The following is a 57671-nucleotide window of genomic DNA, read 5'->3' as shown; positions in this document are numbered from 1 at the left end:
CGCATCCGGAGCGGATCGAGAAGCAGGTCAGATTTCTGCAGGGGAATACAAATTTCTGCCTTTGCGGTACAGCATTAGCTTGGTTCGAGGACGGGAATTTTGACAAGCAGTACGTCCTCGATTTTGTAAAGTATGGCTATGAGAACATTGCCGGCATATATATGTCTGGCGGGCATTGTGTATGCCATGGGACGCTGATGATGCGGGGCTCATTGTTCGATCTTCTCGGCGGGTTGGAGCGTTATCCGAGAGGATTGGAGACGGTTAGCGAAGACATGTATTTCATTACGCGTTATGTGCTTCAAGGCTATTCGGTTGAGAACCTGCCTGAAATCTTGTATTACTATCGCCGGTATCCGGAGCAAAGGACACAGCAATGATATTGATCTCAAACAGGCCATTTTAGAACTAAGATCCGGGCGTCTTGAAATACAGGCGGCCGGATCATTCATTATTACATATCCGTTAGCCCTGTATTTGTTATGGGTGCGGGAGATTGCTGCTGCCGCCGTACTTCCCGATGGAGACCTAAATTTGCTGTGGGTGAAATGGGTATATGTACGTGAGCAATGGTATGAATAGCTCATATGATATGGGGACGACAGATTAGTCAATCGGGAGATGAACAGATGAGAATATTAATCGCCTGCAGTTGGGCGCTACCTAATGCCGGTGGCGTGAACACGTATGTCAATCAACTGACCAAAGCATTACAACGCGCGGGGCATCACGCTGATATCTTCTCCCCGACGCCGGACGGTCAGGGATTTCGCATCTCCAATAAAGACTTGTTTATAGAAAAGGGAAGGTTGCAATCATTGATTGCCAACCAGACCCATCAATATATGGATCACCATTTGCCTGGTGTTGATCCTTGGATTAAGCAATCCGAGATCGATCGATACTGCATGGAAGCCGCTATCATGTATTTCGGTCTGGCAGAATATGATCTGATTCACGCGCAGGACATCGTGAGCGCCCATGCAATGTCACGTGTTAAACCACCAAACATCCCCTTAGTAACGACAATTCACGGATGCCTCGCCAAGGAAGTGTTTGTTGAATGGACGGATATAGGATTGCTAGAGCAAGATCAAAGTTCTCGCCTATGGCGCTATTGTTCCTTGCGCGAATATCTGGGTACGACCGTTAGCGATGTAACCATTACTCCATCACAATGGCTAAAAGATTTATTGGTTCATGAATTTTCTGTTCCCGAACACCATATTGTCGTTAGCCCTTACGGTATAGATGTGGATGAATTTCAACAAAACATGATGCGTGATGTCACCATAACGAAACCCACCGCAAAGAAAGTGTTTATGTGTCCTGCACGCTTCGATGCTGTAAAAGGGCACATCTATCTGCTGCATGCTCTATCTAAGCTGAGAGAAGAACGCACAGACTGGGTTTGCTGGCTAGTTGGTGACGGATCACTCCGCGATAAATTAAAGCGAACCGTACAGGAACTTGGTCTCGCAGACCACGTCACCTTTCTGGGAAAGCGTGATGATATCCCAGAATTGTTACGCCAAGCAGACCTCATTGTCCTCCCGAGCATTCAGGACAACCAGCCTTTCGCCATTATTGAGGCCCAAATTGCTGGCAAACCGATTATCACTTCTGATGCCGGTGGCATACCTGAAATGGTAAAAAGCGCATCGACTGGATTTGTATTTCGTACCGGAGATAGTGATCAGTTATATGTTTTACTGCGATCTGCCTTAGAAAACCCGGCATTGTTCCTTTCCGTTGCAAATCACGCCAAAGAACAGGGAGAAATATACTGGTCTTTACCTGCAATGACTTCCCGCCTACATGAATTGTATGAGTTCGCACGCAGCAAGTATCTCAATCAAGGTAACGATACTTCTCCACATCATGAACAGCAAAACACCTCAAAAGGAGGAGATGCAAAATGGGGCAACGTTCAAAGAAGAAAGCGCCTATTAGGCATAAGAAAAAGAAGAATACGATTCCTAAGAAGAAAAAGAAGACTTCTAAGAAAAAAATAACAATGGAACGACTTCACAACATAAAACGTCATCAAAGATTGAAGCGCAAAAGACGGAAATACATTCTAAAAAGCATATTTATTAGAAAACAGAAAAAACACAAAAGTAACGATGATTCACCGCTCACACTCGCTTCCATATTTTCATTATCGGAACCCCCTCCATATGAAGAGGAAATCTGGAACCCTATTCTCAAGACACTTCAAGCTAATTCCAGCGACTATAAGATACCCGATATGAGCATCATCCAGACACTTCTAAATGATGATTATGCAACAGCGGGGTGAGTCAGCAGCATTAATAAATTTTCCAAACCAGGGGATTCATCTCGTCGGAACCGGCGCAGTCTTAACAAAATAAGGGCTTACCGTTACCTAACGGCAAGCCCTTATTTGTTTTATTATACATTACTTAGAATAATCAAGTCGCTTCACCCGTTTAAATTCTGGATGCTGTTCAACATATTAATAAAACTTACGCTATACCGATAAGGATTGAATTTCGTCTTAACTAAATGCTGTGCAGCATTCCTAATGCTCTCCCTTAAATCAACATCTTGGATGAGGTTCAATCCCTCGGTGACGGCCTGATGAACATTTCCAAGATTATAGTTCTTTCCTGTAACATTATGCTTGATGGTTATCGCCACTCCATCTGAATTGGATGCTAAAATAGGGCATCTGCAGCTCATCGCTTCCAATACCGATAGCGGCCCTCCCTCCACTTTCGAGGTTGAGCACATCAATCCGCCCGAATCTCCGATCGAAGAATAATAGTACTGCATTTCGTGATTCGGAATATTAGAGTGCATGGTTAGCCGGGAACCCAGCTGCAAGTCGTCCACAACTTTTAAAAACTGCTGACGCTGGTCAGGATCACCCAAATTGGCATCCTCAAACATCCATAGCTGCAAATCGGGTACGAAATGCGTTAGTTGATGGCTTATATACAAAAACTCCCGCCAGTTTTTATTATCGTCTATCCTTCCCAGCCAGGCGATGACCGGGTAGGACAGCTTGGTCGTTTGGCGATAGGTAAACGTCTCCGAATGAATACAGTTAGGAATGATATAGCAGGGGATGTGCGGAAACAGTTCCTGGAATAAAGCAGTGATATGCGGCGTACTGGGATTCATTAAAGCGGATGCGTAAGCATTCACATAGGGAACAGCCTCGGTGAGCTTGCTTCGGGCTACCTCTTTTGGCCCGTAACCCTGAATTTCAAGGACCAGCTTGCCGGTATACCCAAGTTGGCGGAAACGGGGGAAGCTCCCATGATCCGTCGTAACCACGATCACGTCATAACCGCCCGCATCCAGTATTTGCTTGATTTCCGCGTCATCATTGGTAATATAAATCGGAAAATCCGCCCTGTTCTGCATGCCCGCCCCCCAGAAATAATACAAACAGGAGGCCTCGATTCCGTAATTCCTCAGTTCCTGGCAGCGCAAACGATTGATCGTGTCCATCCCGCCGCTAGGCACGTAAAATACAAATAAAACTTTCATTGATTCCTCCTCCCGTCTTTCAGCTATTTATAAACACCGGTATGCGCCGCGTTGTTGATATTGGTAAACAGTACAAGCTCAAACGGTGAATAGTTGGTCATAATATCGTGAAGAACAGCCCACGGGCTGACTGCTTTTATTCCATCATGGCTGCGATTCGGCCGATCACATCATTAACCTTCTGCCAAGTGACCGCACTCTCCCGTTTAATGACTTCCTGATGCCGAAGGGTTCCCATGGCCTCATGCCAGCGGTAGCCGACCAGCGCTTCGTTTAAGTAATGAAACGAAAAGCCGGCCTGAATCGCCCTGCCCCACATTTCCAAATCATGCGTATAAGGAAGGGACTCATCAAACAGCCCGATGTGACAAAATAATTCCTTTCTCATCATGACCGTGCATCCGTTAATTGGGTTGGCCTTGTTCAGAAAGAACCGGTAAAAATCAATCATCCGTTCAAATGATGCGCCCGCACGATCCTTCACAACTTGACTGTTCCTGTCGATGTTGTTGAAATTGGTATGGGAAATCCACGCGTTCCGCTCCAGCATGAATAACACCTGGTTATTGATTTTGTCCCGGTAAAACAAATCGTCTGAGCTCAACCACGCAATATATTCTCCAGAAGAATGGCGGATTCCGTGGTTGAGCGCACTGGCAGTGCCTCCGTTAGCTTTTCCCAGATAATGAATGTAGGGCCGGTAGGGTGCCAATCGTTCGGCATGCTGCGTCGATCCGTCATCGACCACAATGATCTCTATGGGGCTGTAGGACTGCGACAAGGCGCTTTCAACCGCCTGCTCTACATATGGATCGTTGTAAAAAGGAATGACGATCGTAACCAAAGGTCTCATTTGTAATCACCACCACAGGTACGAAAGTATTCGAGAACATCGGTAAGCGATGTTCGGAGTGGAATGGAAGGTTCCCAGCCCAGTCCCTTCATCCTGGGGGCCGTATTTTTCGGACTCTTTTGGCTGGAATTCTCACCTTCGCCCCACTCGATAGGGAATGGCTTCTCAGAAATTTCCTTATAAAGATCGGTAATTTCGCCGAGTGTGTATTCTTTTCCTGACCGGACGGAATAGATCTCTCCGGGTAATCCTCGCTCCAGCAAAACCCAATAAGCTCTAATCGCGTCGCGTACATCTAAAAAATCTCTACGTATGAAGCGGGAGGGAATGCGGAAAGCTTCAGCCGCTTCCCCCCGTTCCCAGGCTGAGATATGCTGCCCTAGCAAACTGCAAAAGCCCCTCGACGGACCGGGGCCTACAAGATTAGACGGCTCTGCCAGCACGATGGCCTGGCCGAACAGCTCCCTCCATGATAGAGCCGCTGCCTTTTGCAAACTTTTGCTCAGGCCATATGGATGAGGCGGCCTAAACGGCGGATGCAGAGGAAATACAAGCATTGAACCGGTGATTAAAATCCGACAGGAAGGATAACGGCGGAGGGCGTTCAGGAGATAGAGCGTTGGGAGCACGTTGGATTCCATATAGAGCAGCGGTTCCGCCCAAGATTCGGGCACCGAGTTTTTACCGGCCAGATGCAGGACATAATCCGGAGCGATGATCCCGACGAGTTTTTCCAATCCGTTCTTGTCAAGGAGATCGCAGGCGTAGTATCGGACACCTTCGGCCTGATCCTCTTCCCTGATATGGCGTACCATCGCGGCAACCTGCAAGCCCTGTCCGGCAAAATACCGGCAGGCATGGCTGCCGGTAAACCCCGAAGCTCCGGTGATTAGAATGACACGCTGCTCAAAGTCGCTTCTCGCATCCATTGTTCCAACTCCTTCAGCATGTCTCGATAAGGAGGAACCTTGTAATTCCAGTCACCTCGGGTCGAAAGCAGCGTCCGGTCCTGAACGGGGGTATGACCCGCAACCACAGTCACATCCCTCAGATTCCAAATCTCCTGGAACGACAAAAGAAGATCGTGCTTGCTGATCGGTTCCGGATGAGCCAGATGAATCAGCCCGGACAATGATGGCGTGAATAATACGGTATCGATCGCTTTTGCCAGTTCCAGCGTGGTTACCCCGTTCCAAAACACGTTGCAGTACCCCGTAACGGTCCCCTGCTGATGCATGAACCAGTGCATTAACCCGATTCCATTCGAGCGGATCTCCGGGCCGATGATGGAGGTGCGGATCGTCAAATGCCCCGGAGCCTGGACTTCCCCGAGCGCTTTGGTCAATGCGTAGACGCTCGTTCCATCGGATATGTCGTTCTCCCGGTAACCTCCGCGCCTTCCTTCAAAAACGCAGTCGGTGCTGATATGAATCAATCTGGCCCCGACTGCATCCGCCGCCCGGCGGAGACGATGCGGCAGAAAGCCGTTGATATGGTAAGCATTGATTTTGTCCTCTTCCGCAAAATGGTTGAGTACGCCGATCGCATTGATGATGCAATCGGGTCTCACGATCTCGACCAATTTATCCACTGTCCCGATATCGGAAGCATCCATGATTAGTCCACCGCTGTTGCGGGGATCCCGGGTCGTGTAAAAGACCTGGTGCTTGCTTTGCAGCTTGAAATAATCGACCAGCATATGGCCTGCCATTCCGCTTGCTCCCAGGATCAACAGCTTCATTATAAGAACCCCCCGCGCTCCAGGATATTGCGGATTTCCTCTTTGTTCATCAGGTGGGTGTTTGATGAGAAGCTGCTGAACGAAACCGGCTGGCAGTGACTGTACCGATATTTCAGGCCAGGTATGTTGAGTGACGGCAAAATGACCAGATATTCTTCGTCAAACACCACGGTCGAAAGACTCTCATAGTCGCTCATCAAAATTTCATGAATTTTCTCACCCGGACGAACGCCGGATTCAACAATTTGAACGTCCTCCCGTCCGGAAGCCTCAATCAATACCTCCGCCAAATCTACGATCCGGCAGGCCGGCATCATCATGACGAAAATTTCGCCGCCGACGCTTTCTTCCGCCGCTTTGAACAGCACGGAGATCGCATCGCGAAGCGTTAAGAAGAAACGCGTCATTTTCATGTCGGTAATGGACACATAACCCTTATTCCGTATCTGTTCCTTGAACACATGCACGACGCTGCCGTTGGTTCCAAGCACATTGCCCCCCCGCACGGTGACGAATCGGGTATCGGTGTGAAGCAGATTCGCGTATACGATCAGCTTCTCACCAATGGCTTTCGTCATCCCGTAAAAGTTGGAGGGATTTGCAGCCTTGTCGGTCGAAATGTAGAATACTTTCTTTACTTTATTTTCAATTGCGGCCTCGATGACGTTCTGCGTGCCGATCACGTTCGTTTTTAATGCTTCATAAGGCTGATCCTCGCATATTGGAACATGTTTAAGTGCCGCCAGATGAAACACGTAATCGATATTTTGGCATGCCGTCATCAAAGCTTCTTTGTCACGAATGTCCCCGATCCGGAAATGCAGCCGGTCATTTTCAAATTCCCGGCTCATTGCGACCTGAGCGGATTCATTCCGTGAGAAAACCACCACTTCCTTCGGAATGAGCGGCAGCAATTGGGCAATCAACTCATAGCCCCATGATCCGGTGCCACCGGTCACCAATATACGCTGATTTTCAAACATGCACGTTCCCTCCAAGCAGAAATTTGACAACCTTATCCGATACATCTTCCACCAGGTATCCCTGGGGACACTGCCACTTTGTGTTCAGCTCAAGCATCAGAGCCGCTGAACCGGCAATCCGCTTCGCATCGACGCCTGATACGATGTTGCTTCCGCAATCCACCGTTTCCGGCCGCTCCGTCGTTTGCCTCATCGTGACAGTCGGTACCTGCATAATGCAGCACTCTTCCTGTACGGTTCCACTGTCCGTTAATGCACAGCAGGCGGATCGCTCCAATTGGACAAAGTCGAAAAATCCAAAGGGTTCATGAAATTCCACCAGAGGGTTCATGGAAAATCCGGAGTGCTCGGCAATCCGCGAAGCGGTCCGGGGATGAATGCTGCATATGATACGACGGCCGTGATTTTCAGCGATCAGGTTCAGTCCCTGCATAATCTGCTCCAGATGCTCCGGCCGGTCCACATTCTCCGCACGGTGCGCGGTGACAAGAAAATACTCCTTCGGCGTAAGACCCAGGGTTTCCAGAATGACGCTGCTCCGGGTCTTGGGCTCGTAATGCTTCATCACTTCATAAATGGGGTTTCCTGTAAGAACGATTCTGCTGCTCGGAAAGCCCTCGGCAATCAAGTGCTTCTTGCTCTGTTCTGTATACGGCATATTAATAGAAGAAATCGTATCGATGATACGCCGGTTCTTCTCCTCCGGAACGTTCAGGTCAAAGCAGCGGTTCCCCGCCTCCATATGCACTACGGGGTATCCGAGCCGTTCGGCCAGAATCGCGCAGAGGGCGCTGTTGGTATCTCCGAGAAGCAGGATTTTATCGGGATTCTCCCGTTTCAGGATAGTCTCCATTTGGGAAAACATTGATGACAGCTGTACTCCCAGTGAAGCAGCACCGTCCTGCAGCACATAATCGGGGCTACGCAATCCAAGTTGGCGGAAAAAGATGCCGCTCAGCCTTTCTGCAAAATTCTGCCCGGTATGCACAAGCACATGGCGCTCGGCATACCGGTCCAGCTTCGGTAGAATGAGACTGAGGCGGATGATTTCGGGCCTTGTACCCAGGATCGTCATCATTCTCATAACTTCAGTCTCCTATTCCAACGTTTCGCTCTCTTCCGTCGTCCAACGGATTTACCCTTCTTGTTCTTCAATCTTCGGAGGGTTTTACCGCTCGCAAATCTTCGTGATCTTTTCGCAGGCCTCTTCAACTTCCTTTTGCGGGTGATCCGGATATAGTAGGATCTTCTGCGGCCGGATCTCCGCGATTTACGGGAGGCATGTGACTTGTCAACCGGAGGCTCCGATTGTACCTGAGGTTCCTCTACGAGCAGGGGGGCTCGGTTTCCGGCTGTCAGCCATTGCGGATAGCATTCGCGCCATTGACTGACGATTTGATCCAGCCTCCGCTGGTAGGCTTCAATTCCGTACAACGCCCTCGCCGCCGCTTCATTGTGCATGCCGATATTCGTCAGAGCAACCGGATCGCTCAGCAGCATGGCAACCTTATCGGCCAGCCCCTGGGCGTCCCCGACGGGTACCGTCAAATGTCCATTGCCTGTACTCTCCATCAGCTCACCGAGCCCCCCGGATGCAAAGGCCACAACCGGTTTACCGCACAGCATGCCTTCCAGCGCGGTCATGCCAAAGCCCTCGGACACCATGCTTGGCACGACCAGAATATCCATCGCACTGTAGGCCGACTGAACCGATTCCACGAACGGGATGAATTGGAATCTCGATTTATATCCAGAAAATCTGATATCCGTTAGACAAGCATCGTAATAACGATGATCCGCAGCCCGGCCGATGATCACAAAACGGCAATCGGGACGGCCGGGGCATAGAGACAACGCCATACGAATAAACTCTCTTAAGCCTTTTTCCGGATGAATAAAAGCGGAAATGTAGCCGATGCACTTATGTTCCTCTTTCAGCCTGAGCCCATTTCGTTCGCTCTGTCTTACTAATTCACCAAAGGAGTGAAGCCGTTCGCTGTCCGAGGATGGAGGGAGCAGGCTGATCGGACTGCTGGTCCGCCCACGGTACGCCCGGGCCGACGCTTCCGAAATCGCAATCATCCAATCGCAGCTGTTCTCCACGATGTTCAGCGCTTCCGTCGTGAATTCGTTCTCTTGCATCACCTCTGTGACCTTCCATACGACTGGGATCCCCAGAGATTTGGCGGCCAGCGCCGGCAGTGCGTTAACAATGGTGTTCGTCAGTACCAAATCCGGTGCGGTCTCTCCGATGAGCTTGACGACTGAAGAATAATCGGGATGGCTGCGGAGCTCAGCGGCGTTCAGCGGCAGCCGGGAGTCCGGGGTATACATGCCGTACAACAGGGGAAAGGACTGAATGATAACCAGCGTGCCCTGCTTTCGGGCCTGGTCCGTCAGCCTGCCTTCGCCCGGAGCCACCAAAATACAATTGAAATAAGATGCCATACAGCGACAGAAAAGCAGCAGCAGTTTCTCTGCTCCTGTAATACTCTTGGTGTTGCTGACATGGGAGAACAGCATTAATTTGGGTTTTGTCATGTCCATGCTTTAGGCCCGCCTGCAGAAATCGTACAGGGGTACGAATCACACCTCCTTTCACCCAGATAATACAAGATATGAGAGGCTACAAACGCCGGCACGGACACATGCTGCCCGCCATTCGTACAAAAGCCTCAAACGTATAGAGATTACGAGAAAATGATCGTAAGCATCTCGTTCAGGCGCTTGCCGTACGTATGATCTCTGAACGTTCTTTCCAGTGCGTTAAGGGCAATCTGCCTGCGTTCTTCCTCATGCCCAAGATAGTATTCAATTTTGTACAACAACTCCTCCGGGGAACTGTACGTTTCGATCTCCACGCCAGGCGTATAAAATTTGGCCAGGTCGCTCCGGCTGTCGCTTAGCTGAAGCGTGGCGCAGGCGGAAATTTCAAAGGTGCGGGGGTTGGGGGAAGCTGCGGGAATTTTGATGGCGTTGTTGTTTACGGAATCGTCTTCATGGGAGCGGTGCAGGTTGATGACGATTTTTGAACCGTTGTAAGCCTCCGCTGTCTCGGCAGGTCCCATCCATTTGTTGAGCTCGATACGGTCCTGATAAGCCGTATAATTAGGCAATCGGTCCCACCAAATCCCGTTGAACACCGTTTTATGCTGCATGAGCCGGTCGATGATCGGTTCAAAAAAGGCGATTCGGTTCCAGTACGCCGAGCCGATGAAACTGACATCCCGGCGAAGCGGAGATATATTCCGGGACGGCCGGTAGTACTCGGTATGGGCAGCAAAAGGCAGATGATAGACATGCGCGCATCCCAACTGTTGATAATAAGGAATGCAGTTGGATTCCAACGTGAAGATGTAGTTATAATGTTTGACATTCTCCATCGTCATGTCGGTATAGTAAGGATCGTCCGTAAGCCAGACGGCGGTGCGGATTCCGTGCTGCCGAACGGCATCCATGATTTCGTTGTTTATGAACATGCCGTCCAGAACAAGCACCAGATCTGGAGCGGTCTGCAAAACCGTTTCGACGGTAAGCTGTCCCGGCTCAATAATGACCACTTCAGCGACCATAGTCCGGAGCGTGGAGGAGATGGCCTCGTCCAGCGGCGAATACGGGTACCCCTTGCCTGAAGCGATATACAAGACGCGAATTTGACGGAACGGGACGGATTCCGCCGGACGGCTGGTGATCACGTCCGCACGGCCTCGCAAATAACCTTCGTGATATCCGCTGCGATAGCCGTCCTCGCGTCCCCTGGCTCTCGCTTTGGCGGAATCGTAACTCAGATTCAGATCCTGGACCCTTCGGGGCCATTTAACCTTCGACATATCGACACTCCCTTGATTGAAATTGTCAGCATCAGAACTGCTTCAGGAAAGTTTTCATCCGGCTGATGAACGTATGCGCCTGACGGGTCGTGTGCAGCCCGCGGGCCGCCATATTTCTCCGTTCTTCGTCGTGCTCCAGATAATAGGTAATCTTGTTCTCGAGTTCCGCAACGGATGCAAACGTATCAATGTCATAGCCCGGTCTGTAAAAACTGGTGAGGTCTTCACGGATATCGGTGATCTGCATAGCTCCGCAAGCATTGATCTCATAGGTTCTCGGGTTGATCGATTTGCCGCCGATCCGATGGATGTTGCGGTTGTCCTGCCCCCATTCGTCAGGACGGTGAATATTAATGACCACTTTCGCCCCATTGTAATAACGGACTGTTTCCTCCGGCGGGATAAATCCAAGCCGTACCGAGCGGCCCAGCAAATCCTGCCTGGACAAGCGCTCCCAGAATCCCCCGGCAATCAGCACTTTTTTATTCTCCAGAAACGCTGCCATTTCATCAAAGATAGCGACACGGTTCCAAAAAGCATTGCCGATAAAGCAAATGTCGTACAAATGCTCCGGGCCGCAGCGCAGGGGCTTGAACATTTCCGGGTTCACGGCCAGCGGCAAGTAGTGGACGTTCCTGGCCCCCAACCCTTGGTAAAAAGACACGCATCCCAGCTCATGCGTAAACACCACGTCATACGCGGTGCACGCGACGGCCGTATCCTCGCTAAAATAAGGATCGTCGACGAACCATACAACCGTGGTCATCCCCAGCGCACGGAGGCGCCGGATATCCTCCAAATGATTCTCGGGAAATACGTGCAATCCGTTCAAAACGAATATAAGATCGGGACGTTCCTTTTTGGCGAGCTCCAGCATCTTCGGAGCTTCCACAACGATACATTCTCTGACCAGACTGCTGAGCGCAGCGGATATTCCCTGATCTATGGCATGAAAGCCCTGCGGAACATAAAAAACTTTCATGTTCCGGAAATAAGGCTCCGGACCAGGTATCCGTTCCATGACAGCCTGACAAACACCGAGGCGCAAGCCGTCCTCGTAACCCTGCTGGTAACTGGGGCTTGCCGCCGATTCAGCCACATTTTCCACAGTCTTCACCCTGTCTGTCATGAATTGTGAAAGAACAATATAAATATATGCGGAAGAGGCAGTTGCATCATGGACGACTGCCTTAACACGGCTAAATTGGCGTTTGCCCTGCAGAAAAACGGCAAAAAGCCTTTCGCCCCATGGCTGTCCCATGGAGCGAAAGGCTTGACTGTGTCCCATTCCCTCATTTTATTACTTAGATTGGTAGGCTAACAGATGGCCGTCTTCATAGCCTTTGGCAAAGCCCGCGTTAAACCCTTCATTGTAAGCTTCGTCAAACCCTTGGCTGTACGCCGAATCCGGGCTGCTGTGAGGCTCGGCGACTTGAGCCACGGGAACCGGCAGCACCGGCTTAGACACGGGTTTGCGCTTTTTACGGATTTTTTTGATCCGATGCTTTCTCTTCGTCGGTAGCGGGCGTTTCCGCCGTTTTTTGAGCTTGATGAGTCGCGCCTTACGGGCAAGCAGCAGGCGCTTCCTGGATCGTGGCCTCCGGCCGGAACGTTTCTTCTTCGTTATCATCCCTTAATCCTCCTGTACTTCTCGGGTGGCTGCGAAATGGGCGGATAAAGATGCGTTTAACCAGGGCGGCGCGGAATTCCCGTTTCGGGGCTGGCACAGGCTGATGCCCGTGAGCATTCGGCACATCGTATCCTGATGCTGCGTCAAGAGCCGGATATTTTCAAGGAGAGCCCGGGCAGAGAGGTCCGACTCGGAAGAGATGTCGGCGATGCTCCCGAGAATCCGGGCCAGCGCCTTTTGGCTGAGCGCGATGGATTGGATCAGTTCCAGCTTCGTTTCCTGCTCTCGAAGGAGCAAGCTCATTTTCCCATGTCTCCTAGGCTGAAATCACCACCGCTGCTGCCATACATGCCTTCCCCGCCGCCGCCAGCGCCACCGTACTCTTCTTCTTCCTGTACAAGCAATGCTTTCAAGTTGCTGCACAGTCCATTCTCCATCTTCGTCAGCCCCTCCAGCAGCTCCACGATTTGACCGTGAATCTGCAGAGGCTCGCTCAGCTGATTCTCATGGCTTGAAAACGCGTCCGAATTCAGATGATTCAGCGTCCAGTTCCGGATTTTTTCGGCTTCGACGGCTTTGGCCTCCAGAATCATCGCGATGTTCCACTGAATTTTGGAGGCGGCGTCCAGCATATGCAAAAAAGCCTGTTCTCTGCTCATATCCTGCACTCCCTCACGTTTTTCCCGAAGTTATTCCTCTTCATTGCTGCCCATCTCTTTCACCACATGATTTAACGTTTCCGCCAGCGCTTCCTGCAGGTCGGCAATGCTGCTCAAGTAAGAAATGATGCTCTTGTTGATCTGGCTGGAATTTTCAATCAACCCGCTCACACCTTCAAATTCCGGATGCTCATCGGGCAAATCATGAATAATCTGGGCCATCCGGACCGCAACTTGGCGCTCGGCATCCAGAACCCTGGCCATTTGCTGCTTGGAATGTGACATATGGGTAAGCATTTCGTCAATTTTGCTCTGCATTCCGGTCCCTCCCTGGTGATAGGTCACGCCGTCTGCGAATAGGCGGTCCGCCTGATCCGCATCTGCCTGCTATATCCTATGCCGCCATCCTGAAGTCAGTTACGCGAATGAAGGCGGCATCCGGTTTTTTTATTATTATTTTTTTGGAAAACCGTCAAAGCACGGGGTTATCTAGGCGCGGCGGGGCGATAATCAGATCCCCCTCCGGCACGGAGGACAACTGCTCGATTGGCCATACCGATCGTTTTCTCAGCTCCATGTGCCATCGCTCCAAGGTATGCGGCGATGCAAACGGCCTCAGCGTTCCGCCGGACCATTGGTACACGCGTCCACCGGGGCCTGCCACAAGCTGACCAGCGCTGGCCTCTCCTGCCGCTGCGGACTCAGCCATTGCTGCCGAATACAACATTTCCCGGATCTGCTCACCCGTCAGAGATTGCTCTCCGTCCGGAATTTGCCGGATATCCATCCTTGACAGCAATACGGCATCTGCGTCAAACGAGTCCGCCCCGCCGCCGACGCTGTACTTCCGCCCGTTCAGCAGAAAATACACAAGGCCGGACCGGTCCTGTACCAGTACGTGTGACGGGTAAAGTTCATACCCGCTTCGCAGCCCGGGAAACCTAGCCAGGGCTCCTTCCTTCATGCTCGTCACCCAATTGTAAGGGTTATCCCACTTATTACTATAATACGTCTCGTTATGTTGATTGACCGGTTCAAATTGCTGTCCCAGCTTCTTCATGCTTACGCTTCCGAAATGGTGGATAAACGAATCCCCGGCAATGAACAATTTCCGGCCGGTGAGCCGAAGCCGAATGATCCAGTCATCGTCTTCATAGTTGCCGATCCGATATCCCTCATCCAAATAACCAATGAGGTGCAGGACATCTCTGCGGAGTAACAGGCAGAAGCCGACCAAACGGTCGGCTTCACGCCATTTCCCTGCATCCGGCACGTTATGGCGGGCAGCGAATTCCCACATTTTCTCCACGCCTTCGTAAGGAACCGGAATTTGCTGTTCCCCGCTGATATAGTTCGTCACGGGCCCAACGGCGCCGATCCGGGGGTCGCTGTCCAAGCAGCGGAGCATATGGGTCAGCCAATTCGGGGTGACGAGAATATCATTGTTCAGGATGACAACCGTTTCTCCCTTTGCCATCATGATGCCGTGATTGACGCCGCCGGCAAACCCTCGGTTCTCCTCCATTCTTGCAAACCTGACTTTCCCGCTAAACGGCCTGAGGCAGGAGGCAATATCATCCGTAGACGCATTGTCAACGACAATAATCTCATGCGGTTCTGGCGTATGAGCCTCAATACTCCCTATGCACTGGATCAGATAATCGGCCTGATTATAGGTCGGAATGATGATGCTGGTGCCTTGAAACGGAATATGGAACGTATCCCTTCCCTTTTGCAGCCCTTCCGCGTAACCGCGCTCGTAGCCCTGATGATATCGGCCGCTTCCGGAGGATGTTGCTCTCCTGATCCGTCTCTTCATTTCAATCCCTCCCCGTTTTCAAAAATGATGTTCCTCTCCGTTTGTGCACTCTTACCCTCTGGCGTATGGAATCTCACCGGTAGCGAGCTTATCCGCCAGATGTCCAAAATCCAGCGCGACTTTGCCCAGCTGGCTCGCGATGCGCTCACAGATCACGACCGCGGGAATGCCGCTGGCCACGAGAGCCAGGTCAAATTCGCATATGGCCGCCTCCTCCATCACTCTTGGAATGTCCCGAAAACCACGCACCGGGTTGATTACGCCGGCTATGTCCAGCGGAGCCGAAGCCATGAGCGTATTCGCAAGCTCGGGAGCACGGTCTCCGATCAGAAGCAGCCGTTTCCCCGGGAGAAGCTGCTGCAGCAGACCATGCTCATGCAGCGCGTAATTTATCGTGGATGTCGTTAGCGTCAGGTTGCGATAAGACAGCCCGAAATGCCGAAGCACCGGGAACAAAAGGCCCTGGAACGTCGGCAGACGGGAATGCGGAATGCCGACGATCCCGGCCGTGCGAAGCGATTCGGCCAGCATATCGCGTGCCTGCGGATCGGGCAGCACTATTCCTGCTGTCGAGAGAAAGCGCCCCTTTTGCCGCACTTCCGCCAGCGGGAGTACGGTGTCATGGGCCAGAGCCAGTAATTCTCCGTCGCCCAGCCGGACAACCGACAAAGGCTGGCCTGTGGCCAAGGCTTGCACCATACGGCCGTGGACCTCATCGGGGCGCAATAGCTGAAGCCAATGTTCCCGGTATGCCAATAGTCCCGCGGCGATCACCTCGCTAGCTCCCATTTCCGGCAGCACCGTGTACGGTGGAAGCTGGGAGGCGACCGCCTCCTCCACCCCCTCTGCATACCCGGCCTGGTAAGCAGCATCCTGCACCTTTTGGATATCAATCGAGGGCTCCGTGTGGGTTTCAGCAGGTTCCTCTTGGGGATGAGGAAGCACTGCGAGGGAAGTAACCCCCGGCAGCTTCGGATGCCTCAAACCGTTTCGCCGCTGGCCGTACTTGCGCTTTCTTCTATCCCTTCGGTTCAGCGGACCCTGCCGCCAGCGGGGCATTGAACGACGCTTGGTTCCCTTGAAACGAAGAGCCCTCTTCCATGGAGGAATAAGGGCTCTCTTACGGATTCGAGGGCGGCTCATGGGAAATTCCCCTTCATTTTCTTGCCTGCCTCCTGCAGGGATTCAAACGTGCCCGCGTCGCTCCACCACTGCTGCAGGATATCGTACTCCAGCCGCCCGTCAGCGGCATAGACATTGTTGACGTCGGTAATCTCCAGTTCTCCCCGGCCCGATGGATGGATCCTGGAGATAATATCGAACACGGTGGAATCATACATATAAAAACCGGTAACGCAGTAAGAAGACTTGGGCTTCGCCGGCTTCTCCTCAATCCGGCTGATGAGCTCGGGATGCGCCCGGTCAAACACCGGAACGCCGTACCTCCGGGCATCTTGAACCTGCTTCAGGAGCACCCGCGCCGTGCCGGCGGACTGTCTCGCAAATTTGTTGACATACGTGCTCAAATCATCCATAAACAGATTGTCTCCAAGCAGAACGACGAATTTTTCGTCCATCATAATAAAGCTTCTTCCCAGGTCCAGCGCCTCGGCGATTCCCCCCGCAGATTCCTGAATCCGGTAGGTCAACTGCACGCCGAAGTCCTGACCGCTTCCCAAATATTCCGTATACAAGCCTGCGGACTGTTTGCCCATGACAATGAGAATTTCCTTGATTCCTGCCTGGCGCAATCTGTCGATGCCGTAGACGATCATGGGATACTTTCCGACAGGAAGCAAATGCTTGTTGATCAGCCGGGTCAGCGGATACAACCGGGTACCTGTCCCGCCTGCCAAGATAATACCTCTCACTGCACCTCTCCTCCTTCAGATATGCTGCCTGCATTTTCTATAAACTGGCGGGGATCAATATGCCACTTTTCCATAAATAAGCGGTGGTTCCGGTCAATCAGCTGCTGAATCTGTTCGGAGTATACCTCTTTAAAGCTGACGCTGCCCTGATGGTAAACAAGCGCATCCCCGCAAATCAGCAGACGGAAGCCGGCCATCCGGGCCCTGTAGCAGTAATCGTCATCCTCATAATGACCTGGAGAGAATGCTTCATCCAGAAATCCGATCTTGCTCAGCACTTCCCGTTTCATGAGCAGGCACATGCCGATAACCCGGCTGACTTCCCCCCATCGGGACGGATCTGACTCATTGTTTCGAGCGGCTATCCGCTGGAATTCCTCTATATTTTGAAAAGAAACATCCACCTTTTGTCTACCCGAAGCTGCATTGGTAACGGGCCCGACCAAGCCGACATCCTCCCTGCTGTGCAGGGCAGCGAGCATATTGGACAACCAGTTTGCCGTTACCGTCACATCGTTGTTGAGCAGGAGCAGATCGTCCCCTCCGGCTGCCGCCAGCCCCATGTTGCACGCGACTGGAAACCCCCGGTTTTCCGGGAGGGAGATAAACGGGATCCCTTCCTTGACGCAATAGCGGTCGGTACCGTCCGTCGAGGCGTTGTCGACGACAATCATTTCATATGGCATATTGGTGTATCGGCGGATCGCCTCGATGCAGGGGGCAAGCAGATGCAAGCCGTTATACGTGGGGATGACGATGCTCGTCGTTCGCTGATCCAGACTCATCAGGCATTCCTCCTCAGGGCGACTTCCGCTCGGGAGCCCGAGGAGGACTGAGGCATCCAGCCGGCATCCAGCAGCGCATGGAGCGCTTCTGCATGGTCACCGATAATTAGGTCTGCCACCGCATTGCCGGTGCCCGTATTTCCTGGACGCTTCCGGTTCGCGCTGATCACGTCAACCGGCTGCACCAGCGCGAAGCGGTACCCCTTTGCCAAGGCCAGTGCTTGGGCCTTCGGGGGAACCATCAACTGCTCATTGCCGATATCTGCAATCAAACGTCTTGCCAGTGCATGAGGAACGGCCGTGAGCGAATTGGCCCCAAGTTCCGGGTGCCCAAGCACCGTATTTAAAAAGCTTTTGCACCGCGTTACCTCATCTTGCTGCACATACGGCGGCAAATACGGATTTAGGTCATTCAGCGCAGCGTCCATCCCTTCATCCACCTTATATATAAAAGGCGCCAACTCCTCGGCTGAGATCACGACATCCCCGTCCGTAAACAGCACAATATCCGCCGAGGTCATGGCGGTCCCTACACTCCGGCCCACGTCATGTCCGAGCCGGTCCGGAACATGGAGTATGCTGGCGATCCGGTGCTTGCGCGCGGCCGGATAGCTCTGATCCCGGCAGCCGTTCAGCACGACGATCACTTCCCGGAACGGCAGCCGTTCCAATTGCTGAAGCACCTTGCCCAGCGTATCCTGCTCATTGCTGGCGCAGACGACGGCCGCGGCCGACCTTGCCAGCGGCAGTGGAATACGGATATCTTTTCGCCCGGAGCCTTTGGCATAGCCGTCGGTGTAACTCCTTGACAGCCGGAGCATCGTTCGAATATCCGGACGCTTCTTTACATGCGCTGCGCACCAATCGGCAAACGTCCGCTGAAGCGGCGATTCATAGAGGAGAGCCTCGGCTTCTTCGGCGACGGCATGATTCCCGGCAAGGAGCCCGGCCTGATAGGCGGCATCCGCCAGCTTGCTTGCCCCTTCCCTATGGATGGATTGAATCGCCGCACCGCCCCGCTTCGCGCTGGCGCGCCTTTTATGCCGAGACTTCCGTCCGGCCCAATTTATTCGGGACCGGGCCAGTGCGCTTCTTGATCTCTTTCTCATCAGGCTCACCTTCTCACCCGCTTTCGTTCCCGCCCCAGGTCACTGCGGAGACCCCTTGGATCCGTTACCGACAAATACCACTTCACTGCCTGAATATGATCCGTGAGAACCACCTCCTGCAGAAGATCTTTCCCGTCCACCTTGGCTCTACGCTTATTTAACCGCCCTACGGGTACTTCATGGACCGCTTCGACCCTGAGTCCGGCGGTGACTGCCTTCGCTAAAGCGAGGGGAGGGATCGACAGGCATTCGGAGCCGAGCTTGTCGACAGCGCGGCGGCTTAATGCATGCGGGACGGCGGTCAGGGAGGATCCGAGCAGATCCGTGCGGCGCAGCATCGTATTCAAGACATGCTTGGCTTGAACGACCGGATGCGCCTGACGCCGCTGAACCGGGCCGCTGTATCGGTTCAGAGCGACATCCACTCCACCGAGGACCGCCATGACGAAGGGACGAAGCTGCCGGGCTCCGATCGGCATGTCCCCGTCCAGGTACAGCATCACTTGACCTCGGGCCGCCTGCGTCCCTGCGCTTCTTCCCACATCATGTCCAAGCGGATGCTCATATCTCAGCACACGAGCCCCCGCAGACTCCGCAGCCTCTGCCGTCCGGTCACGGCAGCCGTTGGCCACGACAATAACCTCGCAGGATGGATGTATCCGCAGCGCTTCCCGGACCACGGGTGCGATCGTCTTCTGTTCATTCATCGCAGGGATAATCACCGATAAGACAGGAGGAAGGCCGGGATGGGGTCTTCGCTTTGCCTGCGGTTTAGTTCTATGCCTGGTTCTTGTCCTTACGATCGTCTTCGATGCTTGTCGGTACCTTCGGCGTATTGATCGATAGGTTCGTCTGTATCTTATCCGCCTCATCATTCGGCATATCCCTCCCTGTCATATCAGCACGTATCTCATCACATCCTATGCCGTGGAGGATGCCGGGGAAGCGGCGTTTGTACAATGTATTTAGGTACGGGCACATAACAAACAGGCGCAGGGACTCAGCCCCGCGCCTGTTGACTTATTCACTATCCTTATTTTCTTTTGGTTCTGCCTCGACCCTGAATGCGCTCCGCTGCCTCATGCTGCGCTTTGCATAGCCCGTGGTGCCTTTTCCTGACGGGGAGACGGAGCCGATCGCGATCCAGGACAGGAACCCGATCGTTTCGGGGCCCTTCTGTCTCCTCACTACTTCGATAAAGGCAATATCTTCCCGCTGCGTGTTCAATACGGCGTAGAAATCCGGATGGTTGCACATCGCCACGATCACATAATGGGTGTTCGGATACGGTTCCGGCAGCGTCACCTGCACCTCGACCTGCATCTGGCCTTCGCCAATCCGGAAGGAAGTAATACCGTACTGTTGAAGGGCCGGCTGTCCAGAAGCACTCTGAACGGGTGCAAAAGCAAGCTGCTCACCGGTGATCGACTTGGCGGCGATATGTCTGCCCTGGATCGATCCGTTCTGGATATGGTCCGCATGGACCGCCCCGGATTGAAGATGCTTATCCTGTATGCTTCTCGCCTGCAGGTGGAGTGGATGAATCGATTCCGGTTGGATATGGCTGCCGTCAATCGTGTTCAGAGCAATTTTATCACCCGTTACGGCTTCATCCTCCAGTAAACCGGTGGTGACGGACTCCGGTGCCAGGTGATGCGACTGGACGCTGCCTGGCTGCAAGTGGTCCGAGGATACGGATTCAGGTGCCAGATGATCCGGGCCGACCGTTCCCTCTGCAAGATGTTCGCCTTGGATGAGTCCGGGCTGAAGGTGCCGTTCCTGCACAATGCCGGACTGCAGATGATGCGGCTGAATCGATTCCGGCTGGATATGGCTGCCGTCAATCGTGCTGGGAGCAATTTTATCTCCCGTTACGGCTTCATCCTCCAGTAAACCGGTGGTGACGGACTCCGGTGCCAGGTGATGCGACTGGACGCTGCCTGGCTGCAGGTGGTCCGAGGATACGGATTCAGGTGCCAGGTGATCCGGGCCGACCACTCCCTCTGCAAGATGTTCGCCCTGAATTAGGCCAGGCTGCAGGTGGTACGGTCCGATGGATTCCGGCTGGATATGGCTGCCGTCGACCGCACGAGAAGCGATCTTATCCCCCGTTACAGCTTCCTTCTCCAACGAATCGGCCGAGACGGAATCCGGTGCCAGGTGATGCGGCTGTACGCTGCCTGGCTGCAGGTGGTCCGAGGATACGGATTCAGGTGCCAGATGATCCTGCCCGACCGCTCCTTCTGCAAGATGTTCGCCCTGAATTAGGCCGGGCTGCAAGTGGGACGGTCCGATGGATTCCGGTAGGATATGGCTGCCGTCAACCGTTTGAGAAGCAATTTTATCCCCTGTTACAGCTTCCTTCTTCAGCGAATCGGTTGTAACGGACTCCGGCGCCAAGTGATGCGGCTGAATGAGACCTGGCTGCAGATGCCATTCCTGAATAGTCTCGGCATGAAGGTGGTACGGCTGGATCGACTCCGGCTGGATATGGCTGCCGTCGACCGCATGGGGAGCAATCTTGTCGCCAGTAACGGCTTCATCCTCCAGCGATTGGGCCGTGACGGTATCCGGCGCCAGGTGATGTGCCTGGATGCTGCTTGGTTGCAGGTGATCCGAGGTGACGGATCCGGACGCCAAGTGCTCCGCGCCAACCCCTCCCTCTGCAAGATGTTCTCCCCGAATAAGGTTGGGTTGCAGATGGTATGGCCGGATCGATTTGGGCTGGATATGGCTGCCGTCCAGTGTATTGGAGGCAATCTTATCCCCCGTAACGGCATCATCTTCCAGCGAATCGGTCGTAACGGACTCCGGCGCCAGATGGTGCGGCTGAATGCTGCCCGACTGCAGATGACCCGAGGTGACAGATTCGGCTGCCAGATGATCCGAACCGATGGTACCTTCGGCAAGATGCTGGCCCTGGATGATCCCCGGCTGCAGATGCCATTCCTGTACTATGCCGGGCTGCAGATGGTGCGGCTGGATCGATTCCGGCTGAATATGGCTGCCGTCAACCGCGCGGGAGGCAATTTTATCTCCTGTGACGGATTCATTCTTCAGAGAATCGCTCGTGACCGCATTCCGATCCAGGTGATGCGGCTGGATGCTGCCCTGCTGCAGGTGTTCCGAGGTGACGGATTCGGCTGCCAGATGATCCGGGCCGATTACTCCATCTGCAAGGTGTGCTCCATGAATTAGGCCGGGCTGCAGATGGATCGGCTGGATCGATTCTGGCTGGATATGACTGCCGTCGACCGCATTGGGAGCGATCTTATCCCCCGTAACGGCTTCGTTCCCCAGAGAATCGGTCGTTACGGAATTCCGATCCAAGTGATGCGACTGGATGCTGCCCTGCTGCAGGTGTTCCGAGGTGACGGATTCGGCTGCCAGATGATCCGGGCTGATTACTCCATCTGCAAGGTGTGCTCCATGAATTAGGCCGGGCTGCAGATGGGACGGCTGGATCGATTCCGGCTGGATATGGCTGCCGTCGACCGCATTGGGAGCGATCTTATCCCCCGTAACGGCTTCGTTCTCCAGAGAATCGGTCGTTACGGAACTACGATCCAGGTGATGCGGCTGGATGCTGCTCCGCTGCAGATGACCCGATGTGACGGATTCGGCTGCCAGATGATTCGGACCGACAATCCCTTCGGCAAGATGCTGGCCCTGGATTAGACCGGGCTGCAGATGCCAATCCTGAATGCTCTCGGCTTGAAGGTGAAGCGGCAGGATCGATTCCGGCTGGATGTGGACACTTCCAATCGCACCAGTGGCCAATTTAGCCGAGCTGACGGATCCATCCTTCAGCGCATGCTCTTGAACAGCTCCAAAGGCCAAGTGCTCTCCCGTAACGGCCCCTGTCTGGATGTGACTGCTCCCAATCGACGTGTCCGCCAGCTTGTCGGCTGTGACCGCACCGGGATGCAGCGCCTCGGTATGCACCGAGCTTATGGCCAGATGCTGCATACCGACACTACCTGCCTGCAGCTGCTCCTCTCCGACCGATTCGGGGGCTAAATGTCTGAAGTCCACTGCACCCGGGACAATATGCTGCTTTTCCACGCTCTTTTCCTGAAGCTGAGCCGAGTTGATCGATTTCGCCTGGATGTGGCGAGTTCCGATCGAATCCGACGCGATCTTGCCACCGGTTACCGATTCGTCCTGCAGGGCTTCCTCGGATACCGCATCCGGGGCAAGGTGGCCGGACTGTATGCTGCCGGTCGTCAGATGGGTGGCTGTAACGGATGCGGGCGCCAGCTGTTTGGAGCCTACGGCTTCCTCACCCAGGTGGCCATTACGGATGATGCCCTCCTGTAGATGCTCGAAGCCGATGGAGGCCGGTTTCAGATGGGCGCTGTCGACGGATTCTGGAGCCAGCTTTGAGGCGCCTACTGCACCATCCTGCAATGCTTCCGAATACACGGCACCCTCAGCCAAATGCTGGGCCTTGATGCTGCCAGACTGAAGCTGCTCTTCTCCCACGGAATCCGGAGCAAGATGCCGGAAGCCGACCGCCCCAGGAGCAAGATGCCGCTGCTGTACGCTTTTCTCATGCAGATGAATGGAGCGGACGGCATCCTGTTTGATATTGACGCTGCCGACGGATTCCGGTCCGAGCTTCGATGCTGTTATTGCGCCATCCTTGATGACTTCCGTGTTAACCGATAACGGACTCAGATGGCGTTCCTGGATCAATGCGGACTGCAGATGTCCTTCGCTGACCGAGCCGGGTATGAGATGACCCTCGCCGACGCTGCCTTCAGCCAGATGCCTTGCCTCAACGGCACGGTCTTGCAGGTGCCCACCGGAAACGGAACCGTCCTGAAGCTGTCCGCTTCCGACCGAATCGGCCGCAAGGTGACGCTCGCCGATAATATTATTGGACAAATGTTTCTCTTCCACCGCTTGGTTCTGTAGGTGCACTCCGGAGACAGAACCGTCCTGAAGCTGGTTTCCGCCGATCGAACCGAATGCGAGGTGACGCTCACTGATGATATTGTCGGACAGATGTTTCTCTTCCACCGCTTGGTTCTGCAGGTGCACACCAGAGACGGAATCGGCCTGAAGCTGGTTCCCTCCGACCGAGCCGGCCGTGAGGTGTCGCTCACTGATGATGCCTTCGGCCAGATGCTGTTCTTCCACCGCTTGGTTCTGCAGGTGCACGCTGGAGACGGAACCGGCCTGAAGCTGGTTCCCTCCGACCGAGCCGGCCGTGAGGTGTCGCTCACCGATGATCTCTTCGGCCAGATGCTCCTCTTCCACCGCTTGGTTCTGCAGGTGCACGCTGGAGACGGAACCGGCCTGAAGCTGGATCCCTCCGACCGAGCCGGCCGTGAGGTGTCGCTCACCGATGATCTCTTCGGCCAGATGCTTTTCCTCCACCGCTTGGCTGTGCAAATGCACACTTGAAACCGATCCGGGTTGAAGCTGGGCTCCGCCGACCGATTCTTCCGACAGATGCCGCTGGGTTACCGCACCCATGTTGATTGAGCGGGAAGTGACGGCGTTGTCGGACAAATGCTCACTGGTAACGGACGCGGAAGCCAGTTTGGGGCTGTTCACGCTGCCGTCCGCCAGTTTGGCCGACGTCACGGCCAAATCCTGGATTTTGTCGGTTGCAACGCTTTCGGGCGAAAGCTTCAGGGAGGTTACCGCATGGTCCGCTAAGTGGGCCGGATAGATAATGCCGTGATTAAGATGTCCGGATTGAACGCTTCCTGCCGACAGCTTATCTGCAGTTACCGCTTCATTCTTAATGATTGCATTGTGTACGATACCTGGCGTCAGATGCTCGGCATTCACCGAACCTTTGGCAATATGCTGGGTTGTGACGGCCTGATCCTGAATGGCGGACGCCCGCACGCTTTTGTCGGCCAAATGCCGTTCCTGAATCGAAGCTGGACGGATATGCTCCGCACCGATGCCGCCTTCGGCTATATTGCGGCCGCCGACCGCTCCATCTGCCAGTATTCCGCTCGTTACGCTGCCGCCTGCGAGCTTCTCGCCGATGACAGATTTGTTCTGCAGGTGACGGGAAGCTACCGCCCCGTCAGAGATATGCTGCTCGACAATGGCGCTGCGGGTAATATGGCCCGAGGTGATCGACCCGTGTCTGACATGAGAACCTTCCACGACGTTGGACGCGATATGGCTGCCATTAACAGCCCCCTGCTGAATGTGAGACGTCTGAATGGAATTCGGCGCGATCTGCGATTTCTGGACGGCACCCTGAGCCAGATGCCGGGTCTGAACGGCTTCGTCAGCAATCTTCTGGGGCAGTATGCTCTGATCTGCAATTTTGGATGAGGTGACGGTCTGCTCGACAATATGCACCGTTCCGACCGACTGCTCCGCCAATTTGGTCGCCCCGACGCTGTGGTCGGCTAAGTGTGCCGCAGTGATCTCGCCCGTGGCGATATGCTTGCCGCGGATGGTCGCATCCGCCAAATGCGCGGATGTTACCGCAAACGGCGCCAATATCGGTCCGGTCACGGCTCCATCTTGCAGATGCTGAGTGCCGACTGATTTTTTAGCAACATGCTCGCTCGACACGCTCCCCGTCGCGATTTGGTTTCCGCCAACGGAGCCGTTCTGCAGCAGTTCCCCGGTCAGCGCTCCTTCCCGTATATGATTGTTTTCGATGGAGCGCTCCTTCAGCTTGTCGCCTGTAATTTCCCCGGCCCGGATCTTCGAGCCGGTGACTGCGCCTTCGGCCAGCTTTGACGTGTCGATCACTTCATTGGTCAGATGCATGGACTGGATGCTGGACCCGGCGATTTTGGTTCCCGTTACGACTTGGTCTTGCAGCAGATCCGTTGTCACAACCAGATTACTCAAATGGCGTGACGTAATGGAACCATCGGCGATTTTGGTAGAATCGATCACCTGGTCGCCCAGCTTGGTAGATGTAATGCTGCCGTCGCGGATTTTTTCCCCGCTGATGGAGCGATCCCGAATTTTGCTGCCGCTGATCGCGCCGTCGGTCAGATGCTCCTCCAGAATGGATTCAGCGGCAATTTTGGATGAGACCACGGAGCTGTCGGCTAGATGAATATGGGAGACAGCGTAGTCGGCAATAGCCTCGCTCCCTACCGAGCCGGGCTGAAGTCTGGATGAGTCAATGGCCCGGAGCGCGATTTTGGACGTCGTGACCGAGCCGTCGCTCAGATCATCCGTATAAATGATTGGCTCCGGGGAGTTCGGCATCCTTTTTTCTTCAATAATCTCCTCCAGCTCCTCACGGTCCAGAACCGGCACCGTCTCCTCTGGTATAGTTTCTTCTATAACAGATTCCTCGGGTACCGATTCCTCATCGGGCACTGATTCTTCCTCAGGCTCTTCTATGGCCTCAGGCAGACTCTCTGCAGTATCCTCCGTTTGGTGCTCTTCTACCGGTTCAGTTGTTTCCAACGCCGCTTCTGGCTGGACTTCATCCCTTTCAAGAACTGTATCAGGGGCTAAGGATCGGATTTCCACATACGAATCATGCTGGTTTGTATTTGGCGCCATTACTTTGCTTTTACGGATTAGTTCCAATTCCTGAATATCAGGATTATCCACGAAATAGAGGTTCTTGTTCGGTTGTTTAACCGTCCGGCTTTTCTTCTTCTTTTTCAAAAGACCTCGCTCCTTCCTAACCGGATGCATCTTGGGCATCATATGCGAACAAATAGGCCGTTGTCACTGAATTGAGGGTTTTTGTAACGATTTTGACCTAGCCGATGCTGCCTGCGTAACAATCCGGAATGACGGGACCGCAAATATTCGGGGATAAAAAGGTTACATATTGGGGGACGATCGAGGGACTTCCTGAAGGGCGCCAGTGTCAGCTGCCCGCTAATAATCACTCCGTGCATTTCATCCTCTACCGTTCGTGAAAATAGGCAGCGCGTTACGGACAAAGACCCTTGCTTATAGCAATCTATGGCATAGGATATATAAACGTGGGACGAAGGAATGCCAGGGAGGGATGAACGTGTGGATTTCTGATGTTGGAATTCTGCTGAATGCAGCGGTGCACCGGGGAATTCCCGGCGGAAACACGGGAGCGGAATCCCTCGCCAATTATGAAGAAGCGGCCCGGATGTTCGGTTTGAAGCCGTACTATATGAAACTACAGGATATCGATATCGAACGCCACGAATGTTCGGCGTACGTCCTGAGAGAGGGGAAATACGTTTACACCAGGCTGCCGCTGCCCAGAGTCATTCATAACCGGGCCATCTATTTAGACGGGCGGTCAAAAAGTAGAATACAGCGACTTATAGACGAAGGTTACATGATTTTCAACGCCTACAACCGGTATGGGAAAGATGAAATTCATCACCTGCTCGAAAATGATCCCCTGCTCGCGCGACATCTTCCCGATACGACGATCGCCGCCCCTTCCTCGATCCAGGAAATGATGCGGCGATATCGCGATCTGATATTAAAGCCTTGCGTCGGCAGCGTCGGCAGAGGAATCATGCGCCTTCATGCCCAAGGTCAGCACTGGTATCTAACTTATGCCCGAACCGGCCGTTCCCTGGGATGGACGACGGTCCGCTTGAATAGACGCCAGCTTCCGGGCATCCTGCTCCGCCGGATCTCCCAAGTGCCCTTCCTCGTTCAGGAACGCATCGAGCTGGCGGAATATAAGCAGCGGCCTTATGACCTTCGCGTCTCCATCCAGCGGGGCATCAGCGGCAGCTGGAGCTTGACGGGGATGTATGCCAAGGTCGCCGCATCCCGAATGTTCGTCTCCAATGTCGCCCAAGGCGGTAAGGCTTTACCGGCTGAACGAATTCTGGCCGAAAGCCTGCCCGGGTTATCAGCAAACCGAATCGCGGAAAGCGTGCATCACCTCGCCTTCGGCGTGGTCCGGCAGCTGGAGCAGCATTTGCCATTTGCGGCGGACCTTGGCCTGGATATCGGCGTCACCAAGGGCGGCGAGCCGTATTTTATCGAATGCAACGGACGGGATCAGCGTTACGGCTTCCGAAAAGCCAATATGCCTCAGTATTGGAAAAAAACATATCGAGAGCCAATGGCCTATGCCCGGTATCTGGTAAACCGGCAGAACGCCGGCACAGGACTTTGAGCCGGACGTCGGGTTAGCCCGCCATAATGGTGAGCATCCCCCAAAATCGCTAAAGCAGGAAAAACGCAGAACGAGGAAACCGGGAAAGCACCGAATATCAAATCAAATATAGGCTTAAACGAAAGACCGAAAAGCGTCATGCCGCTGTTTCGGTCTTTTTTCAGTCGGCTAAAGCTATCATACGGGTTAACCTTGTCCATGGTACCTGACATCTTCGATGCCGAACCAGGGAATGGCAGCGGCCGCATAGTAAGCAACCGCAACGGCGATAACGAACATGAGAACCGCCAGGCCGTCGTATCTGCTGAAGGCCGACGGATAATAATACGTCCTGCGTCCCGACCCGCTGAACTGCTTCGCTTCCATCGCCACCGCCACGCGGTGTGCCCGGCGGATGCTCTGGGACAGCAGCGGCACCGCATACAGCCGGACATGCTCAAGAAGGCCTTTGATTCCCCGCCCTGTCCGCACGCCGCGGATTCGCAGCGCCTGCCTGCGGATGAGAAACTCCTCCCAGACGATGGGCAGCAGCCGGATCGACGCCATGAAGCTGTATGCGAATTTGGGCGGCAGGCGAAAATTTTGCATCAGCGAATAGAACAGCTTGACGGACGGCGTGGTCATGACGAAGAGCAATCCTTCTGCCGCAAAAGCAATAGCCCGGAAGCCCAGGTGCAGCCCGCGGTAGAAGCTTTCCTCGGATACGCGGAACAGCCCCCACTGCCACCAGACGTGATCCCCTTTCCCGAAAAGGAGCATCGTCAGGGACGAAGAAACGAACACCAGGCTGAAGGAGAGGACAAGCAGCATCACTTTCCATGCCGGATAACCGCTGGACAGAAACAGGACGGCGATATAGACCGCGGCCTGATAGACGGCAAAATCAATGCTTCGCGTCTGAATCGTAACGATAAACAACATGATCAGTACGGCGAGCTTCAATGAAGGATTCGCCCGGTGCAGCCAGGTAAGACGGCTCGGGGTTAAAAATTTGTTCATCCGCTTACCTCCCCCTGCGCATCCGGAGCTGCGCCGTATCCCTCAAGTCTCCTCCCTCCGGGCTTCATCGCCGTCAGCCTTCCGCTGCGGACTTCCCATACTTGGGTAGCGGCCAGTTCAGCGATCTCACGCTCATGCGTCACCATAACGATCGCCGTGCCGCTGCTGCGCAGCGCTTCGCAGTAGTCCAGGATGGCAAAGGCGTTGCGGGCATCCTGTCCGAACGTCGGTTCATCCAGCAGCAGCACCGCCTGGCGGCGCACCGCTGCCGTGGCGACGCTCAGCCTGCGCTTCTGTCCGGTCGAGAGCTGATACGGATGCCGGCTCTCCAAGCCGTGCAAATGAAACGTCCGGAGGCAATCTTCGGCTTTACTCTCCACCTCTGCCCGGGACATGCCGCCCTGCATATGCAGAGAAAAGGCCGTCTCCTCCAGTACCGTCTGGGCTACAAACTGGAACTCCGGGTTCTGAAACACGAATCCGATCCGGTCCGAAGGGCAGGTTCTCTTCCTGCCCCTGCCCTGCAGCAGTCTGCCTTCCAGGTGGTAGCTGCCTGCGGTCGGAAGAAGCTGCATCAGGCTCAGCAGCAAAGAGCTTTTCCCTGCCCCGTTAGGCCCGACAACCGCGATAAAATCGCCGGGATATACCTCTGCCTCTTCCACCATGATCGCCGGCACATCTCCACGGAGACCGACAAAGCCCCGCAGGGAGAGAACTGGTACCGCCAAGTCCGCGCCCTGCTGCAAGGATTTCAATGGACCGGCGAGCCGAGTCCCCCTCTCGTGGATATAATCCTCCCAAACGCCAGGATACCAAATGCCGTTCTCCTGCAGGGTTCGGCGGTATGTCGTGAAGATCTCGGCCGGCTTGCCGTCGGCCAGGATGCTTCCATCCGGCGCGAACAGAACGATCCGGTCGACCCAGTCCACGATTTCTTCGATCCGGTGCTCAACGATCAGCACGGTCCGCCTCCCCGATACGCTGCGTACCGCCTCCCAGATCTGCTTTCTCCCCTCGGGATCCAGCAGCGCCGAGGGCTCATCCAGCAGGAGCACCTCCGGTTCCAGCAGCAGGACCGATGCGAGAGCGAGCCTCTGCTTCATCCCCAAGGACAGCCGTTCAATCGGGGTGTGCAGCTCTTCCAGGTTCAGGCCGACTTGCCCGAGCGCCTCCCGCATCCGCGGAATCATATCCTCCCTGGCTACCTGGCGGTTCTCCAGCACAAACGCCAGCTCCTCATCGACATACGGCATGCAGAACTGAGTATCCGGATCCTGAAATACATATCCGCCCGAACGGGGCTTTTGGATGTCCGCATATTTGAGCGGAACGTCGATGACCGCCGGAATCAACCCGCCGAGCACCTGCAGCAGCGTGGATTTCCCGCATCCGCTAGGGCCGAGCAGTAGCACCTTTTCTCCGGCCGGCACCGACAGGGAAACATCTTTAAACACGAACGCCTTCTCGCCAGGAAATTTAAGGCGCAGGTCTGTCACCGAAACGGCGATCCGCTCTCTCCCTTGATCCGCCCCTTGCTCCACCGATTTCCGCTTCGTCGCGGCGACCCATTTAGCCTCAGTCATGATCGAGTGCTTCATAATCCTTGGCCGTCACTGGCCGGAGCAGCTGGGTTACTCCGGTTGCTTCCAGCGCTTTGGTCAGGGCGTACGCCAAGTATCCCGCAAGCACCGCCGAGCTGATTAACCGCATCACGTACTTGAACACGATCATCCACGTTGTATAGTCCGTGACATAGCCGTAGTACACGTCCACCAGAAATGATCCCAGTCCCGAAGCCATGCCGGCCAGCGCCGCTACCCCCATGGAGAATTTCCGGTAACGGAACAGGGCGAAGATCAGCTCCGCGGCAAGACCCTGCGCCACACCATAAATAGCCAGCTGAAGCCCCCACTCGCTGCCGAACAGTATTTCTACGTGAGCTGCTGCGACCTCGGCCAAGAGGGCTACGCCGGGCTTGCGGATCAGCAGCGCAGCAAGCGTTGAAGCGAGGAACCACATGCCGTACATCAACTCATCCGCTTGGAAAAACAGCGGCTTGAGCAAGTCGTTCACCGAACCCCAAAAATGGTACACCACCCCGATCACGAGGGATAGCAGAATCGTCACGAGCAGGTCGCTGAGCTTCAGCCCCTTCGGCCGATCCATCTGCATCGTACTGCTGTTCATTTGACATCGTCCTTTCCTTTTCCAAAATTTGGGCAATAAAAAAACCCCCTGGATAAGCGAGGGAGATCGTCAAATAAGCCCACAAAAGGACTTGAATTCTCTACGCTGGCATTATCCAGATCAGATTCCCGGTCAGCAGCAGTTCATTAGCTGCACTCTCAGCCCGATTCGCTCGAGCTCCCGTATTCCCATATGTACACAGATGAACACAAGGCGCAGCATCGCCGCCATATCCCGGACACATCGTCGTGCAAGACGAAGAGATGCATGGGTTCGCTTCTGTGTAACAGGCACCTCGCCCTGATGAAGACGACGGCGGGCCCGTATTGATTCCAAAATACATCAACCTCGGAAGATTGGCAATACCATTTTTCCCCGGGGCCGTTTGCAGCATTTGTTGTATATTGATTTGATCGCCGTTCTATGTCAATATATTTCAGAGTGCTACAGGCACGTTTGGAAGGGAGATTAGGCATGGCAAAGAAATTACTGCGGCTCATGACAGAGCTCTCTTCGAGAAAGTGGCTCTCTTCCATGATGGGACGCTTCTCGCACAGCAGGCTCAGCAGAGGGGTCATCCCCACTTTTATCAAAAACTATCAGATCCCGGCGCAAGAAGCGGAAAAAGAAATCCGCGAATACCGCACGCTCAACGAATTTTTCTCGCGGCGTCTGAAGCCCGGCATGCGTCCCGTGCACGAAGGCGAGAACGTGCTTACAAGCCCCGTCGACGCCAAAATCACCGCGATGGGCGAAATTACATCAGGCACGATTCTGAACGTGAAAGGGCAGGACTATTCGGTGGAGGAGCTGCTTAATTCCTCTCCCCACTTGGAGTTATATAAACATGGCTATTTCTTTGTGCTGTACCTTAGCCCTACCGATTATCACCGCATCCACTCCCCAATCACAGGCGTGAAGGTGGAGAGTGAGCATATCAAGGGCCGATGCTACCCGGTCAACGAATTCGGCATGACCCAGATGAAATCCGTGCTGTGCCGCAATGAAAGGCTGATTACGTATATTAAAGGAGCCCGGGGGGAAGTTGCCGTCGTCAAGGTCGGAGCGATGAATGTCAGCAGCATCCGCTATGACGACGAAACCGTCAATACTTGGCGTAACGGCGATCCTCTCGCTTATTTTGAGTTCGGTTCGACCGTCGTACTGCTGACCCAGGACGGCACGTTCACCCGCCGGGCAGACCTCCAGTCCGGGCACCATGTCCGCATGGGTCAGCTGCTCGGCCAGCTGCATCCATCCGAAGGCTGAACCGGAACGATTCCGGCTCAGCCTTCAGCCCTTTTTGCTTAGGAGTGCCAGCATGATCCGCTGAAACAAGCGGCCTGGAAGCAGCGGCTTGACCGCCATGGTCCAGCGCGTGCCGGCGGGCAGGGCGTAGCGGAAAGCCGGCTTGTTCATACGCGCGATCCTTGCGATCAGCCGGGCCACGTCGGCCGGATCGCCGCGCTGATCTGCGCTATTTCGGGAAAAGTCCATCAGCTGATTCAGCATCCGCTCGTAAGGCGACCGATCGGCGGTGCTCATCTGCGCAAATCCTTTGTCCCAAATGGCCGTTCCGTACGACCCCGGCTCCACCACGACGACATCGACGCCGAAAGGCCGCATTTCCAGCGCAAGACATTCGCTGAAGCCCTCCACGGCAAACTTCGACGACACGTAAGGACCGAAGCCGGGAAAACCGACAGCCCCGCTGATGCTGCTGATCTGAATGATTTTCCCCTTTCGCGCCTCCCTCATGGCGGGAAGGACGGCTTGGGTTACCGCAACCATCCCGAAGAAGTTCGTTTCCAGCTGCGCCTTCCACACGTCCATCGGAATTTCCTCGATCATTCCTCCGTAAGCGGTGCCCGCATTGTTCACAAGCACATCGATCCGGCCGCGGGACTTCAGGATGCCAGATACCGCCTGCAGCACCTGTTCACCGTCGGTGACATCCAGCCCCACCACATGAATATGCTCCAAAGCCCCCGACGTCTGCGCGGCTTTCATCAGCTCCCCGCTCGCTTCCGGCCTTCGCATGCCGGCAAAAACCGCGTATCCGCGGACAGCCAGCTCCACGCAGGCCAGCAGCCCGAAGCCGCTGGAACTTCCCGTGACCAAAACGACCGGCCGCTCATCCTGTACTCCCAATTCGGTTCCACTCCCTGTTCAGATGTTATTTCCCTGGAAACAGAAACGGCTCACCCGCCAAATAGCTGCGGATCACGGACAGAATATACCCCTTCTGTTCCTTCAGCGACGGAATTTCCTGCGGATTGCCGGCATGAAACGCTTGATTCTCCAGTACCGCCTGCAGGAAAAAGGTTTCCAGCAGGGGAACGCTCTCCTTCGGAAGAAGGCGTATGCTTTCATACCCGTCCAGCAGCATGCTCCGCTGTGCCGGGTACAGACCGATGAGTGCCTGCGCCAAATCGTATGCATAATAACCGAATCCGCAGCGGCCAAAATCGATAGGGCACGGTTCCCCATCCTTGAATACCACATTGCCCTCGTGGAGATCTGCGTGAATCATCCCGTACCGGGAAGGGTCCGGAGACCATGCGGCAATTCGCCCTAGGACGTTGTCCGCCGCCTGTGCATAAAGCGCCCATTCATCGGAATTTAGGAAGACGCGGTGACGTCGCTCCAGCCGCTGCATATCTTCGGTCAGGCTTGCAGCCCCCCATCGGGGTCTGACAAACCCTTCCGGTGGAACAAAGCTCTGTGCGGCTTGGTGGAGTCTTGCCATAAGCGCGCCCATCCGGTACACCTGCCTGTCATCGAGACCGTCTTCCGCCTGCTCTCCCTCGATCCAGCGCAGCAGCGTCACCGGCCAGCCCTGGCCCCGGTCCGCCTCGCAAATCGCCACGATATTCCCTTCTCGGTCCGCTACGCCTTCCGGAACCGGTAGACCTTGAGAAGAGAGCCGGTTCAGCCAAATCATTTCCGAACGGATGGCGCTCACGTCGGCCGACACCGGATGAATCCGCAGCAAAAATTTACCCCCGGATCGCGCGGTCACCTGGTATGTTATATGGTCCGAAATTTGGATAAATTCCGCCTGTTCCTCTTGGATGCCAAACTGCCCCAGTGCGGACATCAGCACCTGCTCCGCCTGAACCAGCAGGAGGCGCAGGCTATCCTCCGAATTTGCTCCGAATGCTTCATTCATTTCGCTATCCTCCATCCTCTGCTTAACACCTTGCTCCCTCAGCATACCATAAGCCGGCAGGCCGGGGGGAGAGCACACACCAAAGAACTACGCCCTGCGCGATTGCCGATTGAAGATTTGCGGATGATGGAATTACGCCGACCGCGGTCACCGGTATCATGATGCGTCAGGGCAATTGCGCGCACACAAAAAAGCAGCGGCGGGCTGGCATCCCGCGCTGCTCTTAAGACATCATTTATACCCTATGTGATGAGTTCAAAAAAGGTTGCCGGGTGGGGTTAAAACCATACGTCGCTCATGATGCTGGCCGGTCTGAACCGGCGCATCCGGTTACGGTATTTCCCCCGCGCCGCCGCAGCTGCGGCATACCCGTCACGCCTGCGAATCCGCCGTCTGCTCATCCGATTCTTTCCTCCCTTCGTCTCTTCGGGCATTTGCAAGCTTGAAGCTTATTACCCGATGGGGGAAGACAGCGAAACAGCAGGAAACAATTACCTGATTTCGGACGGATTTTTACCCGTATACTGCTTGAATTGCCGGCTGAAGAAAAAGATGTCGCGGTATCCGAGCGCATCGGCCACTTCCGTGACGTTCATGCCCGCATGCAGGAGCAGATGCTGCGCCCGGTCGATCCGCGTCCGGATAATGTAAGATTGAACGGGAGAGCCGATCAGCTCCTTGAATTTGATCGAGAAATACCGCGGCGACAATCCGGCGCGGGCGGCCAGATCCTCGACCCGGTGCGGTATGCCGGGATGCTGCTGAATGTAATTGGCGATCTCGTGGATCACCTCGGTCAGCTGGTTGCTTACCCTCTTCTCCTCCGGCTGCTGCCGGTCGTGCCGGAGCAGATGGATCATCAGCTGCTTCAGGATCAGCTGCCCCTCTTCCTGGGCGGCGTAGGTGTTAACGAGAAACAGCCTGACATAACGGGCCAGCATATATTCAAAGTCAACCGTTTCCGTCAGCTTCCGGTACGGCAGCGGAATATCCGTCACAGGCTCGGACACCCGGAAGTGGCTGTAAGTCAGAACCAGCGGCTTCTGCGGGTTGTGCGTGGCGCTCGTATGGTCGCCGGGTCTGAACAGGAAGCAGCTCCCTTTACCGACATCATACGGCTCGTCGTTGCGGATGACGGTCCCTTCCCCGCTCCATACATAGAATAAATCGTAATTTTCCAGCGCCTTCTCGCGCTTCTGCCATTTCCATCCGGGCTCGCACACAATTTTGGCGAGGGACGGCAATATTTCAAAAGATGACGGCGATGCGTGCAGCATGTCGTCATTCCCCCCTATATCGTAGACTCATATCTTTCCTCCTATGATACTATTTCGGCGCGGTTTTTGCACATCCTGCCCATATTCCCCCGAGCTTCCGCCGGGTTCGCATCCCTAGAGGCCTGTCCAAAATCGCGCCTTCATAGCGCAACGAATAATTTGCATCGGGATATAGATGCTTGCCGTCGTCCGTCGTCTATCCATTCATACTGTGCTCGATATCCTCCCATGCCGCCGCCAGCCGGTCAACTCCTTCCGCCAGCTGCCGCTCGTCCAAACGTGCATAGCTGAAAAATGCCGCCGGTGGGCCAGGCTGGATCCTGTAGCCGGTCGCGTCCCTGAAAGTCACGCCGCGCGCCTCCGCTGCGTCCCTAAAGGCTGCAAAAGCTTCCGGCGGTTTCAGCCAATAAGCATAAACATGCAGGCCCGAATCCCCCGGCATCAACGAGAACAGGTGCCCCGCCTTCTCCCGCATCCGGGCGCAGAAATGGCGGTGGCGGGCACCGTAGATGCGCGTTAGCCGGCGCAGATGCCGGCCATAGTCGCCCCGGGTCATGAACCGGGCGAGCGCCCGCTGCTCGAGCAGCCCTGTCGTTAACGGCTCGTACAGCGTTTTTGCCCGGAGCACCGCATCCACCAGCATCTCCGGGACGATGGCATAACCGAGACGCAGCCCGGCAAACATCGTCTTCGAGAAGGAGCCGATATAAATGACCCGATCCCGCGTATCCAGCGTCTTTAGCGGCTCGATCGGCCTTCCGCCGAAGCGGAACTCGCTGTCGTAATCGTCTTCCAGGATGACCGCCTGATGCCGCTCCGCCCAGTCCAGCAGCTGCCGGCGCCGCTCCAGCGTCAGGACGGCACCGGTCGGGTACTGGCGGCTCGGCGTCACCAGCACGAGACGGGCGTCCCATTCGGACAGGCGGATGCCATGGACATCGGTCTCAGCCGGAATCACCCTCGCCCCGCAAGCCGCCGCCGCCCGGATGATTCCCGAATAGCACGGATCTTCGAGCACGGCCGCCTCGCCTTCATTGAGCAGCAGCTGAAAGAGAAGCGTGATGCCCTGCATCGATCCGCTGAAAAGCACGATCTGCCCGGGATCGGTATGAATCCCCCGCGTGACGCGCAGGTGGGCGGCGAGCGCCTGCCGCAGTCCAAGATCCCCGGCGGGGTCAGCCCCGCGCTGCATATCCTCTCCGCCCCGGCCGCCGGCGTAGGTCATGGCGCTCCGCCACTCCGCATACGGAAACAGCTCCATGCTCATCCCGCCTCCCCCCAAGTCGATGGCGGACGGAGCTTTGCTCCCCGCTTTGGGGATTGGCGGGAGCTCCAGCAGCCGTTTTCCCCAGCGGGAAAGGGCAAGTGGGGCGGCTTCGGCCTCCACCGCAGCTTTCGGTGAAGGTCCCGCGAGGGCAACGAATGTCCCCCGGCCCACTTCGCTGTGGACATAGCCCTCCGACACCAGCAGATCGTAACCCAAGGCGGCCGACCCCCTCGACAAGCCGTATTGATCCGCCAGCTCGCGGGTAGAAGGAAGCTTCGTTCCCCCGGGGAGCCTCCCTTCCATGATGGCGTCCCTCAGGGCGTGATATAGCGCCAGGTACTTGTAGCGGTGCTTTTCAATATACGTCTCTAGATGCAGGGATATCTCCATGCTGTCCTCCCTTCCTTTGCTGCGGAACCAGCATCAAATGAATGAATGTTCCTCCTGTGACAGCTTATCTTGCCAGCCGCCGCCAAAATGGACTATAAAAAATACTCTATATTGGACCTTTTTCCTTGTCAATATTCCCGTTATGCTGTTGTCATCGCACTGATAACAGCCGATCGGCAAGTGCTGCATCAAGGAGGAGAAAACCAATGAGAAGAAATGAATTTGAAGTGACCCATGAAGAAGAAATAGAAGCGTTTTTGTCGGAGATGAGCTTCGGCTTTCTGGGGACCCTTGGAGAAGACGGACATCCCCGGGTGACCCCGATCAACTATGTATACCATCAAGGCATTTTCTACATGCATGGCAGCCGTTTCGGCGAAAAAATGGACCACCTCGCCGCCAATCCCCGCGTAAGCTTCAGTGTCGCGGAAGAATATGCCGTCATCCCTTCCTACTTCACCGACCCGTTGATGGCCTGCCCTGCCACTTCGTATTTCAAGAGCGTCACTGCGTCGGGGCGGGTCGAAATTGTACAGGACCTGGAGGAGAAAGCAGCCGCCTTTACCCTGTTTATGAACAAGCTTCAGCCCGAGGGCGGATATGCCCCTATTGAAACCCTCAACCCCAAATATGCTTCCAGGCTGCGTGGGGTTGCCGTGATGCGGATCGTTCCCGACCGAATCACCGCCAAGTTTAAATTCGGACAAAATTTAACGGAGGACAAAAGGGATCAGGTGCTGCAGGGTCTTGAGGCCAGGGGCCACGGCAAAGACCGGGAGACGATGGAGCTGATTCGCAGCAGCGCTTGCCCTCATATGCAGCAAACCGCAGACCCGGGTCCCTATTCCGAAGAAGAGTGAGATCACAAGGAATGTGGAGGCTGGGAGAGCCTTATTCTCAGCATAACCATCCTTTTCCTTTTTCCGTGACGGCTCTGTTCACAGGTGTTATAATGTTAGGCAGTTAAAACGGTATATACCTTGCAAAAGCCTATCATTATACAGATTTGGAAGGATGGAAACCATGTTAAACCCACTCGCTGCACAGTTGAACGAAAGCTTAAAAGCCGGCAACGCGCATGTGTACGAAATGTTGTCCACGCTTGGTCAGGAAATCTATTTTCCGAAGGAAGGCATACTGAGCCAATCCGCGGAAGCTACAAGCCATGCCAAGAAGTATAACGCAACGATCGGCATTGCGACCGAGCAGGGAATTCCGATGCATCTGGTTGCTATTCAGGAGAAACTGTCCGCTTTCGCTCCGAAAGACCTGTATCCATACGCACCACCCGCAGGCAAGCCCGATCTGCGCGCTGCCTGGCTGGCGAAAATGATTGAGGAGAACCCGTCGCTCGCGGGCAAAACGGTAAGCAGCCCGATTGTTACGAACGCCCTTACCCATGGGCTCAGCATCGTGGCCGATCTGTTCGTGAACGAAGGAGACGCCGTGATTTATCCGGACAAAAACTGGGAGAACTATGAACTGACCTTCGGCATCCGACGTCACGGCGTCTTGGTCAACTACCCGCTGTTTACCGGGGACATGACCTTCAACAGCGACGGACTTCGCGAAGCCCTGATGGCCCAGAAGGACAAAGGTAAAGCCGTCGTGCTGCTCAACTTCCCGAACAATCCGACAGGCTACACTCCGGGACCGGCGGAAGGTGAAGCCATCGTCGCTGCCATCAAGGAAGCCGCCGAAGCCGGCATCAATGTCGTGGCGGTTACGGACGATGCCTATTTCGGCCTTTTCTTTGAAGATTCCCTCAAAGAGTCGCTGTTCGGCAAATTGGCGGATATCCATCCGCGCGTGCTGGCCGTAAAAGTCGACGGCGCCACCAAGGAGGAGTTCGTTTGGGGATTCCGGGTCGGCTTCATCACCTATGCTTCCCAGGATAAAAACGTGCTCGCCTCCCTTGAGCAAAAGACTCTGGGCATCATTCGCGCGACGATTTCCAGCGGCCCCCATCCTTCCCAGACTTTCGTGCTGGATGCGCTGAAGTCGCCTGAATTCGCGTCTCAGAAGGAAGAGAAGTTCCACATCATGAAAGGCCGCGCCAACAAAGTGAAATCGGTGCTGGACAGCGGCAAGTACGGCGACGTGTGGGAGTACTATCCGTTTAATTCCGGATATTTCATGTGCCTTAAGCTGAAAGACGTTTCGGCCGAAGAGCTGCGCAGCCATTTGATCCACCAATACGGAGTCGGCACGATCGCCCTCGGCGAGCATGACCTGCGGGTCGCTTTCTCCTGCATCGACGAGGAGTACCTTGAGGATCTGTTCGATTTGATCTATCAGGGCGTCCAGGATTTGCAGCGGAAATAAGCGTGGTTTTTCGAGTCATCAATCACCTATTTTTTTTGGGAAAGAACGGGTGATATGCCCAAGCACAGCCGCCCCCCTAGACATATGATACGGTGTAACGAAAAACAAACCATTGTAAAGGGGAATGAACAATGAGCGAAGAAGTAAGAGGCGGATATGGATACGGATATGGACATTGCCACGGATTGTTTGGCAACACAGGCGCCATCCTGGTTCTCTTTATCCTCTTGGTGATCATCACTCGTTCTTTCTGGTTATAATCGAAAAAGCACCCCCATCCATGCAGGCCGCTGAGCAATCATCGGTTCAGATGGATGCACAAAAAGACCGGGAGCGTACTCCCGGTCTTTTTTCGTTCGGTTATTCATCGTCATCCCCGTCGTCACTCTTGCCCTTGCGGGACTGGAAATAACGGAATAACAAACAGATCACGGCTCCGCCAAGCAGCGTCAGCAGCGACGGCCCGATTCGGCTGCTCCCTGCACCCAGCATGGGCAGCCAGATCAATACGGCGACGACGAGCTGAATTTGAAACGCCAGGTTTACGGCGTTCTGCTTGCGCGATGCAGGCGGCACCGGATAAATGTGCAGCCAGAAAGATTCCTGGTGATAGCGCAGCAGCGAGGACAGTTGAACGCCGATCACGAACACGAAAAACAGGTATATCCCGCTGCCCAGCAGCCCGCGTTGGGTCCACCAAACGAGGAGCGCTGCAAGAATGCCCGCGCGGATCACGATGCTGAAAATGTCGCTGCGGACAAAGCTCTTCGTAATTAAATAGCGGTACGCCGCGCCCGGCTTCCAGGGCACCCGGTTTCCGGCCCAGGACATCCACTTGCGGGGATAGACGCGCTGCTGTCTGCCTGGAACGTTGACGAACCAGCCAAGGATCAGCATAACGCGGGCGCTGTGCGTTTTCTCCACGGCAATCAGGCGCTCCCAGGCTACCAAATGCTTGGCCGGAATACGGAGGGCGGCGATATAGGTCAGAGCCAGCAGCACGATAAACAGGAGGCTCCGCCATTCCGGCTGCCACAGCCAGGCAGCAACCGCAAGAGCAAGCACGACGTAGCGCAGCAGACGGTAACCCGCCGATGCTCGCCGGGATACCATCCGCAGCTCCTTCCAGCAGCCGTAGGAAGCCAGGAGCTTCAAGGCAAACAGGAGGAGCAGGAACGGCCAGAAGGACCTGGGATCCGTATCGCTGCGGACATACAGCGGCCAGGACAGGATGAATACCAGGGCAAGGCCGATAAGTTTATAAACGACGCCGCTGGTCCAGCCCGCCTTGAAATAGTCGTGCATCCTGGACTCCTGCGGCAGCAAAAACACCGTATCTGCCGGCTGCAGGTACGTCCGAAAGCTGCTGTTTACCGTCAGCGGCACGAACAGAATCAGCATGATCCAGCGAATGGGCAGGCCGGCTGGAATATGCTGGACGAGCGACGTGTACCACGCCGCAAAAGCAATCAGCATAAACAGCAGCAGCACGGCCACGCCGCTCTGGATCACGTAGCCGAGATAGGGGGTTACTTCCCCCCAGAAGCGGCCGCGCCGCTCCATCCGAAGTTTTCTCAGATCCATCATCAATCCCTGCCCTGCACGAGAGTATAGAACAGCTCCTCCAGCGGCAGTCCCGGTCTGCCCGCCTGCGCAGCGATGTCCTCCAGCGTCCCCTGCGCGATTACGCGTCCCTGGTGGAGAACGATAAAGCGGTCACAGTAATTTTCGATCGTCGATAAAATATGGGAGCTCAGCAGGATCGATGACCCGCCTTCCTTGAGCTCAACCATAAAATCAAGAAGGGAGCGGATTCCGAGCGGATCCAGGCCAAGGAACGGCTCATCGATAATGTACAGAGCGGGCCGGGCCACGAACGCGCACATGATCATGACCTTCTGCCGCATCCCCTTGGATAACTGCGTGGACAAGCTGTCCATCTTATCCTGCATCCGGAAGATGCTTGACAACCGGTCGGCCCGCTCCTCGTAGTCTTGGCGGTCCACACCGTACGCTCTCGCGGTAAACTCCAGATGCTCCCTGACGGTCATCTCGTCGTAGAGCAGCGGAGATTCCGGAACGAAGGCGAGCGCACCGTGATAAATCCCGGCGTCTTCCTCCCGCTTCTTGCCCTTCACGCGGATGTCACCCTTTTGCGGATGCATTAATCCGAGAATATGCTTCATTGTCGTGCTTTTGCCGGCCCCGTTTAATCCGATCAGGCCAACCATCTCGCCGGACCCGACCTGAAACGAAATATCGTGCAGCACCGGGCGGTTCAGGCTGTAACCACCGATAAGGCCTTGAATATCCAGCACAGCCGTATCACTCATCAACTCTTCACCTCATTCAAATCCCGAGCGGGAACAGCCAAGGGCGCGTCCCGCTCGGGAGAATCCATCCGTACTCCTGCCTCCCGCCGATTAAGGACGGGGAGGTTTATTTTTCAGCCATTTCGGAGCGCCCTTGTTCTTGCGGTTGCGCTCCCGTTCGCTTTGGCTTTGGCGGGCCGCCGGTTTGCCGCCCTTAAAAGGCTCACCGCCCTGCCGGGACGGTTCCCGGCCGTCACGGCGCACGCCGTCTTCCCGCGGCCCGTTCAGGGTCGAAGCGCCGCGGGTGCTTCCTTTAGCCGGCTTCGGTTCCGCCTGCCGGCTGCCGCGCACTTCCGCCATGCCTGCTTGGCTCCCGGCAGGCCGGACTTGACGCTGACGCGGCTGTCCTGACGGTTCGCCTTTGCGGGCCGCAAGCTGTTCCGACGTCAGTACCTTGCCGGCGTATAGCACGCGCGGCTCGAGCGAGATGCCGAGCTCGCCCGCAAACTTCCGCATAATGAAGATCTGGCGATCCGTCACGATCGACACGACGCTTCCGCTGCGCCCCATCCGGCCCGTCCGTCCGGCACGGTGCACATAGTGCTCGGCGTCAGGCGGCGGGTCGAAGTTGATGACGAGCTCGAGTCCTTCGATATCGAGCCCGCGAGCCGCCACGTCGCTTGCGACCAGCGCTTTGAACTTGCCATGGCGGAAGCCGCTGAGTACCCGGCTGCGCGCCAGTTTGTCCGCGTCTCCGTACAAGCCCTCCGCCGCGATGCCCAGATGGTTCAGCTTCGCCTCCACCTCGGCGATTGATTCGGTCTGATTGACGAAGACGATCGCCCGCTGCGGGTTGTACTGGCGGATGAGGCGCCGCAGCATGTCGATCCGGTCACGTTCCTCCGCCACCACATACAAATGCTCCAGTCCGGGTGCGGTCGTCTGCTCCGGATCGATTCCGATTTCGACCGGGCTGCGCATCTCCCGCTTGACCAGCGCCGCCGTGCTATCGCTGACCGTGGCCGACAGAAACACCAGCTGGCGGTCACGCAGCGCGCTGTTCAAAATCCGGTCGACGTCGCCGGCACCGCCGAGCTGAAATACCTGATCGACCTCGTCTACTACGATGGTCGAGACGTTGTGCATCTTCAGCTTGCGCATCTCGATCAGCTCCCGGACTCTGCCGGGCGTCCCGACCACGAGCTGGGGATGCTGCCGCAGCTTCTCCACCTGGCGCTTGATCGCGGCCCCGCCGATCAGCCCAAGCACGCCGATGCCGCGAACTTCCCCGTATTTCTCGGCTTCGCGCACAATTTGCATCCCCAGTTCCTGGGTCGGTGCAAGCACGAGCTTCTGGGTCGCCTTCAGCTCCGGATCAATGTTCTGCAGAACGGGCAAAAGGTAGGCCAATGTCTTGCCGGTTCCCGTCTGCGAGCGGGCAAGCACGTCCGCTCCGCGCAGCACGGCGGGAATGGCCTGCGCCTGGACTGGCGAAGGCTCCGTAATGCCGTACTCGGCCAGCTTGTCTATCCATGCTCGGTCAATACCTGTTGCTTCAAAAGAAGTCGGGTTCATGAAATCGTTCATCCTTTATGTTTTAAGTCATTCTTTATCATTATATGCCAAAAGCGCCATCCCACCAAATGCAAGTATAGGACGGACCGCAAAATCATGCGGGTGGAAAAACGCAGAAATAAACCGGCCCCGTACGGGAGCCGGCTTCGATATAGGGATCAGGAAGCGTATCTTCGGCTTCACCGCATCCTGTCCCGACATAAATGTTTCCGCTAGAAGCGCAGTCTGTTCTTACGCTATTCCACCCGAAAACCGCTTCTGTTACTTCCGGTTCATGATCCGGTAGGTCAGCCGGTCCGCCAGCCTCGGAAACATCTGGTACAGGCGCATGGCAACCGCCGCTTTTCCCGGCAGGTTCATTTCTTCCTTCCCGGTATGCATCACCTGGACGATCTTGCGGGCGACATGTTCCGGCTTCATCATCAGCCATTCCACGTTGCTGACATAACCTCCCGATGGGTCCGCAATGTCGAAGAACGGCGTATCGATCGGACCCGGATTAATCGTCGACACCCGGACGCCCGATTCCCGGAGTTCCTGCCGGAGCGCGTTGCTGAAGCCCAGAACGGCATGCTTCGTGGCCGTGTACGCCGTGGATTTGGCCGTTCCGATTTTGCCCGCCATCGATGCCACATTGATGATATGCCCCACCTTGCGCTGAAGCATATACGGCAGCACCGCCTTGGTGCACCGGACCGTGCCCATGTAATTGACGTCCATCATCTGTTCAAACTCCCGGGCAGGCATGTCTGTAATCGTCTCAAACTTACCGAAGCCCGCATTGTTCAGCAAAATATCAATATGGCCGTAATTATGTATTATGTCTTCCATCGTAGTACTCACCTGATCCTCCCGGGTCACATCCATGGCCCGAAGTTCGAAGGATCCCGTCATGCCTCCAGCCGCTTCTTGCAGGCGCTGCTCCGACCTGGCGGTCAGCACCGTAACCGCGCCTTCCGCTGCGGCCAGCTTCGCCGTCAAGGCTCCGATCCCGCTCGACGCCCCGGTAATCACGATGACTTTATCCTTTAACATGGCTTCTCGTCCTCCTAAGGGAAACAGGCCGGGCACCCGGAACCAGCGTAACAACGCTGTTCAAGGTTCGTTCCCTCCATTTCCCGCTGCTGTAGGATAACGTCGCCCGCGCTGCACAGCGGACCAGCTTCATGCCCAGGTATCAGCAAACGTAACGCTTGTGCTTCCTGCCGTTATTCCTTGCTGATATTTTAAGATATCATGACCTGAATATCCAGTTCGCCGATTCCGTCCATGAGCAGCGGAATGCTGAGCGCCTTTTGCGGGAGGAACGACTCGATGTGCTCACTCTTCATCACCTTCGGAGGCGTAATGTCAACCGTGACGCCTTGATTGGACAAAATCGTGCTTGCATTGCCGCTGATCATATTGCCAAGTTCGGATATGGCGCTCTGGCCCATTTCGTCCATTTCCGTCAAAATATAACCGCCCATCATCACGGACACCATTCGCAGCGCCACATGCTCTTGAATCCCGAACACGATGTTGCCGGTAAGCTGTCCCGTCATCCCGATTTGAATCCAGATATGATCCGCGATGAGCTCCATATTCTTCACCCCGAGACTGCCCGTAGAAGGGGTTACCTGAATCACTTGTTCAATGACGGTCCGGGCGGACTCCAGAAAAGGATTAATGACTTCAGCCTTCATATGTAATTACTGCCCCTTTCACAACGGGTTGAGGACATGTCCCAAAAGTCCCATTACCATTGGAATAATTATACTTTAAACCCTGGAATAAATCACGAAAAATTCATGAAACGTCTTCTATCCAGGGTATAAATACCCTTATATATCCTTCGAGTTTCCTATTTAAGAAAGAAAACCGGGATGATTCCCTTTATCTATATCGGTACTTCCGGAGTAATTTTGAAGACCGTGGCGAATTTTGTAGATTGCTTTTTCTAAAAATAAAACGAACCACCGGCCGCATCCGCCCGCGTTGCCCTGACTTCCGGAATCCCATATAATGAAAGGATACACTTGTTCGAATTTATCTGCTTGCCGGCAGCCATCAACGTCGAAGGAGGAAATGCATGAACATTAGCCAATTGGAGACCCTGATCACCATTTCGAAAACCATGAGCTTCCGCAAGGCCGGAGAGCTGCTCAACTTGACCCAGCCGGCCGTGTCTGCCCAGATCAAAAGTCTGGAGGACGAGTTCAAGACGGTACTCGTGGACCGGAACCAGCCGGTTACGCTGACCGACCGCGGAGAAGTGTTTCTCAGCCATGCCGAGCGGATACTGACCGTTGTGGAAGAGCTGAAGGAGCGGCTGTACGACCTGGATCAAACCCCGCAGGGACACATCGTTCTCGGAACGACCACCTCGATAGCCATACAAATTTTACCAAGGGTACTTTCTTATTTCCAGAACCAGTTTCCCCTCATCAAAACCTCCATCATGTCCATGGCTTCTTCCCAGATATACACCAGTGTGGAGAACGGACAGATCGATGTGGGCCTGGGTTATCTGATCGAACGCAACCCCAATTTGATGACGTCGGTTCTGTACTATGACACATTTGAGCTGATCGTCTCCCCGCGCCATCCGCTCGCCCGGAAAACGGCCGTCACGATCGATGTCCTCCGGGAAACGCCCCTCATCCTGCTGTCTCCCGATACGGTGGGCAGAAGGTTTGCCGATGATATTCTTAAAAAGCACGGAATCGAACCCAACGTGGTCATGGAACTGTCCAGCAGCGAAGAAATCAAGCGGATGGTCGAAATCGATCTCGGCGCGGCGATCATGTCCAAACAGTCGGTCGCAAGTGAGCTCCGCCTCGGCACGCTGAAGATTATCCCGCTAACTGAATTGGAAGTGAGCCATCCCGTCGGCGTCATTTACAAATCCGGTAAATACCTGAACTCGGCCATGCAGCAGTTTCTGAGCGACCTGAAAGGCATGCCGGAAACGAATTTCATCAGCTCGGAATAAGCCTCGCATGCCTCTAATTCCCAACTAACATTGAACAAGGAGGAGTATCTATATGAAATTTGATCTGCATACCCATCATTTCCGCTGCGGACACGCCGACGGCAACATCCGGGATTACGTGGAAGCGGCGCTGGGCGCCGGACTGCAAGTCATCGGCATTTCGGACCATACCCCTTATTTTGGAGAAAAAGAGGACCGGGCGTTCCCTCGCATCGCCATGGGCAAATCGGAGCTTCAGCATTATGTGCGGGAAGTGCTTGATTTGAAAAAAGAATACGAGGGGCGCATCGACGTGCTGCTCGGCATCGAATCCGACTTTTTTCCCGAGCATGCGGAGACATATAGAAAGGTTCTTGCCGATTATCCCTTTGACTACTTGATCGGCTCGGTACATAGCGTGGGTGGCGTCAGCATCTTTAACAAAAACCGCTGGAAGGGGCTGTCCGAACAGGAGCGCATCCGCGTGAAGGAGGAGTATTACCGGTTGATCCAGGATTCCGCCCGAAGCGGCATGTTCCAAATCCTCGGGCATATTGACGCGATGAAAGGCAACTTTCCGGCCTTCTCCGACATTCCCGCCGATGAGGTCATTGACGAAACGCTGCAGACCATTGCTGAGTGCGGAATCGCGATTGAAATCAATACGTCGGGCAAAACGAAGCTGAGCGGCGGCTGGTACCCGGCGGACGCCATCCTCGAGCGGGCGCTCCATTTCGGCGTGGACGTTACTTTCGGCTCCGACGCCCATGTTCCCGGAAGGGTCGGAGACGAGCGGGACGAAGTGGCCCGCCGCCTGAAGGACATCGGATTCCGAGAATGGGTCTATTACAAGAACAAAGAGAAAAAGGTGGTTCCCCTCTGAGGGAGCCTCTTTTTTTGGGCAAAAAAAATGAACCCGCACGATCCGGGTCCCAGAACATCATTTATATTTTCAAAAAGGGGGTCATGTGAATAAGTTTACCCTGTCTCTGTTAGAGTCCCATAACAGCAATATTTCATTTATGTTACAAATCTTACCTAATTGATTATGATTGCAGAGACGGTGCGATCGCCGGGTTTGCCTGAAGCTGCAGCCCCTTCCGGTATTCATCATATGAACGATCGGTATGAACGTACACCTTCATTTCGACCGGTGCGGCAAAAAACATACGTCTATGCTGAAACGTGCGGCTGAGCTGCATTCCGTTCTTTTGCATCACCCTGGCCGACGCCGTGTTGACCGCATGGCATCTGCCCTCCATGTGCAGCAATTTCAGCTCGGTGAAAGCATAATGCAGCATCAGGCCAAGCGCTTCGCTGGCGATCCCCCTGCCCCAATACTCTTTGGCGAGCATATAGCCGATCATGGCATCGCGCTTCTCCTGGCGCCAATGCTGCATCGACACCACACCGGCCAGCTCGCGCTCCCCATAAATCCAAATGCCCATATGCAGCGAGTCCATGCGGCCGGTGGCCAGCAGCTCCGAGGCGATGCGCCGCGAGCGGGCAAAGCTGAAGAAGGAGCCCTGGGTCACGTATTTGATCACCTCGGGGTCAGCCAGGATGTCCAGCAGCCTCGGCGCATCCTGCAGTTCGATCGGTTTCATCATCAGGCGGCTGCCCTTCAGCATAGGCATCGGCGTTCGTTTGTCCTCGTTCAGCACGCTCTTCTCCCCTTCTTTCGCTTGTTTCCCTTGATTTGATCCGGATGGCTGCCGGCCGGGTTACCGGGCGGCAGACTGCAGGGTGAAGACCGTAAGCTCCGGCTTGCACAAAAAGCGGACGGGAAGATGCGTTTCTCCGATCCCCCGGTTGACGTACAGCGGCATTCGCCGATCTCCCACCTCGTACATGCCCATGATGTAACGCTTAGACCCCGGAGGCGTCATCAGTGCACCGAGCAGCGGCAGGCGGACCTGTCCGCCATGGCTGTGCCCGGACAGCTGCAGGTCGAAAGGAAACAGGGCGGCGTTGCCGGCGTAATCCGGCTCATGCATCATCAGTAAGGTGAACATGTCGTCCGGAATGCCGGCTCTCCCCTTCTTCGGATCGGGAAATCCGTGCAGCCAGTCATCCAAGCCGACCACTGCGATGGTTTGTCCGCCCCGGTTTAGGAGCTGATTGCCGTTCTGCAGGACCCGAAACCCGGCCACCTGCAGCTTTTCGATCACCTGCTTCCCGCTTCCTCCCCAAAAATCGTGGTTGCCAAGCACCGCGAATTTGCCCAAGGGGGCTTCAGTCGAAGCGAGCAGAGGAATATACTCGTTCATCGCTTCCGCACTCGAATCAATAATATCACCGGTAAAGCAAATCAGCTCTGGAGCTTCCCGGCGAATGGCCGCCACCAGGTTCTCGATGTGCTTCTTCCGGGTGTGAAACCCGAGATGGACATCGCTGAAATGAACGACTTTCAAGTTGTGAAAAGCCGCCGGCAGCCGCGGACATACCAAGGTCCGGTAAACGGTATCCAGCAGCAGCGGCTCCCACAACCAGGCGTATGCCCCTGTCAGCAGTCCTGCGCCGGCCGCAAGGGCGACGCCGCGCTTCAAAAATTGCCTGCGGGTAAGCCGGCTGCCGGGCAGCTCCGTCGGGGCTGCGTCCTGCCGATTTCCCGTTCCCGGGTGCGGCGTATTTTTCATGCAGACGGCCTCCTGTATTGGAATAGAATAGGACTTTCCCCTATTATATCCTTCAGGCCGCTGCTCTTCCAGCTGTGCGGATCAGTCCGCCAGAGGCGGTATCCTAGCGTGGGATAACGCGGGTATTAAAGAGAAACGTCGCCTTGTTACTGGCGTAATGTCCAGTCATGGCGGCGGTAAAGCTATATTTCTTCTTGTCCGGCGTCCTCCGGTCCTTCCTTGAAAATTTTGCGGAACACGCTCAGCATCGACAGTGCGTAGGCAACCGTAACAAAACTAAAGGCGATCTCCATCACGACGGCTCCCCTGGAGGTATTATCGACGGGGGTGATATCCCCGTAACCGACGGTCGCGAAGGTCGCGACGCTAAAATACAGGAAGGAGATCAGCTGGCTGAGCAGATCGTAGCCAATATTTTTCCCATCGAAGCTGTTATGGCCGAAGAGCTTGTAAATCGACGTGTAGATGACGGTAAAAAAAAGGATACAGGTTAACGTAGCCATGCTGATGCGCGTAATGACGGTTTTGAGCTGCACTTCCTTTTTCAGGGCCGAATCCGCGATCCGGTTGAAAATATACAACACATAGAATATGACAGAGCTCAGACAGAAGAGCAGAATCAAGGCGCGCATCCCCCCTGATCCCGGGACAACCCGGGAAAGGTCAATCCAGCCGAGCAGGTCTTCCAGGGAGACCAGGGCATAAATGAGAATCGGTCCCAGCAGGATCGCCTTGCTCGTCCATTTTTTCTCCAATCCGTAAAACAACGCAATCAGGACAATCAACCCGGAAATATTAAGTACCCACATCCACCAAGACATGAGCCATCCTCCTCCATTCTCCCTGCACATACACGTCTTCGGTTGTAAAGTTTTAGAAGTATCCTATTGTTAGATTACCCCCGGCACATGGGTTGGACGCATCTCGCCTCATACCAAAAAATCCCCTTGCCAGCGAAAAACTCCGCTGACAAGAGGATGATGGTTCCGGGAATTATACACCAAGCCACTGCTTGAACATGTGCTTGGTGGTTTGCTTGTTCATTTCCGCGATCGACGTGGTCAGCGGGATGCCTTTCGGACAGGAGCGTACGCAGTTCTGCGAGTTGCCGCAGCCCTCGATGCCGCCGTCCTCCATCAGCGCTTCCAGGCGTTCTTCCTTGTTCATCTCACCCGTCGGGTGGGAGTTGAACAGGCGTACTTGGGAGATCGCCGCCGGACCGATAAAGTCGGTCTTGTCGTTCACGTTCGGGCAGGCTTCAAGGCAGACGCCGCAGGTCATACACTTGGACAGCTCATATGCCCACTGGCGCTTCTTCTCCGGCATCCGCGGTCCTGGGCCGAGATCGTACGTACCGTCAATCGGAATCCAGGCTTTCACCCGTTTGAGGGCGTTGAACATCCGGCTGCGGTCGATAACGAGGTCGCGCACGACAGGGAACGTCTTCATCGGCTGAATCCGGACCGGTTGTTCCAGCTTATCGACCAGCGCCGCACACGCTTGGCGCGGCTTGCCGTTGATCACCATCGAGCACGCGCCGCATACCTCTTCCAGACAGTTGGATTCCCAACATACCGGAGCGATCTTCTGACCATTGGCGTTGACCGGATTACGCTGAATTTCCATCAGCGCGCTGATCACGTTCATTCCCGGGCGGTACGGAAGCTCGAACTCCTCGGTATAGGCAGCAGCGTCCGGGCCGTCCTGACGGGTTATGATAAACTTCACTTTTTTGGAAGATGCAGTTGCTTCCGCCATGTCAAATCCCCCTTCTTTACTTGTCTTTGGAGTAGTCGCGGATCCGTGGAGGGATCAGCGATACATCCACTGCTTCATAAGAAATTTGCGGACCTTCCGGTGTCCACGTAGCTTTGGTCGTCTTGAGGAACTCTTCGTCGTTGCGGTCCGGGAAATCCGGCTTGTAGTGCGCTCCGCGGCTCTCGTTGCGGAGCAGCGCCCCAAGCGTCATCGCCTCGGCCAGTTCCAGCATGTTCCACAGCTGACGGGTAAACGAGGCGCCCGGATTGTTCCAGCGCGACGTATCGTTGACGTTGATGTTTTTGTAGCGCTGTTTCATTTCCTTGATTTTGCCGATCGTTTCTTCCAGCTTTTTATTGTAACGAACCACGGTCATATTGGCGGTCATAATATCGCCGAGCTCCTTATGAAGCCCGTACGCATTCTCCGTGCCGTTCATCTTCAGGATGCCTTCGTATTTGTCCGTTTGCTGTTTCTTGTAGCGTTCGTATACGCTCGACGGAACATCGGCCGCGGATTTCTTCATTCCCTTGATGTATTCCACAGCTTTCGGTCCAGCCACCATGCCGCCGAAGATCGCCGATACGAGCGAGTTGGCTCCGAGACGGTTGGCCCCGTGGTATTGGTAATCGCATTCGCCGGCTGCGAACAGGCCGGGAATGTTGGTCATTTGGTTGTAATCGACCCACATGCCGCCCATGGAATAGTGAACCGCCGGGAAGATCTTCATCGGAAGTTTGCGCGGATCGTCGCCTACGAATTTTTCATAGATTTCGATAATGCCGCCAAGCTTGACGTCCAGCTCCTTCGGATCTTTATGGGACAGGTCGAGGTAAACCATGTTCTCTCCGTTGACGCCGAGCCCCTGATTGACGCACACGTCGAAGATTTCGCGTGTCGCAATGTCGCGCGGCACCAAGTTGCCGTAGGCCGGGTATTTCTCTTCCAGGAAGTACCATGGCTTGCCGTCTTTATACGTCCAGATCCGTCCGCCTTCACCGCGGGCCGATTCGGACATCAGGCGCAGCTTGTCGTCACCCGGAATCGCCGTCGGGTGAATCTGGATGAATTCACCGTTCGCGTAGTTGACGCCCTGCTGATACACGGCGCTGGCTGCGGTGCCTGTATTAATGACCGAGTTGGTCGTTTTGCCGAAAATGATCCCTGGACCACCGCTGGCAAGAATGACCGCGTCAGCCTGGAACGTATGAATTTCCATGGTGCGCAAGTCCTGCGCGCAGATGCCGCGGCAGATGCCTTCGTCGTCGATGACCGCCTGCAGGAACTCCCAATTCTCATGCTTCGTTACGAGGCCTTCGGTCTCGTGGCGCCGTACTTGCTCGTCAAGAGCGTACAGCAGCTGCTGCCCGGTCGTTGCGCCGGCGAACGCCGTACGGTGATGCTTCGTTCCCCCGAAACGGCGGAAATCGAGGAGACCTTCCGGCGTACGGTTAAACATAACGCCCATCCGGTCCATCAGGTGGATGATACCCGGCGCCGCCTCGCACATCGCCTTAACCGGCGGCTGGTTGGCGAGGAAGTCCCCGCCGTACACGGTATCGTCAAAGTGAACCCATGGCGAGTCGCCCTCGCCCTTCGTATTGACGGCACCGTTGATGCCGCCCTGCGCGCACACGGAGTGCGATCTTTTTACCGGAACCAAAGAAAACAAGTGAACATGGACGCCTGCTTCCGCTGCCTTAATGGTGGCCATCAGACCTGCCAGACCGCCGCCCACGATAATAATATTAGATGTTGCCATGCCTGCTCACTCTCCTTAACTTAAAACTGACTTAACGGTATCGATCCATACCGATGCTTCCTGGAATTCCGCTCTGCGGAATGCGACCAGCGACAAGATAAACAGCAGCGCTACTACGACGAACAGCGTCATGCACACATAGGAAGATACCCGCTGTGCACGCGGTCCGACCGTGATGCCCCATGCGACCAGGAACGACCAAAGCCCGTTCGCAAAGTGGAAGGACGCGGATACGACGCCGATCAGATAGAGGATGAAGAATACCGGCTGTGTCACGATGTCATGCATAAGGGAGCCGAGCCCCTCGTGAGTCACATTGCCCAGAGTGATCTGGAACCGGGTTTCAAATACGTGCCAAATGATGTAGACGAACGTAATGACACCGGTGATCCGCTGAAGCAAATAGCGCCAGTTGCGGTCATAATTAAAGCGTCCGTTGTTCGGTTTCGCCTGATACGCGATATACAGCCCATATATGCCGTGGTAGATCAGCGGAAGATAAATCAGCACCCACTCCAGGACGAAAATGAGCGGAAGGTCATTCAGCAATTTGACGCCGGCGTTAAACCGCTCAGGACCTCCTTCAAATGCGCCAAAATTCGTCAGGGCATGCTCGATGAAAAACAAGGCGAGCGGAATGACCCCAAGAAGCGAATGAAGCTTTCTGGCATAATAACCTTTCATAAATTGACGTACCCCTTTCTCCATAGTACAACGTTTTCATTATTCATTATTCGACATCATTTGCCACCCTTTTTATAACCTGTGAACAACTTGTGGCACTTTTCATGTTACTCTTTTTTTTCTTATAATGGAATTGCAATATAATTATTAAACGTTATAATGTAAATGCATAACAAAATCAATTGTCGATGTAATTCATAGAAGACAGACCGCGTCTATAACCATCTTACCCCAAGCAGCCGCAGTCCAAAAGTTCCTTGGAGATGAATAACATGTTTGAAGATTTGGATGTATTCGCCACAGTAGTGGAACAGTCGAGCCTGAACCAGGCCTCGAAGCTGCTGAACCTGTCCCAGCCCGCCCTCTCGCGCAAAATCACCAAGCTGGAGGATGAGCTCGGCGTGCAGCTGTTCTACCGCCGCGGCAAGCGTCTTGAGCTGACGGCCTTCGGCCAGTCGGCCTATACCTTTGCCCTGGAGCAACGGCAGCAGCAGCGGAAATTCATGCAGATGATCGCTAAATACAAGGGCGACGACCAAATTTCGGTGACGCTCGGAGCCAGCCTGACCACGCTTCAGACGACGCTGCCGCCTTTGGTGAATGCGTTTATGGAGAAGCACCCCTCCGCAGAGCTGAAGCTGGTTACCGGGAAGACACACGAAATCGTCTCGGCCGTCCGGGACAAAAAGCTTGACGCAGGCATCGTCGCCTCTTCCATTGAAGAGCCCGGTCTGCGCTGCACGCCGCTGTTCGACGACCACCTGGAGCTCGTGCTTCCCCGCAATCACAGGCTGTGCGGCCAGGAAAATGTCAATATGGACATGCTTCACGGCCTGCCGATGATTATTTTCTCGACCGGAACCTGGTACCGGAAATTGACCGACGAGCTGTTCCACCGGGCTGAGGTCGTGCCGGACATCCGGATGGAGATGGATTCGTTTGAAGCGATTGTCCGGCTCCTGCCTGCCTGCAAGGCGGCGGCGCTGCTGCCCAAGTCGTATTTGCGCAGCCAACTGCTGGATGACAACGACCTGGCCATTCTTCATATCCCCGATCTGCAGGAGACGCGGCGCACAACCTCGCTCATCTATTCCGAAAACGGAGGACTGAGCGCCGGAGCACGCCGCTGGATCGAAGAAACGAAAAAGATATTCGGCTGCACCCGGGATGAATGACGGGTTACCGGCAAATGACGAGCCGTCAAGACGGGAGACCCGTTCCTGACGGCTCGTATTATACTCCTGGCTATTTCTGCCCAGGCGGCTCGGATGTTGCAGGCTCCGGTTTGACTTCAAGGCCCAGCTTGCGGGCGACGAGCCCCGTCGTGCTGGCCTGCAGCAGAATCGTCAGCATGATCGCCATAAACGTCACGGCCGAGATGACATCGGCGTGAGCCACTCCCATGCCGGCGATCAAGCCCGAGAGAGCGGCCGGAATAACGCCGGTCTCCCGAACCCACATCATGAACAGCAGCTCGCGCCAGGACCACTTGACCTTGCGGTCAGGCAGGGCGCAGAGCAGAATCGTGATGGGACGGGCGATGACCATCAGCACCAGGACCGCCGCCAGGCTTGGCCAGAAGTAATCGCCAAGCACCCGGAAGTTGACCTGGCTGCCGAGCAGGATGAAAATCAGCATCCGCATCATGACGCTTGTATTGTCCGCAAACGATGCGGTCTCCTCCAGCTTGTCGTCCATGGACAGCCCGAACGTATCCGCGTTTCCCCAGATAAGCCCGGCCACAAAGGTGGCCATAAACCCGCTAACGTGAATCAGGTCTCCTATTAAATAAGAAGAAAGTGCGACGACGATCATCGTGATCGTCGTGTAATCCTTCAAGACGCCCAGCCTGAAATGGGCAACGAGATACGTCAGCACCACCGATACGACGGCGCCGACGAGAATCCCGCCGAGGGCGGTTTTCACAAAACCCCAGGCCATCGTCCCGATATGTAAGGAGCCGCCGCTGGTCACCGCGGCCAGCAGCGCAAAGGTCAGAATCGAACCGGTGGCGTCGTTGAAGGCCGACTCGCTCTCAACCGTCTCCCGGACCCTTTCCTTGATCTTCACCTGCTTGAACACAGGAATGATCGAAGCAGGGTCGGTTGAGGCAATGACGGCGGCGGCCAGGAAGGCAAAGAGCCAGTCCAGGCCGAACAGGAAGTGCACGGCCGTTCCGACGATCAAGGTCGTGACGATGACGCCGGGAACGCTCAGCATGGAGAGCGTAATCCACACTTTCCGCAGCCCGCTCAGCTTCAGGTTCCGGCCGCCGTCAAACAGGATGAGCGCCGAGCCGACGGAAAGGATCAGCTGGTTGATGAGCGAGCTGCTCGCCTCGTTGATCAGATGCAGCCCCTGCCCCAGCAGCATGCCGGCCACGATAAAAACAGCAACGTCCGGAAGCCTGAGCCATGACGCCAGTCTTCCGGACAGCATGCCGACAGCAATGATAAACAGCAGCAGTATTAAGATGTGATGGATGATGTCGGTTGTCGGGGATTCCATTGATGCCTCACTTCCAAATTTACGATTTGACGTTCACCGCTTCGCTTTCAAAGCGGTCGATATTGCTGTTTGAGCCAATGATGACCATGATGTCACCCGCATGCAGCTGATCCATTGCTGTCGGCGCAACGATGATTCCCTGGGGGCGGTGCAGCGCGACAATGCTGCATCCGTACCGGGCTCTCGTATTGACTTCGCTGAGCGTTTTGCCGTTCAGGCATTGCGGTACGGTCATCTCCACGATGCTGTAATCTTTGGACAGCTCGATGTAATCCAGCAAGTTGGGAGTCACGAGCTGATGCGCCACCCGGATGCCCATATCCCGCTCCGGAAAGATCACCCGGTCCACACCCAGCTTGGACAAGGCTTTGCCGTGCAGCATAGAAATCGCCTTGGCCACCACGGTCTGTACGCCAAGCTCCTTCAGCAGAATCGCGGCCAAGATGCTCATTTGGATATCGTCCCCGATCGCCACGACCCCGCAGTCAAAGTTGCGGATTCCCAGCGATTTGAGAACCTCCTCTTCGGTTGCATCCGCCATCACGGCGTGGGTCAAATGCTCGCTCATGTCATTGACCACTTCTTCATTAATGTCCACCCCAAGCACCTCATAACCCAAATCCATAAGCTCCATAGCCAGGCTTGAGCCGAATCTCCCCAAACCGATGACGACAAACTGCTGTCTTTTCATTTCTCTCCAGATGCTCCTTATCCCTTAATGTAGATTGTATATATGATTACTTTGACAAAATGGAAAATTTGAATCATCCAAGGCCGGTTACCCGATAATGATTTTGCCTTCAGGATGCCGGTACAGTTCCTTGCCCTTCTTCGGGCCCAGCGCGTAAGCGAAGGTCAGCGGACCAAGACGGCCGGCAAACATCGTCAGGCAGATCAAGATTTTTCCCACCAGGGACAGATGCGGCGTCAACCCGAGCGTCAATCCAACCGTCCCGAAAGCCGACGTCGTCTCGTACAGGATCATCAAGAAACTGCTGTCTTCCGTCGTGGACAGAACCATGGACACGCCGACGACCAGGAACAAGGCCAGGAAGGTAATAGTCAACGCCTTGAAAATCCGCTCCTGCGCCAGACGGTAACGGAACAGGACGATATCGTCGCGGCCGCGGATCATCGCAATCACCGCACCGACGAGGATGGTGAACGTTGTAGTCTTGATTCCGCCTCCGGTAGAGCCCGGCGACGCGCCGATAAACATCAGAATGATCGTAAAAAATTGAGATGCCTGGCGCATGCCTGCGAGGTCCAGCGTATTCGCCCCGGCCGTCCGCGGCGTAACCGACTGGAACAGCGAGGCTAGAATTTTACCGCCCCAATTCAGCGAGCCGAGCGTCTTGGGATTCGTAAATTCGAAAATAAAGATGACGACCGCTCCGACCACGATCAGGGCACCAGTCATGGACAGCACCACTTTGGTATGGAGTGACAGCTTCCGGTTTACCCGGTAATCCACCAGGTCGGACATGACAATAAAGCCGATGCCGCCGGATACGATCAGAAACATCACGACAAAGTTGACGAGCGGATCGTATACAAATCCCGTCAAGCTGTTAAAATGGCCGAACAGGTCAAACCCCGCATTGTTGAACATGGACACGCCATGAAAAATTCCAAAAAAGATCGCTTTCCCAAGGGGCATATCGACCGACCAGCGGATCGCCAGCAGCAGAGCTCCGCAGCCTTCGATCGCCAGCGAATAAAATATCACTTTCCGAATCAGGCGAACGATGCCTTCCATCGTGTTTTGATTCATCGCTTCCTGCAGCAGGAGCCGGTCCCGGAGCGAAATCCGACGCTTGAACACCAAGGCGACCAGGGTGGCCATCGTCATAAAACCGAGTCCGCCGACCTGAATCAGCAGCATGATGACGACTTGGCCGAACGTGCTGAAGTACAGCCCCGTATCTTTGACAACCAAACCGGTCACGCAGGTCGCCGAGGTTGCCGTAAACAAGGCA

52 protein-coding genes and 1 riboswitch (2 of these 53 cut by a window edge) are annotated in these 57671 nt (G+C 55.1%); of the genes, 10 read left to right on the top strand and 42 right to left on the bottom strand.

Annotated features, from left to right (window positions below; genetic code table 11):
• Nucleotides 1-380 carry the 3' portion of a glycosyltransferase family 2 protein gene (locus CJP46_RS30060; RefSeq protein WP_094599318.1) on the top strand. Its footprint begins 325 nt before the window's first position, so 380 of the gene's 705 nt are visible here — the last part of the coding sequence; its start codon lies off the left edge, out of view; it ends in the stop codon at nt 378-380.
• A gap of 249 nt (nt 381-629) precedes the next feature.
• On the top strand, nt 630-2015 hold the full coding sequence (locus CJP46_RS30055; RefSeq protein WP_179281388.1) for a glycosyltransferase family 4 protein: 1386 nt from the start codon (nt 630-632) through the stop codon (nt 2013-2015).
• 430 nt (nt 2016-2445) lie between these two features.
• Here CJP46_RS30055 and CJP46_RS30045 read toward each other — a convergent pair whose 3' ends face one another.
• From CJP46_RS30045 to CJP46_RS29950, 20 genes are all read right to left on the bottom strand, one after another.
• A complete protein-coding gene (locus CJP46_RS30045) occupies nt 2446-3420 on the bottom strand; it encodes a glycosyltransferase family 4 protein (protein WP_306431108.1) in 975 nt (324 codons plus the stop codon).
• A gap of 238 nt (nt 3421-3658) precedes the next feature.
• Complete coding sequence (locus CJP46_RS30040; protein ID WP_094599314.1) at nt 3659-4375, bottom strand: glycosyltransferase; 717 nt, start codon at nt 4373-4375, stop codon at nt 3659-3661.
• Nucleotides 4372-5304 carry an NAD-dependent epimerase/dehydratase family protein gene (locus CJP46_RS30035; protein ID WP_094599313.1) on the bottom strand — a complete coding sequence of 311 codons (933 nt, stop codon included), beginning with the start codon at nt 5302-5304 and terminating at the stop codon, nt 4372-4374. The genes CJP46_RS30040 and CJP46_RS30035 overlap by 4 nt, the downstream gene beginning before the upstream one ends.
• Nucleotides 5265-6116, bottom strand: coding sequence for a dTDP-4-dehydrorhamnose reductase family protein (locus tag CJP46_RS30030; protein ID WP_094599312.1), 852 nt, complete (start codon nt 6114-6116; stop codon nt 5265-5267). Before CJP46_RS30030 ends, CJP46_RS30035 begins: the two co-directional genes overlap by 40 nt.
• Nucleotides 6116-7099 (bottom strand): polysaccharide biosynthesis protein, encoded by a 984-nt coding sequence (locus CJP46_RS30025; RefSeq protein ID WP_094599311.1) that lies wholly within the window; start codon nt 7097-7099, stop codon nt 6116-6118. Before CJP46_RS30025 ends, CJP46_RS30030 begins: the two co-directional genes overlap by 1 nt.
• Entirely contained in the window at nt 7092-8183 is a 1092-nt protein-coding gene (gene wecB, locus CJP46_RS30020; RefSeq protein ID WP_094599310.1) for a non-hydrolyzing UDP-N-acetylglucosamine 2-epimerase, read from the bottom strand. The genes CJP46_RS30025 and wecB overlap by 8 nt, the downstream gene beginning before the upstream one ends.
• Nucleotides 8180-9646 (bottom strand): glycosyltransferase, encoded by a 1467-nt coding sequence (locus CJP46_RS30015; protein WP_094599309.1) that lies wholly within the window; start codon nt 9644-9646, stop codon nt 8180-8182. Before CJP46_RS30015 ends, wecB begins: the two co-directional genes overlap by 4 nt.
• 143 nt (nt 9647-9789) lie before the next feature.
• Nucleotides 9790-10929 (bottom strand): glycosyltransferase family protein, encoded by a 1140-nt coding sequence (locus tag CJP46_RS30010; RefSeq protein ID WP_094599308.1) that lies wholly within the window; start codon nt 10927-10929, stop codon nt 9790-9792.
• 31 nt (nt 10930-10960) lie between these two features.
• On the bottom strand, nt 10961-12046 hold the full coding sequence (locus CJP46_RS30005) for a CgeB family protein (RefSeq protein ID WP_373558055.1): 1086 nt from the start codon (nt 12044-12046) through the stop codon (nt 10961-10963).
• Nucleotides 12047-12229: 183 nt separating this feature from the next.
• Nucleotides 12230-12559 carry a hypothetical protein gene (locus CJP46_RS30000; protein ID WP_094599307.1) on the bottom strand — a complete coding sequence of 110 codons (330 nt, stop codon included), beginning with the start codon at nt 12557-12559 and terminating at the stop codon, nt 12230-12232.
• A 3-nt stretch (nt 12560-12562) separates the two neighbouring features.
• Complete coding sequence (locus tag CJP46_RS29995) at nt 12563-12862, bottom strand: hypothetical protein (protein ID WP_094599306.1); 300 nt, start codon at nt 12860-12862, stop codon at nt 12563-12565.
• Entirely contained in the window at nt 12859-13218 is a 360-nt protein-coding gene (locus tag CJP46_RS29990; RefSeq protein WP_094599305.1) for an alpha-helical endospore appendage domain-containing protein, read from the bottom strand. Before CJP46_RS29990 ends, CJP46_RS29995 begins: the two co-directional genes overlap by 4 nt.
• A gap of 30 nt (nt 13219-13248) precedes the next feature.
• Nucleotides 13249-13536, bottom strand: coding sequence for a nucleoside-diphosphate sugar epimerase (locus CJP46_RS29985; protein WP_094599304.1), 288 nt, complete (start codon nt 13534-13536; stop codon nt 13249-13251).
• A gap of 154 nt (nt 13537-13690) precedes the next feature.
• The gene (locus tag CJP46_RS29980; protein WP_094599303.1) at nt 13691-15037 is read right to left on the bottom strand and encodes a glycosyltransferase family 2 protein; all 1347 of its coding nucleotides are present in this window, start codon (nt 15035-15037) and stop codon (nt 13691-13693) included.
• Between the two features lie 51 nt (nt 15038-15088).
• Nucleotides 15089-16180: a GT-D fold domain-containing protein gene (locus tag CJP46_RS29975; protein ID WP_256992598.1), complete on the bottom strand. Its 1092-nt coding sequence runs from the start codon at nt 16178-16180 to the stop codon at nt 15089-15091.
• Nucleotides 16177-16908 (bottom strand): sugar phosphate nucleotidyltransferase, encoded by a 732-nt coding sequence (locus CJP46_RS29970; RefSeq protein ID WP_094599302.1) that lies wholly within the window; start codon nt 16906-16908, stop codon nt 16177-16179. The genes CJP46_RS29975 and CJP46_RS29970 overlap by 4 nt, the downstream gene beginning before the upstream one ends.
• Complete coding sequence (locus CJP46_RS29965) at nt 16905-17693, bottom strand: glycosyltransferase family 2 protein (protein ID WP_094599301.1); 789 nt, start codon at nt 17691-17693, stop codon at nt 16905-16907. The genes CJP46_RS29970 and CJP46_RS29965 overlap by 4 nt, the downstream gene beginning before the upstream one ends.
• Complete coding sequence (locus CJP46_RS29960) at nt 17693-18802, bottom strand: glycosyltransferase family A protein (protein WP_256992597.1); 1110 nt, start codon at nt 18800-18802, stop codon at nt 17693-17695. Before CJP46_RS29960 ends, CJP46_RS29965 begins: the two co-directional genes overlap by 1 nt.
• A 5-nt stretch (nt 18803-18807) precedes the next feature.
• Entirely contained in the window at nt 18808-19605 is a 798-nt protein-coding gene (locus tag CJP46_RS29955) for a glycosyltransferase family 2 protein (RefSeq protein ID WP_256992607.1), read from the bottom strand.
• A 217-nt stretch (nt 19606-19822) separates the two neighbouring features.
• Complete coding sequence (locus tag CJP46_RS29950) at nt 19823-26422, bottom strand: WIAG-tail domain (protein ID WP_179281387.1); 6600 nt, start codon at nt 26420-26422, stop codon at nt 19823-19825.
• Between the two features lie 358 nt (nt 26423-26780).
• Here CJP46_RS29950 and CJP46_RS29945 point away from each other — a divergent pair, with 358 nt between their 5' ends.
• Nucleotides 26781-27884, top strand: coding sequence for a YheC/YheD family endospore coat-associated protein (locus CJP46_RS29945; protein ID WP_094599299.1), 1104 nt, complete (start codon nt 26781-26783; stop codon nt 27882-27884).
• Nucleotides 27885-28070: 186 nt separating this feature from the next.
• Here CJP46_RS29945 and CJP46_RS29940 read toward each other — a convergent pair whose 3' ends face one another.
• From CJP46_RS29940 to CJP46_RS29930, 3 genes are read right to left on the bottom strand one after another with little or no spacing between them, the layout of a single operon-like run.
• Nucleotides 28071-28883 carry an energy-coupling factor transporter transmembrane component T family protein gene (locus CJP46_RS29940; protein ID WP_094599298.1) on the bottom strand — a complete coding sequence of 271 codons (813 nt, stop codon included), beginning with the start codon at nt 28881-28883 and terminating at the stop codon, nt 28071-28073.
• Nucleotides 28880-30466 carry an ABC transporter ATP-binding protein gene (locus tag CJP46_RS29935; RefSeq protein WP_094599297.1) on the bottom strand — a complete coding sequence of 529 codons (1587 nt, stop codon included), beginning with the start codon at nt 30464-30466 and terminating at the stop codon, nt 28880-28882. Before CJP46_RS29935 ends, CJP46_RS29940 begins: the two co-directional genes overlap by 4 nt.
• Nucleotides 30459-31070 carry an ECF transporter S component gene (locus CJP46_RS29930; protein ID WP_094599296.1) on the bottom strand — a complete coding sequence of 204 codons (612 nt, stop codon included), beginning with the start codon at nt 31068-31070 and terminating at the stop codon, nt 30459-30461. The genes CJP46_RS29935 and CJP46_RS29930 overlap by 8 nt, the downstream gene beginning before the upstream one ends.
• A gap of 80 nt (nt 31071-31150) precedes the next feature.
• Nucleotides 31151-31264: riboswitch (TPP riboswitch) on the bottom strand.
• A gap of 280 nt (nt 31265-31544) precedes the next feature.
• Here CJP46_RS29930 and asd point away from each other — a divergent pair.
• Nucleotides 31545-32339 (top strand): archaetidylserine decarboxylase, encoded by a 795-nt coding sequence (gene asd, locus CJP46_RS29925; protein ID WP_094599295.1) that lies wholly within the window; start codon nt 31545-31547, stop codon nt 32337-32339.
• Nucleotides 32340-32363: 24 nt separating this feature from the next.
• Here asd and CJP46_RS29920 read toward each other — a convergent pair whose 3' ends face one another.
• The 5 genes from CJP46_RS29920 to pdxR all read right to left on the bottom strand — a co-directional run bounded on the left by CJP46_RS29920 (nt 32364) and on the right by pdxR (nt 37176).
• Nucleotides 32364-33221: an SDR family oxidoreductase gene (locus tag CJP46_RS29920; protein WP_094599294.1), complete on the bottom strand. Its 858-nt coding sequence runs from the start codon at nt 33219-33221 to the stop codon at nt 32364-32366.
• A gap of 25 nt (nt 33222-33246) precedes the next feature.
• Nucleotides 33247-34242 carry a phosphotransferase enzyme family protein gene (locus CJP46_RS29915; protein WP_179281386.1) on the bottom strand — a complete coding sequence of 332 codons (996 nt, stop codon included), beginning with the start codon at nt 34240-34242 and terminating at the stop codon, nt 33247-33249.
• A 278-nt stretch (nt 34243-34520) separates the two neighbouring features.
• Complete coding sequence (locus tag CJP46_RS37270; RefSeq protein WP_256992596.1) at nt 34521-34643, bottom strand: hypothetical protein; 123 nt, start codon at nt 34641-34643, stop codon at nt 34521-34523.
• Between the two features lie 90 nt (nt 34644-34733).
• Nucleotides 34734-35519 (bottom strand): AraC family transcriptional regulator, encoded by a 786-nt coding sequence (locus CJP46_RS29910; protein ID WP_094599292.1) that lies wholly within the window; start codon nt 35517-35519, stop codon nt 34734-34736.
• 196 nt (nt 35520-35715) lie between these two features.
• Nucleotides 35716-37176 (bottom strand): MocR-like pyridoxine biosynthesis transcription factor PdxR, encoded by a 1461-nt coding sequence (gene pdxR / locus CJP46_RS29905; RefSeq protein ID WP_094599291.1) that lies wholly within the window; start codon nt 37174-37176, stop codon nt 35716-35718.
• Between the two features lie 206 nt (nt 37177-37382).
• Here pdxR and CJP46_RS29900 point away from each other — a divergent pair, with 206 nt between their 5' ends.
• The 3 genes from CJP46_RS29900 to CJP46_RS36905 all read left to right on the top strand — a co-directional run bounded on the left by CJP46_RS29900 (nt 37383) and on the right by CJP46_RS36905 (nt 39761).
• On the top strand, nt 37383-38036 hold the full coding sequence (locus CJP46_RS29900) for a pyridoxamine 5'-phosphate oxidase family protein (RefSeq protein WP_094599290.1): 654 nt from the start codon (nt 37383-37385) through the stop codon (nt 38034-38036).
• Between the two features lie 163 nt (nt 38037-38199).
• A complete protein-coding gene (locus tag CJP46_RS29895) occupies nt 38200-39501 on the top strand; it encodes an aminotransferase class I/II-fold pyridoxal phosphate-dependent enzyme (protein ID WP_094599289.1) in 1302 nt (433 codons plus the stop codon).
• Nucleotides 39502-39632: 131 nt separating this feature from the next.
• Complete coding sequence (locus CJP46_RS36905; protein WP_208629380.1) at nt 39633-39761, top strand: YjcZ family sporulation protein; 129 nt, start codon at nt 39633-39635, stop codon at nt 39759-39761.
• 100 nt (nt 39762-39861) lie between these two features.
• Here the strand turns inward: CJP46_RS36905 and CJP46_RS29890 are convergent, their stop codons facing one another.
• The 5 genes from CJP46_RS29890 to CJP46_RS29870 form a co-directional block, all read right to left on the bottom strand.
• Nucleotides 39862-41085, bottom strand: coding sequence for an ABC transporter permease (locus CJP46_RS29890; RefSeq protein WP_094599430.1), 1224 nt, complete (start codon nt 41083-41085; stop codon nt 39862-39864).
• 2 nt (nt 41086-41087) lie between these two features.
• Nucleotides 41088-41834, bottom strand: coding sequence for an ABC transporter ATP-binding protein (locus CJP46_RS29885; protein ID WP_094599288.1), 747 nt, complete (start codon nt 41832-41834; stop codon nt 41088-41090).
• A 90-nt stretch (nt 41835-41924) separates the two neighbouring features.
• The gene (locus CJP46_RS29880) at nt 41925-43388 is read right to left on the bottom strand and encodes a DEAD/DEAH box helicase (protein WP_094599287.1); all 1464 of its coding nucleotides are present in this window, start codon (nt 43386-43388) and stop codon (nt 41925-41927) included.
• Nucleotides 43389-43649: 261 nt separating this feature from the next.
• Nucleotides 43650-44423 (bottom strand): SDR family NAD(P)-dependent oxidoreductase, encoded by a 774-nt coding sequence (locus CJP46_RS29875; protein WP_094599286.1) that lies wholly within the window; start codon nt 44421-44423, stop codon nt 43650-43652.
• 191 nt (nt 44424-44614) lie between these two features.
• Nucleotides 44615-45073, bottom strand: coding sequence for a chemotaxis protein CheX (locus CJP46_RS29870; protein WP_094599285.1), 459 nt, complete (start codon nt 45071-45073; stop codon nt 44615-44617).
• Nucleotides 45074-45459: 386 nt separating this feature from the next.
• On the opposite strand from CJP46_RS29870, the gene CJP46_RS29865 reads away from it, so the two are divergent.
• Complete coding sequence (locus tag CJP46_RS29865; RefSeq protein WP_094599284.1) at nt 45460-46362, top strand: LysR family transcriptional regulator; 903 nt, start codon at nt 45460-45462, stop codon at nt 46360-46362.
• A gap of 52 nt (nt 46363-46414) precedes the next feature.
• Nucleotides 46415-47224 carry a histidinol-phosphatase gene (locus CJP46_RS29860; protein ID WP_094599283.1) on the top strand — a complete coding sequence of 270 codons (810 nt, stop codon included), beginning with the start codon at nt 46415-46417 and terminating at the stop codon, nt 47222-47224.
• A 163-nt stretch (nt 47225-47387) separates the two neighbouring features.
• Here CJP46_RS29860 and CJP46_RS29855 read toward each other — a convergent pair whose 3' ends face one another.
• From CJP46_RS29855 to CJP46_RS29830, 6 genes are all read right to left on the bottom strand, one after another.
• Nucleotides 47388-48005, bottom strand: a complete 618-nt coding sequence (locus CJP46_RS29855) for a GNAT family N-acetyltransferase (RefSeq protein ID WP_094599282.1) — start codon at nt 48003-48005, stop codon at nt 47388-47390.
• 60 nt (nt 48006-48065) lie between these two features.
• On the bottom strand, nt 48066-48980 hold the full coding sequence (locus CJP46_RS29850) for a metallophosphoesterase (protein ID WP_094599281.1): 915 nt from the start codon (nt 48978-48980) through the stop codon (nt 48066-48068).
• Nucleotides 48981-49162: 182 nt separating this feature from the next.
• Complete coding sequence (locus CJP46_RS29845) at nt 49163-49801, bottom strand: potassium channel family protein (RefSeq protein WP_094599280.1); 639 nt, start codon at nt 49799-49801, stop codon at nt 49163-49165.
• Between the two features lie 172 nt (nt 49802-49973).
• Entirely contained in the window at nt 49974-50738 is a 765-nt protein-coding gene (gene sdhB / locus CJP46_RS29840) for a succinate dehydrogenase iron-sulfur subunit (protein WP_094599279.1), read from the bottom strand.
• 16 nt (nt 50739-50754) lie between these two features.
• Complete coding sequence (sdhA, locus tag CJP46_RS29835) at nt 50755-52500, bottom strand: succinate dehydrogenase flavoprotein subunit (RefSeq protein WP_094599278.1); 1746 nt, start codon at nt 52498-52500, stop codon at nt 50755-50757.
• 15 nt (nt 52501-52515) lie between these two features.
• Nucleotides 52516-53184, bottom strand: coding sequence for a succinate dehydrogenase cytochrome b558 subunit (locus CJP46_RS29830; RefSeq protein WP_094599277.1), 669 nt, complete (start codon nt 53182-53184; stop codon nt 52516-52518).
• A gap of 272 nt (nt 53185-53456) precedes the next feature.
• Here CJP46_RS29830 and CJP46_RS29825 point away from each other — a divergent pair, with 272 nt between their 5' ends.
• Complete coding sequence (locus CJP46_RS29825; RefSeq protein WP_094599276.1) at nt 53457-54359, top strand: LysR family transcriptional regulator; 903 nt, start codon at nt 53457-53459, stop codon at nt 54357-54359.
• Nucleotides 54360-54429: 70 nt separating this feature from the next.
• Here the strand turns inward: CJP46_RS29825 and CJP46_RS29820 are convergent, their stop codons facing one another.
• From CJP46_RS29820 to CJP46_RS29810, 3 genes are all read right to left on the bottom strand, one after another.
• Nucleotides 54430-55692 carry a cation:proton antiporter gene (locus tag CJP46_RS29820; RefSeq protein WP_094599275.1) on the bottom strand — a complete coding sequence of 421 codons (1263 nt, stop codon included), beginning with the start codon at nt 55690-55692 and terminating at the stop codon, nt 54430-54432.
• A gap of 19 nt (nt 55693-55711) precedes the next feature.
• On the bottom strand, nt 55712-56383 hold the full coding sequence (locus tag CJP46_RS29815; protein ID WP_094599274.1) for a potassium channel family protein: 672 nt from the start codon (nt 56381-56383) through the stop codon (nt 55712-55714).
• An 87-nt stretch (nt 56384-56470) separates the two neighbouring features.
• A protein-coding gene (locus CJP46_RS29810; RefSeq protein WP_256992595.1) for a TrkH family potassium uptake protein crosses the window boundary here: on the bottom strand, nt 56471-57671 show its 3' portion. The gene runs 140 nt beyond the window's last position; the window shows 1201 of its 1341 coding nt (coding positions 141-1341); the start codon falls outside the window, past its right edge — the gene reads right to left on this strand; the stop codon is at nt 56471-56473.

Source organism: Paenibacillus sp. XY044, assembly GCF_002257645.1.
Lineage (GTDB): Bacteria > Bacillota > Bacilli > Paenibacillales > Paenibacillaceae > Paenibacillus_AQ.
This window is presented reverse-complemented; position numbering and strand designations above follow the sequence as displayed.

Coding starts and splice junctions, on each gene's coding strand:
- CJP46_RS29880 (WP_094599287.1), bottom strand. CDS start 43,388: ATGAACCCGACTTCTTTTGAAGCAACAGGTATTGACCGAGCATGGATA.
- pdxR (WP_094599291.1), bottom strand. CDS start 37,176: ATGGAGATATCCCTGCATCTAGAGACGTATATTGAAAAGCACCGCTAC.
- CJP46_RS29930 (WP_094599296.1), bottom strand. CDS start 31,070: ATGAACAGCAGTACGATGCAGATGGATCGGCCGAAGGGGCTGAAGCTC.
- CJP46_RS29985 (WP_094599304.1), bottom strand. CDS start 13,536: ATGCAGAGCAAAATTGACGAAATGCTTACCCATATGTCACATTCCAAG.
- sdhA (WP_094599278.1), bottom strand. CDS start 52,500: ATGGCAACATCTAATATTATTATCGTGGGCGGCGGTCTGGCAGGTCTG.
- CJP46_RS29975 (WP_256992598.1), bottom strand. CDS start 16,180: ATGAGCCGCCCTCGAATCCGTAAGAGAGCCCTTATTCCTCCATGGAAG.
- CJP46_RS30040 (WP_094599314.1), bottom strand. CDS start 4,375: ATGAGACCTTTGGTTACGATCGTCATTCCTTTTTACAACGATCCATAT.
- CJP46_RS29965 (WP_094599301.1), bottom strand. CDS start 17,693: ATGAGTCTGGATCAGCGAACGACGAGCATCGTCATCCCCACGTATAAC.
- CJP46_RS29875 (WP_094599286.1), bottom strand. CDS start 44,423: ATGTTAAAGGATAAAGTCATCGTGATTACCGGGGCGTCGAGCGGGATC.
- CJP46_RS29895 (WP_094599289.1), top strand. CDS start 38,200: ATGTTAAACCCACTCGCTGCACAGTTGAACGAAAGCTTAAAAGCCGGC.
- CJP46_RS30015 (WP_094599309.1), bottom strand. CDS start 9,646: ATGGACATGACAAAACCCAAATTAATGCTGTTCTCCCATGTCAGCAAC.
- CJP46_RS29990 (WP_094599305.1), bottom strand. CDS start 13,218: ATGAGCAGAGAACAGGCTTTTTTGCATATGCTGGACGCCGCCTCCAAA.
- sdhB (WP_094599279.1), bottom strand. CDS start 50,738: ATGGCGGAAGCAACTGCATCTTCCAAAAAAGTGAAGTTTATCATAACC.
- CJP46_RS30025 (WP_094599311.1), bottom strand. CDS start 7,099: ATGTTTGAAAATCAGCGTATATTGGTGACCGGTGGCACCGGATCATGG.
- CJP46_RS30010 (WP_094599308.1), bottom strand. CDS start 10,929: ATGTCGAAGGTTAAATGGCCCCGAAGGGTCCAGGATCTGAATCTGAGT.
- CJP46_RS29870 (WP_094599285.1), bottom strand. CDS start 45,073: ATGAAGGCTGAAGTCATTAATCCTTTTCTGGAGTCCGCCCGGACCGTC.
- CJP46_RS29995 (WP_094599306.1), bottom strand. CDS start 12,862: ATGAGCTTGCTCCTTCGAGAGCAGGAAACGAAGCTGGAACTGATCCAA.
- CJP46_RS29890 (WP_094599430.1), bottom strand. CDS start 41,085: ATGGATCTGAGAAAACTTCGGATGGAGCGGCGCGGCCGCTTCTGGGGG.
- asd (WP_094599295.1), top strand. CDS start 31,545: ATGGCAAAGAAATTACTGCGGCTCATGACAGAGCTCTCTTCGAGAAAG.
- CJP46_RS37270 (WP_256992596.1), bottom strand. CDS start 34,643: ATGAGCAGACGGCGGATTCGCAGGCGTGACGGGTATGCCGCAGCTGCG.
- CJP46_RS29885 (WP_094599288.1), bottom strand. CDS start 41,834: ATGAGTGATACGGCTGTGCTGGATATTCAAGGCCTTATCGGTGGTTAC.
- CJP46_RS30035 (WP_094599313.1), bottom strand. CDS start 5,304: ATGGATGCGAGAAGCGACTTTGAGCAGCGTGTCATTCTAATCACCGGA.
- CJP46_RS30000 (WP_094599307.1), bottom strand. CDS start 12,559: ATGATAACGAAGAAGAAACGTTCCGGCCGGAGGCCACGATCCAGGAAG.
- CJP46_RS29900 (WP_094599290.1), top strand. CDS start 37,383: ATGAGAAGAAATGAATTTGAAGTGACCCATGAAGAAGAAATAGAAGCG.
- wecB (WP_094599310.1), bottom strand. CDS start 8,183: ATGAGAATGATGACGATCCTGGGTACAAGGCCCGAAATCATCCGCCTC.
- CJP46_RS29820 (WP_094599275.1), bottom strand. CDS start 55,692: ATGGAATCCCCGACAACCGACATCATCCATCACATCTTAATACTGCTG.
- CJP46_RS29910 (WP_094599292.1), bottom strand. CDS start 35,519: ATGCTGCACGCATCGCCGTCATCTTTTGAAATATTGCCGTCCCTCGCC.
- CJP46_RS29830 (WP_094599277.1), bottom strand. CDS start 53,184: ATGAAAGGTTATTATGCCAGAAAGCTTCATTCGCTTCTTGGGGTCATT.
- CJP46_RS29940 (WP_094599298.1), bottom strand. CDS start 28,883: ATGAACAAATTTTTAACCCCGAGCCGTCTTACCTGGCTGCACCGGGCG.
- CJP46_RS30055 (WP_179281388.1), top strand. CDS start 630: ATGAGAATATTAATCGCCTGCAGTTGGGCGCTACCTAATGCCGGTGGC.
- CJP46_RS29935 (WP_094599297.1), bottom strand. CDS start 30,466: ATGACTGAGGCTAAATGGGTCGCCGCGACGAAGCGGAAATCGGTGGAG.
- CJP46_RS29815 (WP_094599274.1), bottom strand. CDS start 56,383: ATGAAAAGACAGCAGTTTGTCGTCATCGGTTTGGGGAGATTCGGCTCA.
- CJP46_RS29860 (WP_094599283.1), top strand. CDS start 46,415: ATGAAATTTGATCTGCATACCCATCATTTCCGCTGCGGACACGCCGAC.
- CJP46_RS29915 (WP_179281386.1), bottom strand. CDS start 34,242: ATGAATGAAGCATTCGGAGCAAATTCGGAGGATAGCCTGCGCCTCCTG.
- CJP46_RS29825 (WP_094599276.1), top strand. CDS start 53,457: ATGTTTGAAGATTTGGATGTATTCGCCACAGTAGTGGAACAGTCGAGC.
- CJP46_RS30030 (WP_094599312.1), bottom strand. CDS start 6,116: ATGAAGCTGTTGATCCTGGGAGCAAGCGGAATGGCAGGCCATATGCTG.
- CJP46_RS29850 (WP_094599281.1), bottom strand. CDS start 48,980: ATGAAAAATACGCCGCACCCGGGAACGGGAAATCGGCAGGACGCAGCC.
- CJP46_RS36905 (WP_208629380.1), top strand. CDS start 39,633: ATGAGCGAAGAAGTAAGAGGCGGATATGGATACGGATATGGACATTGC.
- CJP46_RS29865 (WP_094599284.1), top strand. CDS start 45,460: ATGAACATTAGCCAATTGGAGACCCTGATCACCATTTCGAAAACCATG.
- CJP46_RS29960 (WP_256992597.1), bottom strand. CDS start 18,802: ATGAGAAAGAGATCAAGAAGCGCACTGGCCCGGTCCCGAATAAATTGG.
- CJP46_RS29845 (WP_094599280.1), bottom strand. CDS start 49,801: ATGTCTTGGTGGATGTGGGTACTTAATATTTCCGGGTTGATTGTCCTG.
- CJP46_RS29980 (WP_094599303.1), bottom strand. CDS start 15,037: ATGAAGAGACGGATCAGGAGAGCAACATCCTCCGGAAGCGGCCGATAT.